47 protein-coding genes, 1 tRNA gene and 3 pseudogenes (2 of these 51 cut by a window edge) are annotated in these 57,671 nt (G+C 53.7%); 21 read left to right on the plus strand and 30 right to left on the minus strand.

Features of this window, described 5'->3' with window-relative positions:
- The 4 genes from EC840_RS20345 to EC840_RS20360 all read right to left on the minus strand — a co-directional run.
- Window positions 1–1,412 carry the 5' portion of a sensor domain-containing diguanylate cyclase gene (locus EC840_RS20345; protein WP_243701103.1) on the minus strand. Its footprint begins 211 nt before the window's first position, so only the first 1,412 of its 1,623 coding nucleotides appear in the window; it begins with the start codon at window positions 1,410–1,412; its stop codon lies beyond the left edge, outside the window.
- Window positions 1,413–1,481: 69 nt separating this feature from the next.
- Entirely contained in the window at window positions 1,482–1,961 is a 480-nt protein-coding gene (locus tag EC840_RS20350) for a 2TM domain-containing protein (RefSeq protein ID WP_113875948.1), read from the minus strand.
- Window positions 1,962–2,073: 112 nt separating this feature from the next.
- The gene (locus EC840_RS20355) at window positions 2,074–2,565 is read right to left on the minus strand and encodes a GNAT family N-acetyltransferase (protein WP_113875947.1); all 492 of its coding nucleotides are present in this window, start codon (window positions 2,563–2,565) and stop codon (window positions 2,074–2,076) included.
- A 16-nt stretch (window positions 2,566–2,581) separates the two neighbouring features.
- Window positions 2,582–3,490: a LysR family transcriptional regulator gene (locus EC840_RS20360; RefSeq protein WP_120507337.1), complete on the minus strand. Its 909-nt coding sequence runs from the start codon at window positions 3,488–3,490 to the stop codon at window positions 2,582–2,584.
- 114 nt (window positions 3,491–3,604) lie between these two features.
- Here EC840_RS20360 and EC840_RS20365 point away from each other — a divergent pair, with 114 nt between their 5' ends.
- From EC840_RS20365 to EC840_RS20375, 4 genes are all read left to right on the plus strand, one after another.
- Window positions 3,605–4,849, plus strand: a complete 1,245-nt coding sequence (locus EC840_RS20365; protein ID WP_132966796.1) for an MFS transporter — start codon at window positions 3,605–3,607, stop codon at window positions 4,847–4,849.
- A 97-nt stretch (window positions 4,850–4,946) separates the two neighbouring features.
- Window positions 4,947–5,096 carry a hypothetical protein gene (locus tag EC840_RS25310; protein WP_165353117.1) on the plus strand — a complete coding sequence of 50 codons (150 nt, stop codon included), beginning with the start codon at window positions 4,947–4,949 and terminating at the stop codon, window positions 5,094–5,096.
- A gap of 24 nt (window positions 5,097–5,120) precedes the next feature.
- Window positions 5,121–5,228: a small membrane protein YniD gene (yniD, locus tag EC840_RS20370; RefSeq protein WP_013574326.1), complete on the plus strand. Its 108-nt coding sequence runs from the start codon at window positions 5,121–5,123 to the stop codon at window positions 5,226–5,228.
- 123 nt (window positions 5,229–5,351) lie between these two features.
- Window positions 5,352–5,594 (plus strand): hypothetical protein, encoded by a 243-nt coding sequence (locus tag EC840_RS20375; RefSeq protein ID WP_207914778.1) that lies wholly within the window; start codon window positions 5,352–5,354, stop codon window positions 5,592–5,594.
- 21 nt (window positions 5,595–5,615) lie between these two features.
- Here EC840_RS20375 and recD read toward each other — a convergent pair whose 3' ends face one another.
- From recD to recC, 3 genes are read right to left on the minus strand one after another with little or no spacing between them, the layout of a single operon-like run.
- On the minus strand, window positions 5,616–7,667 hold the full coding sequence (gene recD, locus EC840_RS20380; RefSeq protein ID WP_132966800.1) for an exodeoxyribonuclease V subunit alpha: 2,052 nt from the start codon (window positions 7,665–7,667) through the stop codon (window positions 5,616–5,618).
- Window positions 7,664–11,377 (minus strand): exodeoxyribonuclease V subunit beta, encoded by a 3,714-nt coding sequence (gene recB, locus EC840_RS20385; protein WP_132966802.1) that lies wholly within the window; start codon window positions 11,375–11,377, stop codon window positions 7,664–7,666. Before recB ends, recD begins: the two co-directional genes overlap by 4 nt.
- On the minus strand, window positions 11,374–14,835 hold the full coding sequence (gene recC / locus EC840_RS20390) for an exodeoxyribonuclease V subunit gamma (protein ID WP_132966804.1): 3,462 nt from the start codon (window positions 14,833–14,835) through the stop codon (window positions 11,374–11,376). The genes recB and recC overlap by 4 nt, the downstream gene beginning before the upstream one ends.
- A 346-nt stretch (window positions 14,836–15,181) precedes the next feature.
- On the opposite strand from recC, the gene EC840_RS20395 reads away from it, so the two are divergent.
- From EC840_RS20395 to EC840_RS20405, 3 genes are read left to right on the plus strand one after another with little or no spacing between them, the layout of a single operon-like run.
- On the plus strand, window positions 15,182–16,840 hold the full coding sequence (locus EC840_RS20395) for a ShlB/FhaC/HecB family hemolysin secretion/activation protein (protein ID WP_132966806.1): 1,659 nt from the start codon (window positions 15,182–15,184) through the stop codon (window positions 16,838–16,840).
- A gap of 21 nt (window positions 16,841–16,861) precedes the next feature.
- A complete protein-coding gene (locus tag EC840_RS20400) occupies window positions 16,862–26,425 on the plus strand; it encodes a hemagglutinin repeat-containing protein (protein WP_132966808.1) in 9,564 nt (3,187 codons plus the stop codon).
- A 2-nt stretch (window positions 26,426–26,427) separates the two neighbouring features.
- Window positions 26,428–26,712 carry a hypothetical protein gene (locus EC840_RS20405; RefSeq protein ID WP_129640111.1) on the plus strand — a complete coding sequence of 95 codons (285 nt, stop codon included), beginning with the start codon at window positions 26,428–26,430 and terminating at the stop codon, window positions 26,710–26,712.
- Window positions 26,713–26,819: 107 nt separating this feature from the next.
- Here the strand turns inward: EC840_RS20405 and EC840_RS25590 are convergent, their stop codons facing one another.
- The gene (locus tag EC840_RS25590) at window positions 26,820–27,026 is read right to left on the minus strand and encodes a hypothetical protein (protein WP_240783395.1); all 207 of its coding nucleotides are present in this window, start codon (window positions 27,024–27,026) and stop codon (window positions 26,820–26,822) included.
- A 93-nt stretch (window positions 27,027–27,119) separates the two neighbouring features.
- Between EC840_RS25590 and EC840_RS20410 the strand changes: the two genes are divergently transcribed.
- Together EC840_RS20410 and EC840_RS20415 are read left to right on the plus strand one after the other, a co-directional pair.
- Window positions 27,120–27,665: a hemolysin gene (locus EC840_RS20410; protein ID WP_243701104.1), complete on the plus strand. Its 546-nt coding sequence runs from the start codon at window positions 27,120–27,122 to the stop codon at window positions 27,663–27,665.
- Entirely contained in the window at window positions 27,662–27,868 is a 207-nt protein-coding gene (locus EC840_RS20415; protein ID WP_113877992.1) for a hypothetical protein, read from the plus strand. The genes EC840_RS20410 and EC840_RS20415 overlap by 4 nt, the downstream gene beginning before the upstream one ends.
- 79 nt (window positions 27,869–27,947) lie before the next feature.
- On the opposite strand, the gene EC840_RS20420 is transcribed toward EC840_RS20415, so the two are convergent.
- A complete protein-coding gene (locus EC840_RS20420; RefSeq protein ID WP_129639154.1) occupies window positions 27,948–28,451 on the minus strand; it encodes an SRPBCC domain-containing protein in 504 nt (167 codons plus the stop codon).
- Between the two features lie 190 nt (window positions 28,452–28,641).
- Window positions 28,642–29,739 carry an NADH:flavin oxidoreductase/NADH oxidase gene (locus EC840_RS20425; protein ID WP_112290884.1) on the minus strand — a complete coding sequence of 366 codons (1,098 nt, stop codon included), beginning with the start codon at window positions 29,737–29,739 and terminating at the stop codon, window positions 28,642–28,644.
- 122 nt (window positions 29,740–29,861) lie between these two features.
- Here EC840_RS20425 and EC840_RS20430 point away from each other — a divergent pair, with 122 nt between their 5' ends.
- Both EC840_RS20430 and EC840_RS20435 read left to right on the plus strand, forming a co-directional pair.
- Window positions 29,862–30,764, plus strand: coding sequence for a LysR family transcriptional regulator (locus EC840_RS20430; protein ID WP_207914779.1), 903 nt, complete (start codon window positions 29,862–29,864; stop codon window positions 30,762–30,764).
- A gap of 49 nt (window positions 30,765–30,813) precedes the next feature.
- Complete coding sequence (locus EC840_RS20435; protein ID WP_129639156.1) at window positions 30,814–31,110, plus strand: SelT/SelW/SelH family protein; 297 nt, start codon at window positions 30,814–30,816, stop codon at window positions 31,108–31,110.
- 45 nt (window positions 31,111–31,155) lie between these two features.
- Here EC840_RS20435 and EC840_RS20440 read toward each other — a convergent pair whose 3' ends face one another.
- From EC840_RS20440 to EC840_RS20450, 3 genes are read right to left on the minus strand one after another with little or no spacing between them, the layout of a single operon-like run.
- A complete protein-coding gene (locus EC840_RS20440; RefSeq protein WP_132966810.1) occupies window positions 31,156–34,404 on the minus strand; it encodes a DEAD/DEAH box helicase family protein in 3,249 nt (1,082 codons plus the stop codon).
- On the minus strand, window positions 34,401–35,690 hold the full coding sequence (locus EC840_RS20445; RefSeq protein ID WP_132966812.1) for a restriction endonuclease subunit S: 1,290 nt from the start codon (window positions 35,688–35,690) through the stop codon (window positions 34,401–34,403). The genes EC840_RS20440 and EC840_RS20445 overlap by 4 nt, the downstream gene beginning before the upstream one ends.
- Entirely contained in the window at window positions 35,687–38,035 is a 2,349-nt protein-coding gene (locus tag EC840_RS20450) for a class I SAM-dependent DNA methyltransferase (RefSeq protein ID WP_132966814.1), read from the minus strand. The genes EC840_RS20445 and EC840_RS20450 overlap by 4 nt, the downstream gene beginning before the upstream one ends.
- Before the next feature lie 234 nt (window positions 38,036–38,269).
- Here EC840_RS20450 and EC840_RS20455 point away from each other — a divergent pair, with 234 nt between their 5' ends.
- Complete coding sequence (locus EC840_RS20455) at window positions 38,270–40,057, plus strand: methyl-accepting chemotaxis protein (protein WP_132966816.1); 1,788 nt, start codon at window positions 38,270–38,272, stop codon at window positions 40,055–40,057.
- Between the two features lie 86 nt (window positions 40,058–40,143).
- Here the strand turns inward: EC840_RS20455 and EC840_RS20460 are convergent, their stop codons facing one another.
- The 4 genes from EC840_RS20460 to EC840_RS20475 form a co-directional block, all read right to left on the minus strand.
- Window positions 40,144–41,301, minus strand: coding sequence for a M20 aminoacylase family protein (locus EC840_RS20460; protein WP_112290894.1), 1,158 nt, complete (start codon window positions 41,299–41,301; stop codon window positions 40,144–40,146).
- 136 nt (window positions 41,302–41,437) lie between these two features.
- Window positions 41,438–41,671, minus strand: coding sequence for a DUF333 domain-containing protein (locus tag EC840_RS20465; RefSeq protein WP_113877985.1), 234 nt, complete (start codon window positions 41,669–41,671; stop codon window positions 41,438–41,440).
- Between the two features lie 226 nt (window positions 41,672–41,897).
- The gene (locus tag EC840_RS20470) at window positions 41,898–42,617 is read right to left on the minus strand and encodes a DUF554 domain-containing protein (RefSeq protein WP_113877984.1); all 720 of its coding nucleotides are present in this window, start codon (window positions 42,615–42,617) and stop codon (window positions 41,898–41,900) included.
- A 47-nt stretch (window positions 42,618–42,664) separates the two neighbouring features.
- Window positions 42,665–44,152: a UbiD family decarboxylase gene (locus tag EC840_RS20475; protein ID WP_132966818.1), complete on the minus strand. Its 1,488-nt coding sequence runs from the start codon at window positions 44,150–44,152 to the stop codon at window positions 42,665–42,667.
- Between the two features lie 154 nt (window positions 44,153–44,306).
- Between EC840_RS20475 and EC840_RS20480 the strand changes: the two genes are divergently transcribed.
- The 4 genes from EC840_RS20480 (at window position 44,307) to paoC (ending at window position 49,058) form a co-directional block, all read left to right on the plus strand.
- Window positions 44,307–45,218 (plus strand): LysR substrate-binding domain-containing protein, encoded by a 912-nt coding sequence (locus EC840_RS20480; RefSeq protein WP_132966820.1) that lies wholly within the window; start codon window positions 44,307–44,309, stop codon window positions 45,216–45,218.
- Window positions 45,219–45,369: 151 nt separating this feature from the next.
- Window positions 45,370–45,909, plus strand: coding sequence for an aldehyde dehydrogenase iron-sulfur subunit PaoA (gene paoA, locus EC840_RS20485; RefSeq protein WP_132966822.1), 540 nt, complete (start codon window positions 45,370–45,372; stop codon window positions 45,907–45,909).
- Entirely contained in the window at window positions 45,906–46,856 is a 951-nt protein-coding gene (locus EC840_RS20490) for a xanthine dehydrogenase family protein subunit M (protein WP_132966824.1), read from the plus strand. Before paoA ends, EC840_RS20490 begins: the two co-directional genes overlap by 4 nt.
- Window positions 46,857–46,859: 3 nt before the next feature.
- Window positions 46,860–49,058: an aldehyde oxidoreductase molybdenum-binding subunit PaoC gene (gene paoC, locus EC840_RS20495; protein ID WP_132966826.1), complete on the plus strand. Its 2,199-nt coding sequence runs from the start codon at window positions 46,860–46,862 to the stop codon at window positions 49,056–49,058.
- A 127-nt stretch (window positions 49,059–49,185) separates the two neighbouring features.
- Here paoC and EC840_RS20500 read toward each other — a convergent pair.
- The 4 genes and pseudogenes from EC840_RS20500 to EC840_RS20515 all read right to left on the minus strand — a co-directional run bounded on the left by EC840_RS20500 (window position 49,186) and on the right by EC840_RS20515 (window position 51,346).
- Window positions 49,186–49,372, minus strand: a pseudogene (locus EC840_RS20500) (CPCC family cysteine-rich protein).
- Window positions 49,362–49,622 carry a hypothetical protein gene (locus tag EC840_RS20505; RefSeq protein ID WP_112290906.1) on the minus strand — a complete coding sequence of 87 codons (261 nt, stop codon included), beginning with the start codon at window positions 49,620–49,622 and terminating at the stop codon, window positions 49,362–49,364. Before EC840_RS20505 ends, EC840_RS20500 begins: the two are co-directional and overlap by 11 nt.
- The gene (locus EC840_RS20510; protein ID WP_132966828.1) at window positions 49,622–51,151 is read right to left on the minus strand and encodes an S-type pyocin domain-containing protein; all 1,530 of its coding nucleotides are present in this window, start codon (window positions 51,149–51,151) and stop codon (window positions 49,622–49,624) included. Before EC840_RS20510 ends, EC840_RS20505 begins: the two co-directional genes overlap by 1 nt.
- Window positions 51,152–51,154: 3 nt before the next feature.
- On the minus strand, window positions 51,155–51,346 hold the full coding sequence (locus tag EC840_RS20515; RefSeq protein WP_243701105.1) for a hypothetical protein: 192 nt from the start codon (window positions 51,344–51,346) through the stop codon (window positions 51,155–51,157).
- Window positions 51,347–51,661: 315 nt separating this feature from the next.
- Here EC840_RS20515 and EC840_RS25395 point away from each other — a divergent pair, with 315 nt between their 5' ends.
- Window positions 51,662–52,087, plus strand: a complete 426-nt coding sequence (locus EC840_RS25395) for a hypothetical protein (protein WP_207914780.1) — start codon at window positions 51,662–51,664, stop codon at window positions 52,085–52,087.
- Here the strand turns inward: EC840_RS25395 and EC840_RS20525 are convergent.
- Entirely contained in the window at window positions 51,991–52,245 is a 255-nt protein-coding gene (locus EC840_RS20525) for a bacteriocin immunity protein (protein WP_113877975.1), read from the minus strand. The two genes, EC840_RS25395 and EC840_RS20525, sit on opposite strands and share 97 nt — an antisense overlap.
- Before the next feature lie 37 nt (window positions 52,246–52,282).
- Window positions 52,283–52,471: pseudogene (locus tag EC840_RS20530) on the minus strand (colicin immunity domain-containing protein); the annotation flags it as partial.
- A gap of 342 nt (window positions 52,472–52,813) precedes the next feature.
- Between EC840_RS20530 and EC840_RS20535 the strand changes: the two are divergent.
- Window positions 52,814–53,131: a hypothetical protein gene (locus EC840_RS20535; protein WP_047607407.1), complete on the plus strand. Its 318-nt coding sequence runs from the start codon at window positions 52,814–52,816 to the stop codon at window positions 53,129–53,131.
- A gap of 41 nt (window positions 53,132–53,172) precedes the next feature.
- On the opposite strand, the gene EC840_RS20540 is transcribed toward EC840_RS20535, so the two are convergent.
- Complete coding sequence (locus EC840_RS20540) at window positions 53,173–53,433, minus strand: helix-turn-helix transcriptional regulator (protein WP_132966830.1); 261 nt, start codon at window positions 53,431–53,433, stop codon at window positions 53,173–53,175.
- A 46-nt stretch (window positions 53,434–53,479) separates the two neighbouring features.
- Window positions 53,480–53,566 (minus strand): annotated as a pseudogene (locus tag EC840_RS20545) (ash family protein); the annotation flags it as partial.
- 216 nt (window positions 53,567–53,782) lie between these two features.
- Here EC840_RS20545 and EC840_RS20550 point away from each other — a divergent pair.
- Both EC840_RS20550 and EC840_RS20555 read left to right on the plus strand, forming a co-directional pair.
- Complete coding sequence (locus tag EC840_RS20550; RefSeq protein WP_120163233.1) at window positions 53,783–54,004, plus strand: hypothetical protein; 222 nt, start codon at window positions 53,783–53,785, stop codon at window positions 54,002–54,004.
- A gap of 15 nt (window positions 54,005–54,019) precedes the next feature.
- Complete coding sequence (locus tag EC840_RS20555; protein ID WP_132966832.1) at window positions 54,020–54,667, plus strand: HNH endonuclease; 648 nt, start codon at window positions 54,020–54,022, stop codon at window positions 54,665–54,667.
- A 361-nt stretch (window positions 54,668–55,028) separates the two neighbouring features.
- Here EC840_RS20555 and EC840_RS20560 read toward each other — a convergent pair whose 3' ends face one another.
- The 3 genes from EC840_RS20560 to EC840_RS20570 form a co-directional block, all read right to left on the minus strand.
- Window positions 55,029–56,063: a DUF5677 domain-containing protein gene (locus tag EC840_RS20560; protein ID WP_119822725.1), complete on the minus strand. Its 1,035-nt coding sequence runs from the start codon at window positions 56,061–56,063 to the stop codon at window positions 55,029–55,031.
- Window positions 56,064–56,265: 202 nt separating this feature from the next.
- Window positions 56,266–56,529, minus strand: coding sequence for a colicin immunity domain-containing protein (locus tag EC840_RS20565; RefSeq protein WP_119822726.1), 264 nt, complete (start codon window positions 56,527–56,529; stop codon window positions 56,266–56,268).
- Window positions 56,530–56,555: 26 nt separating this feature from the next.
- The gene (locus tag EC840_RS20570) at window positions 56,556–56,813 is read right to left on the minus strand and encodes a helix-turn-helix transcriptional regulator (RefSeq protein ID WP_119822727.1); all 258 of its coding nucleotides are present in this window, start codon (window positions 56,811–56,813) and stop codon (window positions 56,556–56,558) included.
- 112 nt (window positions 56,814–56,925) lie between these two features.
- Here EC840_RS20570 and EC840_RS20575 point away from each other — a divergent pair, with 112 nt between their 5' ends.
- A complete protein-coding gene (locus tag EC840_RS20575) occupies window positions 56,926–57,183 on the plus strand; it encodes a helix-turn-helix transcriptional regulator (protein WP_132966834.1) in 258 nt (85 codons plus the stop codon).
- A gap of 35 nt (window positions 57,184–57,218) precedes the next feature.
- Here EC840_RS20575 and EC840_RS20580 read toward each other — a convergent pair.
- Together EC840_RS20580 and proA are read right to left on the minus strand one after the other, a co-directional pair.
- A tRNA-Thr gene (locus tag EC840_RS20580) sits at window positions 57,219–57,294 on the minus strand.
- Between the two features lie 158 nt (window positions 57,295–57,452).
- Window positions 57,453–57,671: the 3' portion of a glutamate-5-semialdehyde dehydrogenase gene (gene proA / locus EC840_RS20585; RefSeq protein WP_112290911.1), read on the minus strand. It continues 1,035 nt past the right edge of the window; only the last 219 of its 1,254 coding nucleotides appear in the window; its start codon lies beyond the right edge, outside the window; its stop codon occupies window positions 57,453–57,455.

Below are 57,671 nucleotides of genomic sequence, written 5' to 3' on the forward strand. Positions count from 1 at the left end.
CCGGGCAGCAGTAAAAGGAATTCTTCGCCGCCCATGCGGCACAGTAAATCCCCTTCCCTTGAGCTGTCCAGAATCAGGCGTGCAAGCTGCGTGATCACCACGTCACCGACGTCATGGCCATAAGTGTCATTAATTTTTTTGAAGTGATCGATGTCCAGCGTAATGACCGCAATCCGTGAAGCCTCTGTCAGCTGTTTATCCACTAACTCATAAAAACCGCGCCGGTTCAGCAGACCGGTCATCGGGTCGGTATGCGCTTCGGTGCTGAGCTTTTCGATGCGCTGATGCAAAAGTCGGATCCCCTGCAACATCACGGTTTTCAGCTTAGACGATTCATAATACCAGGCGTTGATCTGTTCAATTTCCTGAGAAACGTCCTCTGAATCCATCGTGTCAGCACGGGACGCGAGCTGGCGAAGCGGCATCGAAATATAGCGCGTCAGCAACCAGATGCAGATGAAAACAAGAATCACAATCGGCAGCGTGTAGAGCAATACCTGCATCATCACGTTATACAGCAGCACCACATCGGCCCTGGCGGGATGCAGCACCAGCACCGTCCAGCCCGCCACTTCCATGGTGGCGAAACCCGCCAGCGACGCCTCACCTTGCAGATTGTCCATAAGCAGAAAACCCTGCTCACGATCGCCTAACAGCGCCTTATTCACATGGCCCTGCGGCACGCTTTCGATCCATCCTGATGCGTCGCGATACAACACATCGCCCTCGCGGTCTATGACATAGATATAGGCGTCTTTGCGGTAATTGCGGGCATTAATCAGCGTATCGACGATACTGCTTTTGCTGAGATCAATTTCAGTCGCCAGGTACCCCAGATAACCGCCGCGCGCATTACGAATGGGCGAGGAAAGCACCATGATGTGATCGCCTTGCTCGGTGCGAAACGGCGAACTGAGCACCGGATTTTGGGTTGAAAGTGCTGCTGTATTGGCGCCGGATACCAGTTTTAAACCGACCATCTTCGCCGAATTTCTGGAAGCCGCGCGCACCACACCGGTTTTATCCACCACCAGCACAGAGCTGAAACGCTTGCTCTGTACCTGTAAACGGTCAGCTTCTTCGGTGATGGCGTCACTATTATCAAATTCATCACCCAGCAAATCCGCGCTGTAGGCCACCTGTTTTTGTGCCGCATTGAAAAACAGATCGGCCGTCAGCGACAGTCTGGCCGCATACGACTGACTCGCCCGCAATGACGATTCGATGAGAAGTTTTTTTTCTACCTGAAAAATTGCCAGATAACTGGTGAGCAAGGTAATAACCGTACTCACCAGCGCCAGAAGCAATATCAATCTCTTAAGATCAAAAGCAAACCGCCGGTGCTGCCGCATTCTCTGTCCGTTGAGCAAATGACCACGAATATTACAGAGGATAGCAGTATGTTTACTCATGGTTTTGATATGCCGCAGTCAGGACGGTTTTACTGGCGATTAAAAATTGCACATTAGCCTTTTTACTGCTCAGGGTTTGCGGATTAACTTCTGTAAACGCGCTTTCTGCCAGCGCTCTACAGTTCCCCGGAAAACAAAAATGCGTAAACCGCGCAGCAGCAGAATACCGCCCCAGATACATAGTGGCCATGCGAACCAGAAGGAATCCGGCGAGGTGTAATGGTTAAGCGCGAACAGACCCGCATTGACCCCCGCCCACAACAGAACAGAGCGGTAAAAACTGCTTTCCTCCGCCACCTGTTGCCTGGCCCTTTCAATCTGATCGTCAAGCGCGTGTTCCGGCGAATTGCCATCTCGCGTATCGTTTTCCGTCAGTTCTGAAACTTTGATGTCAAACGCTGCTGCGATAGCACCAAGCGTGTCGAGGCTGGCCTGTTCGCCGTTCTCAATGCGCTGCACTGTGCGAACGCTGAGCGAAGAAAGCTCTGCCAGTTGTTCCTGAGACCATGCACGGGAAATCCGAAGTTGCCTGATTTTGCTCTGATTCATAATTAATCCTTAGAGTGAATGTTGAACACCTAATAAGCATGCAACGCCGGATCAGAAATCAACACGACAGCAACCTGACACAGACACGACAGCCCGCTGACAGCCTTAGTGATCAGAAAGTTAGCCGGTAAAACTTACTGTCTACCGCCATCAGCGGAAAAGCTTCCGGCAACGCGGATACCGGTATCTCCTGAAATCCGTTCTTTTCATAAAAACGATGGGCCGCCAGAAATTTGTCGGTCGTGCCCAGAAAAACGTCTTTCACTTTTTCGGCCTGTGCATGTTGCAGTAACGCCTTCAGCAATAATGCCGCCACGCCGTAATCGCGGCCACGATAAGGCGCGCTCACAAACATTTTGCGCAGAGCCGCCTGGGCATTGCCGATATCTTTCAGGCCCAGCGTCCCCACCACTTTTCCGTCACAGCGGGCGATCCAGAAATCCCCGGTTCCGCGCTGATAAAACTGCGGAATATCGTGCAAATCTGGCTGCTGCTGTTCGCTTATCGGAATGCCAAATTCCTGATTCTGGATCGGCAAAATCACATCAATCACGCCGCGCTGATCTGCAGCAGAAAAGCGTTCAATTAAGACAGAATGACTCATCGCACACTCCCTGAGTTTAATTAGGACATAGCAGTGCCAGCTCCGGGTTTTCAGGGAATACCCGCTCGCTGAAAAAGTCGATCAATACCCGAAGTTTCGGTGTCATATAACCGCCCGACGGCCACAAAATAAAAAAGTCGGCACTGCGCTTCACGTACTCATCCAGTACTGTCACCAGCTGCCCGCGGGCCAGTTCTTTGCGGATACTGAAATCCGGCAGACAGGCGATGCCCAACCCCTGCAGGGCAAAGCAATGACGCGTTTCTATATTATTGCAAACCATCGAAACCGGCAGCGCTAAATCCTGATATTCCGGCAAAGGCCAGGGTTCGAGTTTTCCGCTATTCGGAAAGCGGAAATGCAGACAACGGTGATCGGCCAGATCATGCGGTTTCGCAGGCCTGCCGTACTGCTCAAAGTAAGCCGGTGCGCCGACCAGCAAATGATGGAAAGTGCCGAGCTTGCGCATCGATAACCGTGAATCAGCCATCTGCCCCGTCCGCACCACGGCATCGAAACCTTCTTCCACCACGTCAACAATGCGATCGGTGAAATCCAGATCCAGTTCAATGTCGGGATAACGGCGCATAAACTCGCCCAGCACCGGCAACAGCAGCGTGCTGACCTGCGGCAGACTCAGCCGCAGCCTGCCGCGCGGACATTCCGCCAGTTGCGACAGCTCACTTTCTGCCGCCTCGAGTTCCGCCACAATGCGCCGGCAACGCTCGAGAAACAGCGAACCTTCCGCCGTCAGTGTGACGCTGCGGGTACTGCGGTGAAACAACCGCACATTCAGTTTGGTTTCCATTCGCGAAATGCTTTTACCCACCGCTGACGCGGAAATCCCTAAGATCCGCCCGGCGGCGACAAAGCTGCGGGTTTCCGCCACGTGCACAAACGTATTCAGACTGCTAAGACTTTCCACCCTCACCTCCGATTGCGGACTTCAGCGTCCGCATACTCTGGAAATCTACCCTACTTTTTCCGCAACAGGGAGTTCTCTATCGTGATTTAACTTTTTCAGAAACTGAGAGACGCCATGAACACTGCTATACAAAAATCCCCGCTGCCGCTTTCGGCTTTACTGGCGATGGCGCTGACTGGCTTTATCGCCATCATGACCGAAACCCTGCCCGCCGGATTACTGCCGCAAATCGCCGCCGGTCTGAATGTTTCGCAGGCCATGGCCGGACAATTAATCACGCTGTATGCCGCCGGTTCGCTGATGGCGGTGATCCCGCTTGCGGCGCTCACCCGGAGCTGGAACCGCCGCACGGCGTTATTGACCGCCATCGTCGGCTTTCTGGTTTTCAACACCCTCACCACTTTTTCCACGCATTACATCCTGACGCTTGTTGCCCGCTGGATGGCCGGAGCAGCGGCAGGGCTGGCGTGGGGTTTGCTGGCAGGCTATGCGCGGCGGATGGTGCCGGTTGAGCAACAAGGGCGGGCATTGTCAGTAGCGATGGTCGGCACACCGCTGGCGCTTTCAGTGGGTGTCCCGCTCGGCACCTGGATGGGTTCTCTGCTCGGCTGGCGGCTGGCGTTCGGCGTGATGTCCGCGCTCACGCTGATTCTGGTGGTCTGGGTTATTCGAAAAGTACCGGACTATCCCGGACAGGCCGCCAGTCAGCGCCAGTCGTTGCTTCATGTGGTGATGATGCCTGGCGTGCGCAGTATTTTGCTGGTGATCCTGCTGTGGATGCTGACGCATAATCTGCTCTACACCTACATTGTGCCGTTCCTGCACTTATCCGGTCTTAGCGCACGGGCTGACCAGATATTACTGGTCTTCGGCATTGGCGCGCTGGCTGGCATTGGTATCACAGGCCTGCTGGTTGACCGGCGCTTGCGCCAGACTCTGCTGTTCAGCCTTCTGCTGTTCGCACTGATTTCGCTGACGCTGGTGTTTTTTAGTCAGACTCCCGTGATGGTGGTTTTATGCGTGGCGCTGTGGGGACTGACGTTCGGCGGCGCGGCGACCTTACTGCAAACGGCTATCGCAGATGCCACCGGTGAACACGCCGATATGGCGCAGTCGATGGTGGTCGTGGCGTGGAATCTCGCGATTGCGGGCGGCGGCTTAACCGGAGGGATTTTGCTGGAAACCGCCGGTGTTAAAACTTTTCCGCAGACAATGCTGATTCTGCTGGCGGCAGGACTGATTATTGCCTGGCGCGCTAAAAAGCACGGCTTCATGCCCGGTGCCCGCCATGACAAAACTGCACAAAATCCTAGTGAGCAGGAACAGGATCAAAGTTTAGAAACGGCTGGAAAGGTATAATTTCCTAAACCTTTCCGGAACCAGATGCCTGAATATCTGCCGGAAGCCACTTTTTCTGGCAGACTAAAAAACAGGCAAAACAGAAACAATGAGAACAATGGAAGCACGTAATAAAGCCGTTATACTTTTGTCAGTGATTCTCGCCGCAGCCCTGCTGCTAATCGCGTTCGAATGGCTGGCAGATCAGGCGGTGCCTGAACTGAAAGAGCAGGTTATTCACTATGTGGATGAACACATGGCGCACTAAAATGCCCTGATGGCAGGAGGAGTTATGGTAACGAAAAGGATGATGACCAAACACTGGAAAATGGTTGTAGTACTGCTGTGTATCTGTGGCGCATTGATGCTGTTGCGCTGGGCGGCGATGATCTGGGGGTAAAGTTTTGCAAATTTGCCCCATAACCACTGGTTAAATAATCAACAACCCGGCCGGCGGGCTTGAAACCTTCTGCTGCGCAAGCCAGAATATCCTTAGTGTTTTTTAAGAGCCTGCCGCCTGCTTATGAATAACCGCAAACCTCGTCGTCCCCACGGGCGATGGACCTATTACATTATGTACCAAGACATTCTGTGGCCCTGCCCGGTTCGCTGGGAGTGGGAAAATGGCTACGGCGGCTGGCTGCCTTTTTATTACTCACCGACGCTGGAATTTGTCGCAGGCGATCCGGACAAAGCCACCAAAGTGGCGGGCAACAAGGCCCGCACGCTGCGTAAACCGGTCAGAATTCACGCATACGAATACTGATTGCTTCTCTTCTGCAAAGCCTTACTCGCTTTCGATCAATCCGCTGGCACGTAACACCCGCCGCTTCACGGCCTCCGGCAATACCGCATTCACGCCTCCGGCACATCCCAGACTGAACCAGTGACGCGCACGTGTGATACCGGTGTAGATCAGCTCGCGGGTTAAAATCGGGCTCAGATTTTCCGGCAGCAGCAACGCGGTGTGGGTGAATTCCGATCCCTGGGATTTATGCACTGTCATAGCAAACACCGTTTCCACCGCCTGCAAACGCCCCGGCATAACCCAGCGGATATCCTGCGTACCGTCTCCGGCCAGAAACGCCACCCGCAGCACCGGCACGACTGAACCGTCTGCCAGCCGTTGCGGAATTTCCAGCGTGATGCCGATGTCGCCATTCATCAGGCGCTGGCTGTAATCGTTACGGGTCACCAGCACCGGACGTCCCGGATACCAGCCGACCGAAGCCTTGAGCAATCCTTCTTTATACAAAATTTCAGCGATGCGCTGATTGAGCCCTTCCACGCCCCAGCGCCCGCCACGTAAGGCGCACAGCAACTGAAACTGACTGTAGGCCAGCAGCACTTTTGTCGCCCAGCGGTTGAAGGCTTCCGGCGGTTCGTCGTCCGCAGGCCGCTCCCTGATCATCACGTTGAGATAATGCTGATAACCGACCGGCGGCTCGGTGCCTTCGCGTTTTGCCGCCGCAGGAAACTGCGCTGCGCTGCCCTTAACCACCCAGTTGCGCAGTTCGCTGTCATCGTCAGCGCTTAACGTCAGTTGTGCGAGATCGGCATATCCGTGTTTCCAGACCTGTTTCAGCGCGCTAACGTCCCCGTCGTTGACCGCTTCCGCCAGCTGACCGATGCCGCTCTGTGCATCAAAACGGTAACTGTGGCGCAGCATGACGACCGCCTGATCCATCGCTGTGCCTTGCGGATCCACCAGCGTATCGGGGATCTGCTCACCGGTTGCACTTTGCAGCCAGTCGCGGGTTTGCGGCAGATAATGTCCGCCCGCCGCACGCTGACATAATTCACTCAGCAATGCGCCCGCTTCTACCGACGCCAGCTGATCTTTATCACCGAGCAGGATCAGGCGCGCATGATCTGGCAACGCCGCCAGCAGCGCCGCCATCATTTCCAGATCAACCATCGATGCTTCGTCTACCACCAGCACATCCAGCATCAGCGGATTTCCCTGATGATGGCGGAAATGGCGGGTATCGGGGCGGCTGCCCAGCAAACGGTGCAGCGTGACCACTTCCGTATTAATACTCTCACGCACATCATTGCCGTTACCGAGCCCGCTGAGATCCAGCTTAGAGACCGCACCGGCAATCGACTCATTCAGACGCGCCGCCGCCTTACCGGTTGGTGCGGCAAGGCGGATACGCAGCGGCTGGCCGGTATCCTCCAGCGCCAGTGTTTGCAACAGCGCCAGCAGACGCACCACCGTCGTGGTTTTCCCGGTGCCCGGTCCGCCGGTAATGATGCTGAACGCGTTGACCGCCGCCAGCGCACAGGCCAGTTTCTGCCAGTTAACGGTGGCAGAGTTCACCGCCGGGAATAATGCCGTCAGGGGTGCCTGTAAAGTTTGCGCCGGTAATGTGTGCAGCGCACTGCGGGTCAGACGCTGTTCTATCGCTGCGCGCACATTCTGTTCGTACTGCCAGTAACGGCGCAGATACAGGCGCTGCCCGCTCAGCACCAGCGGAGAATTCCCCTCGCCATGCCCGACCAGTGTCGGGTGCGCCAGCGCCGCCAGCCATTCCTGCAAACTCAGCTCGTCCAGCACTGCTGCGGGGCGGATCACCGCGCCGTCAGCGTGATCGCCTTCCGGTGGCAGCGAGAGTGAAAATGCGCTGTCGTCGAGCGTGGCCTGCAAATCCAGACACACATGCCCGCGCCCCAGCTGATAGCTGGTCAGTGCGGTCGCCAGCAATAACAACGGATGCGCGTCCGGCGCTTCTTTTGCCAGAAACGTCACCAGTGCGCGATCCAGTTCCCGTAGCCAGCCACATTCCACCCAGCTCGCCAGCAGTTGCGCAAGCGCTTCACGGCTGTTGATTTTCATGCGTGTTCCTCCGTGCCGCTGAACAGAGCGTCGAGTTGTTCCATTAAGGCTTTATCCGGTCGCTGAACGCAGACGCCGTTACCCGGCGCGTGGCTGCCGCGCAGGAATAAATAGACTGCGCCGCCGATATGCCGGTCGTAATCGTAATCCGGTATGCGGGATTTCAGCAGGCGATGCAGCGCAAACAGATACAGTGAGAACTGCAAGTCATAGCGGTGGTCGCGCATGGACTGCGTCATATTTTCCTGGTCATAGCCGCTGGCGTCATCACCGAGCCAGTTGGATTTGTAATCCAGCACGTAATAACGCCCGTCATGTTCGAACACCAGATCGATAAAGCCTTTCAGCATACCGTTGAGATCTTCCGCCAGTAACGGCGCACGCTCCGCGCCGTCCAGCGTATATTGCTGAACCAGCGTGTCGAGACGTCGTGTCGGCACCTTTGTCAGCGAGAACCAGAACTCCATTTCAACCTGATACGGCGGCAGTTCTGCCAGGTTAAAAGTATTGCCTCCCTGCAGCGGTAAAGGCTGCGTCAGCAGCGCGGTAAGCCAGCCAGTCAGCGGCACAATCCACTTTTCCCAGCCACGCGTATTGCAACGCCGCGCAACCTGATCGGCAATTCTTTCCGGATCTGCCGCCAGCGCCGCAAACCCTTCGTCACCCGCCCATTCCAGCAAACCGTGCAGGAAATTACCCGGCGCAGGGCCGCGCGGGAAGGCATACAAATTCTCGCCGGTCATAGGCTGCGACAGTTCATGCAGCGGCTCCTTCACTGGCTCCTTCGCACTCTTTTGCGTTTTCTGATCTTCCAGATAACTGTCCTGCGCGGCGCTTTCGATTTCTCTCTGCGGCTCGCGGTTCAGGGTCTCCGGCATGATATACGTGCCTGCCGGCGCAATTTGCAGACCGGAGAAACTCGACACCCACCAGCGCGGCCCTTTATGCAGACGCAGCGGCGGACGCGGCCCGAGTTTCGGCAATGTCTGCTGGCTGCGATACACCGCGCCGTCAGATACCGGCAACGGCCACGCGCGAATATGCGCCGTTTCCAGTGCCTGCAAACTGGCAGGAAGCGCCTCAGCATCCATCGTCTCGCCGCCGCTAAAAAGGTCACTGAAAAATAAATAACCGGGTGCGCTCTTTTCAAACTCTTTCAGCGGGGCCATGCCCAGCCACAGCGCATAACGCGAACGGGTCAGCGCCACGTAAAACTTACGCAGGTCTTCTCCCAGCCGCTCGCGGTCAGCCAGCACCAGTTGCTCATCGGATGCACTCAGTGCCACTTCCAGCTCACCTTCCGGCGTATGCCATTTCAGCGGTGAATCCTGCTTTTTCACGGCGCGGAATGCACAGGCAAAGGGCAGGAATACCAGCGGATATTCCAGCCCTTTGGATTTATGCACGGTAACCACTTTCACCAGATCCGCATCGCTTTCGAGACGCAGTTTGCGGGCATCGCCGCCCTGATGTTCGTCCTGACACTGCTCCGCCAGATAACGGATCAGCGCATGTTCACCGTCGAGCTGCACGCTGGCCTGTTGCAGCAGTTCAGAAAGATGCAGCAAATCAGTCAGCGCGCGTTCGTCACCGCGCCCGAGCAGACGGCGCGGCACGTCGAATTCCCACATCAGTCGGCGCAGCATCGGCAGAATGCCCTGTTTGCGCCAGCAGGTACGCAATGCCTGAAACTGCTGAACGTAGCGTTCCCACTCGTTTTCATCCTGATTCAGCCGGTCCAGCGCTTCCCAACTCAGGTTCAGCGAAGGCGTCCCGAGAGCCGCGCGCAGCAGACGGTCGTTTTCCGGCGCGGCACAGGCCGCCAGCCAGTACTGTAATTCGCCTGCCTGCGCACTTTCAAAAATCGATTCTTTGTCAGAAAGATACACGCTGCGCACGCCACTTTTTGACAGCGCGAGGCGTATCGCCGCCGCTTCACGGCCGGTATTCACCAGCACCGCGATATCCCCCGGCATCACCGGTTTTAATATTTCACCGGGCTGACCAAAACCGGCGGAACCCTGCTGGCCAAGACGCAGCAACTGGACGATTTTTGCCGCACAGCCGTCTGCCATCAGCTGAACGTATTGCGTTTTAGGCAGCGTTTCCGTCTGATTTTCGGGGTACCACAGCGTCAGCGCAGTGGCTTCGGCATCGTCAATGACCAGCGTGTCGGCTCGTCCTTTGGCTGCTACCGGCAGGAACGGCACCTGATTTTCATCACCCTGACGGAACAGGAAAGCGCCCTCGCCGGCGCGGCGGTTTTCGGCTAATTCGAACACTTCATTAACTGCCGCTACCATGGCGCGGGTGGAACGGAAGTTGGTCGCCAGCGTGTAGTGGCGGCCACCGGTATCGCGGCGGGCGCGCAGATAGGTATAAATGTCCGCACCACGGAAGGCGTAAATCGCCTGTTTCGGATCGCCGATCAGGATCAGTCCCTGCTCCGGCACGTTTTCTGCCACACGGTAGACGGTATCAAAAATGCGGTATTGCAGCGGATCGGTGTCCTGGAATTCGTCGATCATCGCCACCGGAAATTGCGTGCGAATGATCTCCGCCAGCCGCGCGCCGTTGTCGCTGCGCAGGGCTGAATCCAGACGGGTCAGTAAATCGTTGAAGCCCATTTGCGCGCGTTTCTGCTGCTCGAGGTCAAAACGATTTTTTATCCAGCGGCAGGCATGTTGCAGCAAACCGCTGCGCGCATCCGGCAAACTTTCAAGGCGGGATTTCAGGGTTTCCATCGCGGTCAGCGCGGGATGCGCAGGCGGTTCGCCCTGCTTCCAGCATTCCGCCAAACCTTCCGGTGTCAGACGCGTCCAGCCGGTTTTCAGATCCGGTATCACTTCATCGGACGTCGCCCAGGTGTACAGCTTTTCCAGCCACGGATTGAAAAATCGCGCCTGAATCTTTTTGCCATCGACCACTTTCGCCGCCACTGCGCCTTCCAGCAGGGTGCGAAGTTCCTGCGTCCATTGCGGCCAGTCTTGTTTCAGCGCGGCCAGTTCAGCCGCTTTCTGGTTGTTTACCGTTTCGACTACGTCGGCTGGCGTCTGTTCTGAGCCTAACTCTTCAGCGTATTCCAGCAACGGCATCACGCTGCGGTGTAAATCTTCCGGCGCACGCCACCAGCCACGCAGCGTGCGGATTTCCTGCTCACTCAGCGGGAAATAGAAACTGCGCCAGTAATCTCGCACCACGTTCATCAGCAGTTCGGTCTGATCGGTTTCCAGCGTCTGGGTAAACAGGCTGTCGCTGTCGAATGCGTGCTCGCCGAGCATACGGTTACACCAGCCGTGAATGGTGGAAACGGCGGATTCATCCATCCATTCCGCCGCCAGTTGCAGCTTACGGGCACAACCCGGCCATTGCTCCGGTGAATATTCCTCGCGCAAATTTTGCAAAAATTCGTCGCTGTCTTTTTCCGCTTCAGGATTACCTAAAAAATATCCCGCCGCTTGCGACAGGCGCGCACGGATACGGTCACGCAGCTCTTTGGTCGCCGCATCGGTGAAGGTCACCACCAGAATTTCCGGCGGCGTCAGCGGACGACTGAAAGCATTATCCCCGCCGTGCCCGAGCACCAGCCGCACATACAGCGCGGCGATGGTAAAGGTTTTGCCGGTACCGGCGCTGGCTTCAATCAGGCGGCTGCCTGTCAGCGGAAAACTCAGCACGTTCAGGGTGGATGGCAACGTCTGCTCCGTCATTCCTTCGCTCCTTTTTTGCTGCGTGCCAGATGATTTCTCAGCGGTGCCAGCAGGGTATCGGCGAGACGGGCAAATTCACCGTCCGACCAGAGTGCGGCGAAATCCGGCCACGCGCGGGCCAGATAGGCGTTACTGTCACGCTCACCAAATTTCATGTTCGCCGGGTCATGATTTTCATAATTGTCGCGGGCGGCAAACCAGACATCACTGTCTGGTGCGCTGTGCTCCGTACCCTCTTTTTTCAGCCAGATAAACCCGGTTTTCACTGCCAGCGGCAACGGACGCAGCTGACCCGCTTTCCACGTTTCAATCAGCGTTTCCCACAAATTGCGCGCCTGTTCAATATCCAGCGGCGGCAATTCAGCCGTGCCGTTTTTACTGACAATCACGGTGTGCATCGGCTTTCCGTCGAGATGCCCTGCAATATGCGCGACCCAGTAAGGCAGCAGCCGGTCGAAGCGGTAACTGCGCTCCTTCGTCATGATGCCGATACTTTCCAGCACCACGCGCGCGCGGTCGCCCGCTGCATTTGCCCGCAGTTCACTCAGCCAGTCGGAGAACATCACGCCGCCGGTGTCATCTTCCAGCGCCTCATTTGCCAGCGGTTGCGGCCAGTTATCGAGTACCTGCTGATAACTGGCAAACAAGGTGTCCATCGGCTCGGCCAGATCTTCACTCAGCACCGCAGCGAATTCCCCCGGTGCCAGCTCGCCGCGCCGTTCAATGCGTTCGAGTTGCTGACGTAAAACGTCCTGACGCGAAACACCCGCTTCCAGCGCCCATTTTTGCGCGCGGATCAGTTCGTCCTGCAAGCGCCAGTTTTCCAGCGCATTAATGTCGAACGGCTCCTGATCTTCACTGCCGGGATCTTCCAGCTCGAAATAGATATTCAGCCGCTGACGGAAGAAACTGCGCACCGGATCCGACAGAAAATCCGACAACTGACGCAGTGTCAGCGCACCTTCCTGTTCCACCGGTTGCAGCGGTTGTGCGGCCACGGACGCAGCTTCCGCTTCCAGTCCGGCACGCCATTCGTGGGCATAGCTGAACAACGAACTTTCCTGACTGAAATAGTCGCGGTTGAACGGTTGCAGGCGATGCTCTACGGTCAGCGCATGCAGCAAATCTTCGCCGTTTTCGGCTTTCCAGCCTGCCGCCAGATGATCACGCAACTGCGCCACCAGCACGGACGGCGGGCGTTCGGTGTTGTCATGAATGCTGCGGCCTACCCAGCTGATATGTAAGCGTTCACGCGCTGAAAGCAGCGCTTCGAGGAACAGATAGCGGTCATCTTCACGACGCGAACGGTCGCCGGGGCGGTAATCACGCCCCATCAGATCGAAATCCATCGGCACGCGGTTACGCGGATAATCACCGTCGTTCATCCCCAGCAGATAGACGTGGCGGAAAGGAATGGCACGCATTGGCATCAGCGTGGCGAAGGTCACCGCGCCGCCGAAAAACGGTTGTGTCAGGCCGGACTGGTCAAACTGCGCCAGCCAGTGATCGCGCACCACCGACAACGGCAGTTCAGCCTGCAGATCGACGCTTTCGCAGGCTTCCAGCCAGGTTTCCAGTTCGCCGTGCAGACGCACTAAAATAAAGCCGTCCTCGCCGTCATCTTCGGCAAAGTATTGGGAAAGGATCGTGCGCAGGCGCTCGCCCCATACCTGCGGTGCGGCAGGTTCCCGCAACTGACGCCAGGTGTCATCAAGGCAGTTCAGAAGATGCGACAGCGGACCGATCAGCGCCGCATCCAGTCCGCCGATTTCATCCAGCGGCTCGATGTTTTCCCAGGCTTCGCCACTGCCTACCGCGTAACCCAGCAGCATACGTTGCAGGCCAAAGAACCAGCTGTTCTGTTCCGGCGATAACGGCAGTTCAAGGCTCTGACGCTGTTCCGCATGCAGCCCCCAGCGCACATTGGCGGCGCGGATCCAGCGGTGCAGCAGCGGGAGTTGTTCTTCCTCAATGCCGAAACGCTGACGCACAGACGGTACGTCGAGTAAATCCAGCAAATCGCTGACCGCAAAACGCGACTGCGGCAGTTCCAGCAGGCTTTCCAGCGCACCGAGTAACGAATTGTTCTGGCGCGGTCCCTGATCGGCAACCGTGAACGGGATGTAGCGCGGATCGCTGCGCTCCGTCAGGCCGAATACTGCCTGAATGTGCGGTGCATAGCCGTTAATATCCGGCACCATCACGATGATATCGCGGGCTTTCAGCGTCGGATCTGCCGCCAGCGCCGCCAGCAGACGGTCGTGCAGCACTTCCACTTCACGCTGGGCGCTGTGGGTAATATAAAAACGCAGGGAATCGTCATGCTGAACATCTGCCGGAGGCCATTCATCGATCGTTTCAGCCAGCGGGCGCAGCTGCAAAATATCTTCCTGCAGCTGATGCAACAGGGTATCGGTACCGTTCGACGTAAAGAGATCGATGCGCGGGATCACCGGCGCCAGCTGCGAGGCATAGGATTCGTGGTTGTCATATTCATTGAGCAGACCGATATAGTCGCGCCCCTGCTTGCCCCACGCCGCCAGCAGCGGATGGGCATGCTGATGGAGTTCATCTTCGGCAATCACCTGCGGCATGCCCGGCTTACGCAACTGGCGCTTACGTTCCGCACGTAGCAGATCTTTATCGGCAATGATATCGCTCCAGTCGTGCTCGCACGGGTTATGCACGCACATAAAGATGTGTGTCCAGCGGCCCAGCACTGCCAGCACTTCAAGAGATTGTTGCGGTAACGAGGAGATGCCAAACACCACCAGCCGCGCGGGTAAACCGGCCGGACGCTGGTCTTGAGGAAGGGTCTGCGCATGTTGCAGGAAACGCTGATGCAGCGCCGCACGGCTGGTGTTGCGCTCGTTTTCAGGCACATCCGCCAGCAGCGCACGCCACAGTTGCGGCTGCCACAGCAGGTTTTCCGGCAACGGCTCGCTGCCTGTGCGGCTGGTGCGCAGGACGTCCAGCCCGTTGCCCCAGTCTTCCAGCCAGTCGGCGCGGTAAACCTGATACTGATCGAATAAATCCGCCAGCCGCTGTGACAGCTGATGCAGCTTACGCATATCGCCGTCATCTTTTAAGAAACGGGCCAGCGGCGCAAACACCGGTTCGGCAAGCAGTTCGGGCAACAGGCGGATCAGGCGCCAGGTCAGCAGCGGACGGTCGAACGGCGACGATTCCGGCACCTGTTCTTTGCCGAGCACCGCACGGTAAACCTGCCAGAAAAAGCGCGCCGGTAGTTTGATATCCAGCGCCGCCGCAATGCCGCAACCGCCTTCTGCCACATCGCGCGCCAGCGCCAGTTTCAGCCACTGATTGATGCCGTTGCTCTGCACCAGAATCACTTCGTTTTCCAGCGGTGAAAGCGGATGCGCCGCCATCCACGAGACCAGCACGTCCCTCAGCGCTTCTGAGTGATTTCCGTGTAATACCATCAAACCTGAATTCACACCCGCATCCCTTGTTATCGCCTGTCAGGGTTGAGATTTTGCGTTGATTTGGAAAGGATTGAAAGGACAGAAAAGAAAAGAGGCAGGGCCAGAAGACATCCTCATCCCGCCGGAGAGTTAACTTTGTTTTTCGGTTATCAGATCTTTTTATTCAATCGTTTAACTAAGAGTTTTCATAAAACACTAAGAATACTAATGATTTTCTATTTATCTGAAATAAAAATCTGAGTTTTAGAAATATTAAGAAATGAGATTTTGTGTAATGAAACGTAAACTGATATAAAGACGGCGTCAGGCCTTTGACGCATAACTAAAACTAATTGATTCGTAAATAAGGACATTTACAATGAATATTAAAGCCATCTGCTGGGCTATCGTTCTGGCCACCTTTCCGGTGCATGCCGCTTTGCTCAGTCCGGCAGACAGGGACAATATTGAGCAACAACAAAGAGATCGCCTGCAACAACAGCAAATGCAGCGTGATGAGCTGGAAAGAAGCCAGACGCTCTCTTTACCCGCCCCCGCCCCGGCTAACGCTGACGAAAAACCGTGCTTTACTATTTCCACTATCAATATTACTCAAGCCAATCATTTATCTTCCAGCACTCAAGACAAGTTAACGAAACCTTTAATTGGAAAGTGTTTAGGCATTAAGAGAATTACCCAGCTCGTGCAGGAAATATCTGATGCCTATATCGAAAGCGGGTATATCACCAGCCGTGCTTTTCTTCCCGAGCAGGATCTCTCACGGGGAGAGCTGAATATTACCGTGATGGAAGGCAAGCTTCAGGATATTCAATTAGATAAACACAGCGACCGTATTTTGGCGATGGCTTTCCCTGGCCTTAAAGGCAAAATCCTCAATCTGCGCGATATCGAACAGGGCATGGAACAGATTAACCGGTTGCGCCAGACACCGGTCCAGATAGAGATCCTTCCGGCTGAACAACCGGGTTACTCCATTGTGAATTTAACCGCCACGCCGGAGTTTCCACTCAGCCTGGGTGTGGGATTCGATAACAGCGGGCAAAAAAGCACCGGCACCGGCCAGATGAACGGCTCTCTGATCGCCAGTAACGTGCTCGGACTGGCGGATCAGTGGTTTGTCAGCGGCGCGAAAAGCAGCGATTTCTCCAGCAGCCACGACGCCCGCAGCGTGCAGGCTGGCATGAGCGTGCCTTATGGCTACTGGCTGATGAATTACAGTTACAGCTACAGCGATTATCTCAGCACGGTGAATTCTCAGGGCTTCGGCTGGCGGTCAACCGGCGATTCCCAAACCCATCGCGTCAATCTTTCCCGCGTCGTATTTCGAAACAGCGATATCAAAACCGGCGTATCTGTCGGGATCAGCAACAATATGGCGCGTAACTATCTTAATGATGCTCCGCTGGCCAGCAGCAGCCGCAAGCTCAGCAATGTCAGCGTGGGCATCAACCATAGCCAGAAACTGTGGGGCGGATTGTCCACGCTGAACCCGACATTCAGCCGCGGCGTGCCCTGGTTAGGCGCGGAAGACGATCAGCATAAACCGGACGATGCGCCCAAAGCAGAGTTCTCCAAATGGTCACTGTCCGGCAGTTACTACAAGCCGGTCAGCCAGAAAGTCACCTTTCTTTCCAGCGTTTACGGTCAGTGGACCGGCGACCGTCTTTACGGCAACGAACGCCTGACGATTGGCGGCGAAAGCTCGGTGCGTGGCTTCAAAGAGCAATACCTTTCCGGTGATAACGGCGGTTACTGGCGCAACGAACTCAACACGGCGCTGTTCAGTATGCCTTTGCTGGGCGCAGTCAGCGCGGTGGCTGCCGTGGATGGCGGATATCTGCATCATGACAATCACGACGTTAACGCGGCAGGCACGCTGTGGGGCGGCGCGGTAGGACTCAGCAGCAGCGCCGGTCATCTCTCCAGCCAGTTTACCGTCGGCTGGCCCCTGCGTTACCCCGGCGACTTAGCGCCTGACCGCGTCACGGTGTATTACCACCTGAATGTCGTGCTGTAATTTCTGATAAGGATATCGAAAATGGAAAAGAATACGTTACCGCCGGTCGCTGTCTGGCGTCGTCTGATGAGTTACATCCTGATGACCTTTCTCGCCATTCAGCCGGTGATGCCTGCCGTGGCGGCAGGTGTGCAGGTGGCAAACGGCGCGACGCAGGTCGATCAGGCAGGAAACGGCGTGCCGGTGGTTAACATCGCGACACCGAATCAGGCGGGCGTATCCCATAACCAGTATCAGAATTTCAACGTCGGCACCGAAGGCTTAATCCTCAATAACGGCACTGACCGGCTGACCCAAAGCCAGCTCGGCGGCCTGATCCAGAACAACCCTAATCTGAAGGCCGGGCAGGAAGCCAAAGCCATCATTAACGAAGTCACGTCTGCAAACCGTTCACAACTCAACGGGTATATGGAAGTGGCGGGGAAAGGCGCCAGCGTAATGGTTGCCAACCCTTACGGCATCACCTGTAACGGCTGCGGATTTATCAATACGCCGAATGCCACCCTGACCACCGGTAAACCGGTACTGGGTGCTGACGGTAAACTGCAATCCCTGGAAGTCACGCAAGGCGCGATCACCGTTGAAGGCAAAGGGCTGGACGCCAGCCAGAGTGGCTATTTCTCTCTGATTTCCCGCGCAACAGAAATCAATGCGCAACTTAATGCGCAGGATCTGACCGTGATCGCAGGAGCCAACCGCGTTGACGCCAGCGGCAAGGTCACGCCGTTAGCGGGCAAAGGCGACGCACCCCGTGTCGCCATCGACACCGGCGCGCTGGGCGGCATGTATGCCAACCGCATTAAACTGGTTTCAAGCGATAAAGGCGTCGGCGTCAATCTCAGCAATATCAATGCGCGTCAGGGCGATATGCAGCTTGACGCCAATGGCAGGCTGACACTCAGCAACAGCGCGACGGCAGGCTCGCTCGCTGCCAATGCGCAGGACATTCAGCTCAGCGGCAAGCATCAGGCGCAGTCCGTCGCGATGAACAGCCAGGGCGAAATGCAGCTGCAAAACGCCACCATCACCAGCAACGAGAATCTCACCCTGATCAGCAATGGTCAGTTGCAGGCAAGTGGCAGCCAGATAACCTCTGGTCAAACGGTGAAAATGCAAAGCGCCCGGTTAACGGCGGATAACAGTACGCATATCGATGCACAGCGTGATGTGGAGCTGACCAGCAACGGCGACCTTGCCTTGCAGGGTAACCTGACTGCCGGGCAGGATGTCCGGCTCACGGGTAATAAGCTGAGTAATCAGGGAAATATTACCGCCAGCCGCAACACCGTTGTTCACACCGCCACGCTGGAAAATAAAGGAAAACTTCAGTCTCAGGGCAATTTTACTCTGGACTTGAGCACCCTGAATAATTCCGGAGACTTGCTGTCAGGCGGGTCACTGGCGATGAGCACACAAACCGCCACCCTCGGCGGCACGGTCAGCGCAGGAAAGGATCTGACGTTTACCGGTTCGTCCCTGAACCTGGACGCTGACGGGCAGTTGCTTGCCGGACATGATCTGGGGCTGACGTTCAGTCAGTTCTCTCTGGCCGGTACCGCCAAAGGAAACAATCTGGTCTCCCTTCAGGGCGATCGTTTTACCGGTTCACAGAACAGTTCACTGACCAGCGACGGCGGGTTGTCGCTTCATCTGTCCGATGCACAAATTGACGGCCAGCTGGCCTCACTCGGGACGCTGACACTCAACGCAGACCGGCTGGTGACCGGCACACGAGCGCAGTTGCAGTCGCAACAGGACATGACCTTAACGCTGAAGGAATCGGCTGATTTGCAGGGGACCCAGGTCGCCGGGGACAATCTGGCGATTCAGGCCGTTACGCTTAATCATAAGGGACAAACGGCGGCACAACATGTCAGCCTGCGCGCGGACAACCTGAGTAACGGCGGCAACGTGTCGGCTGAGACGTTGCGTCTGAGCACGGATTCACTCATCAACAGCGGGATCCTTCAGGGCAACAGCGCCATGCAACTGGATGTCGCCTCGCTGAATAACCTGAGCAGCGGCCAGATTGTCACCGGTGGCGCGCTCGATCTTACTCTGCCACAACTCAATAATGCCGGTTTGCTGCTGGCGGACAGCTTCTCCCTGACCTCAGATTCACTCAATAACACCGGCACAATTCAGGGCTCTTCCCTGCTGGATATCCATGCCGACGCGCTCGGCAATGCGGCGTCGGGTCGTCTGCTGAGCGGCGCAGATCTGACGCTCAGCGCGACGCAACTGGGCAACGCCGGCATCATTCAGGGTGAAAACGCCCGTCTCTTCGCCACAGATTTTACTAACAGTGGCAGCGTGCTGGGGCAGCAATCACTTGAGGCCACGGTCAGCCATCAGCTTGATAATACCGGCAAACTGATGAGCCATGGCGCGATGCAAATCAGCGCAGAAACGCTGGAAAACAGCGGTTCCCTGCTCAGTGAAGGCAGCCTCGCGCTGAACGGTAACCGGCTGACCAACAGCGGCACCGTGCAGGCCAGCCAGCTTAATATCCAGCAAACGCAGGTGGATAACCGTGGTGCGCTGACTGGTCTTAATACGCTGGCGATGACGTTGTTGCAGGATCTCAGTAACAGTCAGCAAGGCGCATTGCTCTCTCAGGGCGACCTGTCGGTTTCCGCACAATCCGTCGTCAATGACGGTATCTGGCAGGGGCAGAATATTTTGCTCAGCGGCCAGCAGCTCACCAACAACGGCACGATTCAAAGCGCCGATGCGCTGACACTCACGCTCACGCAGAACTTCATCAGTGGTAAAAACAGCAAACTGACTGCCAGCGGAACGGCGGCACTTCAGGCACTGGCGCTGACCAATCAGGGGCAGTGGATCGCCAAAAACCTGAGTATCTCCGGTAATACGCTGAATAACGAAGGCGAAATCTCCGGCGTGGACGGACTGACTCTCACGCTGCAAAACGCACTGACTCAGCAATCCTCCGGCAAACTGCAAAGTAACGGCAGCACAAAGATCACCGCCAGCCACCTGGATAACGCAGGACAACTGCAAACCCGCGCGCTGACACTGAATACTGCCCGTCTTGATAACAGCGGCACCCTGCAGACGCGGGAATCAATGGATCTGACCCTGACCGGCGATGCACAAAACCATGCCGGTGGTGTGATCCTCAGCGATGGCACGCTGAATCTTAATGCCGCGACGTTTAACAACGACGGCATCGCGCAGGGCACGACGCGCGCCACCTTTGAGCTCTCGCAGGGCATAAGTAATCAGGGTCGTTTGTTGTCCGGCGGCCAGTTAAGCCTTGATGCCCCTGACTTCCTCAACACCGGCTGGCTGCAAAGTGACAGCCTTAGCCTGAATATCACAAATACGCTGACCAACAGCGGCACGCTGATTGCCCAAAATCAGGCCACGCTCGGCGGGAATGCGCTGGAAAACAGCGGAACGGTTCAGGCAGGTGCGCTGACGCTTGATCAGGCCAGCGTGAATAACACCGGTACGTTGTTTGCCGCGCAAATGCTCAACCTGACGACACAGACGCTCGCCAACGCCAGCAATGCGAAAATTTTCAGTGCAGGCGATATCACACTGAACAGCCGCACGCTGGCGCAAAACGGCCAGATTGTGGCGCTGGGGAATGTCACGCTGACGTTGCTGGAAGCATTAACCCAAAACGGCACAGTGGCGGCAGGAAAGGCATTAAACGTCGGCACGTCAGGTGATTTCATCCAAAACGGCACGATGCAGGGGCAAAGCCTCTTACTGACCAGCGGGGGCAACTTCAGCAATCAGGGAACCCTGACGGGCGGTGACGGCACCTTCAGCATCCGTGCAGGAAACATCCGGCAGAATGCCAGCGGCAGCCTGCAATCTGGCGGTGATGTCAGCCTTGAAAGCCGCGCAGATATCGCCAACAGCGGGTTTATCGGCACTGCCGGGAACCTGCTTCTGAGCGCCACCGGCACACTGACCAACAGCGCCCTGCTCTATTCCGCGCTCGACATGACACTTTTGGCTGACCGGATCAGTAATATTCAGGGCGACATTCTGGCAGGAAACAACCTGTGGATGATGAAAGATGCCGCAGGGAATGCCAGCAGTGAAACGGTCAACAGCTCCGGGACCATCGAAACAACCCATGGCGATATCTCGATTTACACCGGCCATCTGCTCAATGAACGCAACGGGCTGAGTTTTTCCCATGAAACTCATCAGTATGTCCCGGCGGGTCAGGCCTACATTGACGTTTCACTGAAAGACATTGATCCCGCTTTACTGACCTACGATAAAGAAACCCTTTGCGGTGGCGGCGTCAACGACCACTGTACGACCCGCTATTTTGTACTGATCAGCCCGCAACTTGAGGATCAAAAAGTCCTCATCAGCGATGAAACATGGACGGCAACGGCGGGAGGTAATGCGGCCAGGATTGCAGCAGGCCGTGATCTCACCGTGCAGGCCAGTACGCTGGACAATAATGCCAGCAGCCTGCTATCGGGCGGTAACATGACGCTGTCCGGCGACCGGCTGAACAACAATTCTGTCGACACCGGCACCGTCTCGGCCTACCAGATTTATCATTACAACTGTGCAAAAGCCGCCGGTTGCCGTGAATCTGTGAGCGCGACGGAATATGCCACTCAGAAGGCATCATCAACTACCGTTCGTTTTGACCTGACCGGCGCACCGGTTTATGAAACCAGCAGCGATGCCGCCGCTTACCGCGCGGTGATCCAGGCCGGTGGCAACCTGACCGCTACCTTTGCCAGCGATATCAGCAACACTTCATCCTCTGCCCATGCCGGCAGCATCAGCCATGAACTTTCTGCCCCTGCGCTGAATTCCCTCAGCGCACCGGCTGAATTCGCCGGTGCTTCGTCGCAGGATCTGGCCAGCGCCTCACAGGAAGAGATCACCGCCCCGCAATGGCGTGACAGTATTGCCGATGCCTTGCAAACCCTGAACGGCGGCACGACGCTCAACAGCAGCGATTACCCGCTGCCCACCAGCAACAGCGGCTATTTCGTGGTGAGCACCGACCCGCAAAGTCCGTATCTCATTATCACCAACCCGAAACTGGACGGACTCGGACAACTGGATAACAGCCTGTTCAACGAAATCTATGCGATGCAGGGAATGAAAGCGCCGGTCGCGCCACGTGAAACCGGCCGCCAGTACACGGAAGAATCCTCGTTTATCGGCTCAGCCTATTTCCTCGACCGCCTGAATCTGCACCCTGATTACGATTATCGCTTCCTCGGGGATGCGGCATTCGATACCCGCTACGTCAGCAACGCGCTGATTAACACCACCGGCAGCCGCTACATCAACGGATTTGGCTCCGATCTGGCGCAGATGCAATATCTGATGGATAACGCTGCCCTCGCGCAACAGTCACTCGGTTTATCCTTTGGCGTGGCGCTGACCGCGGCACAAGTGGCCTCACTGGATAAAAGTATTTTGTGGTGGGAAAACAGCGTGGTGAACGGCCAGAATGTGCTGATCCCCAAACTGTACCTTTCCCCGAAAGATGTCGCCCCGGCTACCGGCAGCGTGATCGCCGGTAACAATATTCAGCTGGCGGGCGGCACGGTCACCAACAGCGGTTCGACGATGCAGGCCAGCTCCGGTCTTTACGTTTCGGGCCAGAGCACCATTGATAACCTCGATGCCGGGCTGATGAAAGCGGGTGGCGATCTCAGCCTGTTCGCGCTTGGCGACATCAGTAACATCGGCTCGACCATCAGCGGTCAGAGCGTTTCGCTGGTCAGCTTCGACGGCAATCTGATCAACAAGACACTGACCAATCAGTGGAACGCTGCGGGTAAATCCGGCGTCGATACCCTCGCCCTCTCAGACACCCAGACTGGCGATATGGCCTCGATCACGGCGGGCGATTCCCTGTCGATGTACGCCGGTAAAAATATCGATATCACCGGTGCACACCTCAGCGCAGGCAGCAATCTTGCCATGCAGGCGCTCGGCGATGTCAATATCAGCGCCAACCAGACCCGTGAGCTTGACCAGCGCAGTTCTCGCGGCCAGAACACCCTGACGGAGAGTACCGACACGCAGGCCAGCAGCATTTCCGCCGGTGGCAGCCTCGCCATGCAGGCCGGTCATGACCTGAACATCAGCGCCAGTCAGATTGCCGCAAAAGGCGATGCCACGCTCAAAGCCGGCAACGACATTAACCTGCAAACGCAGGAACAGAGCGCCCGCAGCAAAACCAGCAACAGCGAACAACGCCTCAGCCTGGTGGATAACACCACGCTTAACGCAGGTGGGGATTTAACGCTGGTGGCCGGTCGTGACCTTAATTCGCAGGCAGCCAGTATGAGTGCGGGCGATAACGCCACATTAGCGGCCGGACGTGACGTTAATCTCAACGCCGAAGCCATCAGCAGCTACAGCGAATCTCACGGCAAGAAAAAACAGCAGATCGATGAGCAAATCCGTCAGCAAGGCACCGGACTGACCAGCGGCGGGGACACCCGCATTCAGGCCGGTCAGGACGTGACCTTCAATGGCGCACAAGTCGATGCTACGGGCGATCTGGCTGTTACCGCCGGACGCGACATCACCCTTAACAGCGTCACGGAAAGCGATTATTCCTTCTTCGAGCAGACGAAAACCTCGGGCGGTATTTTCTCAAAAACCACCACACACACCGTGCGCGAAGATTACGCGACTCACGAGAAAGGTACTCAGCTCGGTGGCGACAATGTTTCGATGATGGCCGGTCACGACCTGAACGTTAATGGTTCCAGCATCATCGGCGACAGCAATGTCAGCCTGCTGGCGGGCAACGACATCAACGTTCTGGCGTCCACCGAAGAACAATCCGCCTACCGTCTCGATGAGAAGAAAAAAAGCGGTCTGTTCAGCGGCGGCGGACTGGGCTTCACCCTCGGCACCACTGAAACCCGCCACCGCGTCAACGAAGACGGCACCACACAAAGCCAGAGCGCAAGCTCGATTGGCAGCCTCGGCGGCGACGTCAGCCTGATGGCGGGCAACAACGTCCACGTCAGCGGCTCGGACGTGATCTCCACTCAGGACATGCTGATCAGCGGTAAAAGCGTGCAGATTGACCCCGGTCAGGACGCCCTGCACCGCAAAGAGACCTTCGAGCAAAAAACCACCGGCCTGAACATCGCCCTGTCGGGTACCGCCGGTGCAGCAGCTAACAGCGGCTATACCGCCGCACAAAGTGCCAGTGATGACAGCAGCGGCCGGATGGCAGCACTTGATGGCATCAAAGCCGGACTGAACGGCTATCAGGCGTATCAGGGTACCCAGCTTGACGGCAACAACAGCGGGGAAAATAGCTTTATCGGCATCTCGGCCTCCATCAGCCATCAGGAAAGCCGGTCCGAGCAAATAACCGATCAACGCGCCGCCACCGGTTCGTCGGTGATGGCCGGCGGCAACGCCACGATCGAAGCACGCGAGGGCGACCTCAACGTTATCGGCAGCAAAATCAAAGCTGACGGTGATCTGAGCTTGTCCGCTGCCGACGACATCAATCTGCTGGCGGCCGATAACACCCAAAAAACCACCGGCAAAAACAGCAGCGCCGGCGGCGATATCGGCATCAGTTTCGGGGTCAGCGGTGAAAAAGCCGGGCTGAGCATTTTCGCCGACGTCAACGCTGCCGCAGGCAAAAACCACGGCGACGGCACCACCTGGACGAATTCCGAAATCGGCGCAGGCAACAACCTGAACATCAATGCCGGTAACGATCTGAACATCAGGGGCGCACAGGTTTCCGGTGAGCAGATCACCGCTGAGATTGGCCGCAACCTGACGGTCGAAAGCCTGCAGGACACCGAACATTACGATTCGAAACAGCAGAGCGCCGCAGCGGGCGGCAGCTTCACCTGGGGCGGCGGTGGCGGCAGCGGGTACATCAGCCTGACGCAGGACAAAATGAACGCCGACTATGCCAGCGTCACCGACCAGAGCGGCATATTCGCGGGCAACGGCGGCTTCGACATCACCGTCGGCAACCACACCCAGCTTAACGGCGGCGTGATTGCCTCCGGTGCCACGTCGGACAAAAACCGCCTCGATACCGGCACGCTGGGCTGGAACGACATCCGCAACAAAGCCGATTACAGCGTCGAGAGCAGCAGCGCCAGCATGAGCTCCAGCGGCAACACCGCCTCACAGTTCATGGGCAATATGGCCAACGGCATGCTCGCCGGGCTGAACAACGACGGCAGCGCCGCCAGCACTACCGGTTCCGCTGTCGCGGACGGCACGATCGTCATCCGCGATAAAGAGAAACAGACGCAGGATGTTGCTGAGTTAAGCCGCGACACCGACAACGCCCACAGCACGCTGGCGCCGATCTTCGATGCTGCCAAAGAACAGCAGCGCATCGACGAGAACCGCGCCATCGCGCAGATTGGCTCGCAGGTGGCGGACATCGTGCGCACCGAAGGGAAAATCGCGGCACAGGAAGCGGCGAAAAATCCCGACAATCTCGCCGCCGCGAAAGCCGCGCTGGAAGCCGAAGGAAAAACGCCAACCGCTGAAGACATCGCCAGACGTGCCTACGACACGGCGCTAAACGACTACGGCACCGGCAGCGATAAACAGAAAGCCGTACAGGCGATCACCGCCGCCATACAAGGCCTGACGGGAGGCGACTGGGGCTCCGCCGTGGCGGGCGCAGCCGCGCCTTACATGGCTGAATACATCAAAACCCACACCGCCGAAGGCGCTGAACGCATCATCAGCCACGCGCTGGCCGGTGCCGTCGTCGCCGAAATGCAGGGCGGCAATGCGGCAGCAGGCGCGGCCGGTGCCGGGCTGTCAGCCGCAGGCGCGAAGTACATCGCCGAAGCGCTCTATCCGGGCAAAGACATCAAAGATCTGAGCGAGGAAGAGAAACAAGGTGTAGTTGCGCTGGCAACGTTAGCCTCAGGGATCGCCGGTGGCGTAGTCGGAGGAGAGGTAAGCTCGGGGATCGATGGGGCGAAATCGGGTCAAAACGAAGTCAGCAATAATATGTTCACTATCGTGCAGCTGCAAAACATGATGATAGCTAACAATATTGCAGCGGCTGGTGGTACAGAATCAGTACGAAGCGCGAATCAGGAAGCCGCGCTGGCACTGGATAAAGCAGTCACTGAATTTGGTCAGGACGCCGTCAAACAGTGTTTATCAGGCGGAAGCTGCCCTATGGAAGCTGCTTTTGCATTACATCTGATAGCAGGTATGCTCAATTCTGATGCTGATTCCACTCCAAATATCGGTAAAGACCTAACAGATGCAGATAAGGCTGAGTTAGGGGGTACTGGTTCAGGAACGCCAGGTGGCTGGGGACCAGAAGATGAGGAAAGTGCGCGAGATAAAAAACTAAGCACTTCGGACAAAAGGTCTATTAAATCTCTGGAAGAGCAAATAAAAGCTCATGAGGAAAAATTAGCTGCTTATAAACGCAACCCCGATGCGTTTGATAATCAAGGCCATCTTCAGAATGCACCGAGCGATGCAGTTAGACAAAGGATTATCGAAGGAAGAATTCGTCATCTTGAAAATGAGATTAAGACGTTTAATAAGAATATACATGAAATAAAAAATGGTAAGGGTTAAATATGCAAGTAGATCTTGATTTACTCGAAAAAGCGATAAGTGACATATTTAACGAAATGAGGAAAAAAGGTATGAGTAGCATTCCTTTAGAAGCAGATTTTTATTGGAATATACCTTCGGAGTTTAAATATGATCCTTATAATGAGCCAAATCAATTAGATATAGGCCAACTAGAGGATGATTATGACACGTTATGTCAAGCTCAGAATGCTAACAAGTTGATGGGTTATAACTTGAAAAATATTTCTGCAATAATGCGTTATTTATCAGATAAATATCCATCCTAGAAAACATAATCGCCCAGCCATTCAGCTGGGCGGTTTTATCTATCGTTTAACAGTAGCCCATCGTTGCGTACCCCGCTGGCCTCCGGAAAAGGTGAAGTTTGAGTCACTTAGTAACAAACTAGGCCGTTAATCCAGACGCTCTTTAAAAACCTGGCATCAGCATTTTCGCCGACGTCAACGCTGCCGCAGGCAACAACCTGAACATCAATGCCGGTAACGATCTGAACATCAGAGGCGCACAGGTTTCCGGTGAGCAGATCACCGCTGAGATTGGCCACAACCTGACGGTCGAAAGCCTGCAGGACACCGAACATTACGATTCGAAACAGCAGAGCGCCGCAGCGGGCGGCAGCTTCACATGGGGCGGCGGTGGCGGCAGCGGGTACATCAGCCTGACGCAGGACAAAATGAACGCCGACTATGCCAGCGTCACCGACCAGAGCGGCATATTCGCGGGCAGCGGCGGCTTCGACATCACCGTCGGCAACCACACCCAGCTTAACGGCGGCGTGATTGCCTCCGGTGCCACGTCGGACAAAAACCGCCTCGATACCAGCACGCTGGGCTGGAACGACATCCGCAACAAAGCCGATTACAGCGTCGAGAGCAGCAGCGCCAGCATGAGCTCCAGCGGCAACACCGCCTCACAGTTCATGGGCAATATGGCCAACGGCATGCTCGCCGGGCTGAACAACGACGGCAGCGCCGCCAGCACCACCGGTTCCGCTGTCGCGGACGGCACGATCGTCATCCGCGATAAAGAGAAACAGACGCAGGATGTCGCTGAGTTAAGCCGCGACACCGACAACGCCCACAGCACGCTGGCGCCGATCTTCGATGCTGCTAAAGAACAGCAGCGCATCGATGAGAACCGCGCCATCGCGCAGATCGGCTCGCAGGTCGCGGACATGGTGCGCACCTCCGCCAATGAATTAACGAGGATAGTCGATTGAAAATAATAGATAAAAATGATGAGTTGCTTGTGGTTGAAATTACACATAGGGAATTTAATCTCATAAGAGAACTAGAGTCAGCCGTACTGATATCATGCAGTAAAGATGAGATACCCACTTTAACGGGCTGGACTAGAGAAGAGCTTTTAGCATTCGGTGCTTTGCTAAGTGATATTGCGGAAGCTAATAAGATTAAACTTTAATAAGAAATCCCGCCCTCGTTGGCGGGATCTTACTTTATACGTCAGCTAATTACGCTTCGGTCGCCAGCCGGATGATCAGCTATCCCCGCGCCGCTTTAATCATCCCGTCCAGCCATTCCTGATGACCGTTGATCATCGGGTTAGGTCGCGTTATTGCCAGTTCGCGTGCGGGTTTTCCATTTTGGGTTTCCTGCGTCAGGATACGTACGCGGCCGCCGGACAGTTCTTCGATAAGCCACGCGTGATGCACATCGAGACGGGTGTCGGCATCGCCTTCTGCCCAGCCGTGCCACGCCATTCGCGCTGGCTGGCCTTTGACCGGCGGGACGTATTCATTAACCTGCGCTTCCACCGGAAAACCGAAGGTGCTGAAACGAAAACGTGCGCCGTCGCTCAGGCCCGGTCCGCTGCCGTCGTGGAAGTCAATATCAGATGCATTACTGTAGTAAACCGGCCAGGCGGCCGTGTTATCGAGTTGTGCCCAGAGTTCTTCCACGGTCACACCGGTGATGATCATTTCGTTAGATGCGAAGTTGTCGGTTTCGCCGGGAATATAGCCCTGTGGCCAGTTAATCGCATTCATGTGTGTTTCCTTTTTATCTGTGGAACAGCCCGCTGGCTGGTGTTCACAAAGAATACGCATCGCTGAGATATTACGGAAATTACCGCTCGTGATGATAAATATTCATTATTTTTATATCTGAGCGCCGGACAAAAAAACAGGCAGAAGAAAGCTTCTGCCTGTCAGTTAATGCGCTGATGTAAAACGAATATCAGCTGATGCTGTAACGCTCAAGCCAGTGCGCGTAAGGCGCAGGCAGAACCCATGAAGGGTTGTCCTCGCCCAGTTCTTTCGCCAGCGCATACGGATAATGCGGGTTGGCGAGCATAGCGCGGCCAATCATCACCAGATCCATATCTTGTTCGCTGATACAACGCTCGGCGATTTCAGCGGAAGCGACGCCCCATGAACTTGCCACCGGTAAACCGGCTTCGGCACGTACGCGGCGCGACACCGGTGCCAGGAAACCAGCACCCCATGGGATCTGTGCTTCCCAGGTCGAGAAACCGACGCTGACGTTAAGCATATCCAGCCCTTTCTCACGCAGAATACGGGTCAGTTCGATAGATTCCGCCAGGGTTTCTTCATCACGGCCATCGTATTCGATCACGCCAAAACGCGCGGTGATCGGCAGGTTTTTCGGCCAGACGGCATTCACGGCATCGAAAGTTTCAATCAGGAAACGGCTGCGACCAGCGAAATCACCGCCGTATTCGTCGGTGCGGGTGTTGGAATGCACGGAGAAGAAGCTTTGCGCCAGATAGCCGTGGGCGAAATGCAGTTCCAGCCATTCAAAACCGGCATCGCGTGCGCGTTTTGCGGCAGCGACAAAATCGGCCATCACGCGCTGGATATCGGCTTTGGTCATTTCTTTCGGCACTTTTGGCAGATGTTTGCCGAATGCTACCGCGGATGGCGCAATGGTCGCCCAGCCACGCGGATCGCCTTCAGCAATATGGTCGTCCCCTTCCCATGGCAGATTGGCGCTGGCTTTGCGGCCTGCGTGACCAATCTGGATCCCCGGTACTGCGCCTGCGGCTTTGATGGATTTGGCGATCTTCGCCAGTTCAGCAGCCTGTTCATCGTTCCAGATCCCCAGACATCCCGGTGTGATACGGCCTTCCGGTGAAACCGCCGTCGCTTCGACAATCACCAGGCTCGCGCCGCCGCGTGCCAGCGTGGCGTAATGCACCTGATGCCAGTCATTCGGCACGCCATCAGTGGCGGAATACTGGCACATAGGCGGAACCGCAATGCGGTTTTTTAAGGTGACGTCTTTCAACGTAAACGGCGTAAATAGTGCAGACATAATATTTCCTCGGTGGATTGGCACATTCAGCACTCAGAGTGCTGCCAAAGAGCTATAAGCAGAAGTGTAGAAATATTATAGTGCGTATCAAATTTCGTTATAACTCAATCGGTGCCCTGCCCATGCGCAATCTGAAAAGTCTCGACCTCAACCTGCTAAAGACTTTCGATGCATTGCTCGACGAACGCAACGTGACCCGCGCCGCAGAGCGTCTTTCCCTGACTCAACCCGCCGTGAGCAGCATGCTGACGCGCCTGCGGGAAAGTTTTGACGACCCGTTATTTGTGCGGGCGCGCTACGGCATCGTACCGACCGAACGCGCGCTGGCGCTGGCTAAACCGGTGAAACGGGTGATGGCGGAAATCGAGGCGCTGTTGCAACCGGAAGTCTTTGTGCCCGCTGACTGCGAGATGACGTTTACCCTCGCCGCCACCGATTACGCGCTAAGCGTGATTATCGTGCCGTTCTTTTCCCTGCTACAGAAGCTGGCGCCCGGCATTCATCTGTCAGTCCAGCGGGTTGAGGATTCGACCATCCAGGGGCGGCTGGAGCGCGGTGAAATCGACCTCGCGCTGCTGACGCCGGAGACAACCCCGCCTGATCTGCATATCCGCCATTTATACGATGAGCGCTATGTTTGTACGCTGCGCAAAGGCCATCCGGCGCTGGAACAAGGGACGATTTCGCTCGAGACTTTTTGTCAGTACGATCATGCGCTGGTGTCGCTCAGCGGAGAGAATTTTACCGGCGTGACGGATACCGCGCTTCAGGCGCTGGGTAAAAAGCGCAATGTGGTGCTGTCGGTAAACAGTTTTCTGGTGCTGCCGCCGGTCTTACAGACCACAGATTTGATCGCCGTGGTACCGGAACGGCTGGTGCGCGACGTCACAGGGCTGGAAGTCATGCCGCCACCGCTGGACATTCCCGGCTTTACTAAAGTCGCCGCGTGGCACGAACGCTCGCATCTTTCTGCGGCGCATCAGTGGCTTAGACAACAACTGGCGCAGGTCTGTAGCGGACACTAATATCTGCTTTCTAAAACATCGATAAAATCTTCCAAAAAGGGTCAGCACCATGGAAAAACTGCCTGCCATTACCATCACTTATTGTTCCCAATGCAACTGGATGCTTCGCGCCGCATGGATGGCGCAGGAACTGCTGAATTCGTTCAGTACCGATCTGGCTTCCGTGACGCTGGTTCCCGGCACCGGTGGCATTTACGAAATCAAAGTCGATGATGAAATTATCTGGGAACGCAAACGCGACGGCGGTTTTCCGGATGCCGCGCCGCTCAAACAGCGCGTGCGCGATATCTGTTTCCCGGACAGATCGCTGGGGCATGTGGATAAGAAGAAGACTGGCGAAGAGTAAGTCGTTGCATTGACGCTGCGGCTTTCGCCGCAGCCCATTCACGTGTTAACCGGCTTTCAGCATATCTAAAATGACTCTTGCATAGCCTTTAGCGATGGCGGGACTGGAGAGATATTGCAGCATGATTTCCTGCTGGGCGGCGTTACAGTCCATGATGGCTTCATCAACCGCTTTTGGAAAGTCTCCCAGCATCACCTGCTCAGACGTATTATTGGCAAGTTGTGTCATAACCGTCTGGTTCTCCGAAATCTTGCCGCAAACAGTGTGCAAGCCGCTGATCAAATCTTTATCCGTCAGATTATCGGTAATAAACAGTTCGTTTAAACGCTCCAGCACATGCGACAGAAAATCCTCTTTCTTGTCTTTGGGTTTCGCCGAGCCGACGTCATTACCGGGTTGCAACCGGTCGTCACGACTGCTGTCGGTAAGCCGCAGACTTTGCTCGCGTATTTTCGATAAACGGTAATGGCTCATCACCACGTTATGCAAATCCACGTCGTCTTCCTGCACGTTTTGCTCACGCAGTAAGGGCCGCAGATGCCTTGCGAACAGGCTCAGTTTCTCCAGATCTTTATTATCGTAATCGACGATCTGCGAAATGAACTCGTAGAAACGGACAAAGCTGCCGAGGTCTTTTTTGAAGATTTCCAGCCGGTCTTTTTCCTTTTTGCAGTCTTTAAAGGTGTTCTCTGCATTGGCGATAATCACCGGCTCCTGCGTTTTTTTGGTGCGTTCAAACATATCTTTCGCCTGCTTATAGGCTTCAATCGCCGAGGCATAGCGTTTCTCCCAGCGCACCACGGCCGGTCTGCTGATATTGCTGAGCGCGGCGCTGGACTTGTTCTTGCTGAAAAAAGCAGTGCAAAACTGTTCGACTTCATTCCACTGAAAAATCCCGCTGGTACGCAGCTTTTCAAACAGCTCGAAAACGAGCGCCGGATCGGATACGTCCATCAGTTCAGCGGTCTGATAATACGGCTGAAAGGCAGCGAGGATTTCGTCAGGCTGGTTATAGAAATCGAGAATAAAGGTGCCGGATTCGGCTTTGAGGGGATAAATGCGGTTCAGGCGTGAAAGGGTCTGCACGCATTCGACGCCGCCGAGCGGTTTATCGACATACATGGCGCACAGTTTCGGCTGGTCAAATCCCGTCTGGAATTTGTTTGCTACCAGCATCACCTGATAATCGTCGCTGTCGAAAGCCTTGCGCATATCACGTCCTTTCAGGCCGGGATTCATGCTGGATTCCGTGAATTTCTGTCCCAGTTGCCCGTCACTGCTCGGGTCGTTTTCGGTGAATTCCACCTCACCGGAAAACGCCACCATGGCGCTGATTTTCTGGTAATTATTTTCAATAATGTATTTGTCGAATGCCAGTTTGTAGCGCACCGCTTCCTTACGCGAGCTGGTGACGACCATGGCTTTCGCCTGCCCGCCGAGTAAGTTCATGACGTGATTTTTGTAATGTTCGACAATCACTTTCACTTTCTGCGAGATATTGTGATCATGCAGCCGCACCCACTGACTCAGCCGCCTGCCGGCCTTTTTGCTATCGACTTCTTTATCTGCATCTTGCTGTTTCTGCGCCAGTTTATAAGCCACATGATAGGTGACGTAATTTTTCAGCACGTCGAGAATAAAGCCCTCTTCGATGGCCTGCCGCATGGAATAAACATGAAACGCCTGTGGCCGGTTGGTTTTAGACGCCGGTTCGTTCGGGTTGGGAAGACGGCCAAACAGTTCCAGCGTTTTGGCTTTCGGCGTAGCGGTAAAAGCGTAATAGTTGAGATTATTGCTGCCACGCCGGGCAGCCATCGTGGCGTCCATGATGTCTTCGGAAGACAGCTCAACGTCGTCGCCGGTATTTTCCAGCATCAGCACTTCTTTCAGCTGACGCGCCGTTGAACCGCTTTGTGAAGAATGCGCCTCGTCGGCAATGATCGCGTACTGGCGCTGTTTCAGGCTCACGCTGTTTTCAATCGCTTTCAGCACAAACGGGAACGTCTGGATGGTGACGATAATAATCGGCTGCGAGTTTTCCAGCGCGGCGGCGAGCTTCTCGGCTTTTGAGCCATCGCCGGTCTTGTTATTGATGCGCCCGACCACACCGTCGGCATGTTCAAACTGATAGATAGTGTCCTGAAGCTGATCGTCCAGCACCGTGCGATCAGTGACCACAATCACCGAATGAAACTGCTTTTGTCCGCCGGCGTTATACAGCGTCGAAAGCTGATGCGCTGTCCAGGCAATCGAATTAGATTTGCCGGAACCCGCGCTGTGCTGGATCAGGTATTTATGTCCGCAGCCCTCTTCCGTTGCGGCACGCACCAGTTTATTCACCACATCCCACTGATGATATCGCGGAAATATCAGCGCTTCTTTTTTGTATTTCAGTCCCTGCCAGTCTTCTTTCTCATCGATTTGCAAATGCACGTAACTGCCTAAAATGGTCAGCAGGTTATCGGGCAGCAACACTTCATTCCACAGATAATCCGTCGCGTAACGGGTCTGGTCGGCGGGCGTCGGATTGCCCTTTCCGCCTTCCGGCGTGCCTTTGTTGAACGGCAGAAAAAAGGTCTGATCGCCCGCCAGCCGGGTGTTCATGAATACGTCGTACTGGCTGACGGCGAAATGCACCAGCGCCCCGCGCTTGAATGTCAGCAACGGCTCCGGCTTTTTGGTCGCCGGATCTTTCGGCGGGCGGGTGTCTTTGTACTGAGCGATGGCGCTTTGCACCGTCTGCTTAAACTCGGATTTCAGCTCCAGGGTGGCGACCGGCAGACCATTGACGAACAACACCAGATCGATACGCCATCTTTTAGCTTTCACCCCGCTTTCCGCAAAATGCTCGGGGCTGGCATACGGGCTGTACACCAGTTCCGGCACCACGCGGCAGATATTTTGCCGGTAACGCGTCAGCGTATCGGGATTCAGGTCGTGCTCGGGTTTGAACTGGCACAAGGTAAAACTGGCATTGCGGATCTTCAGGTCGTGGCGCAATACGCCGAGGGTGCCGTAAGTACGCGAAAGTTTGTCCGTGGCGTTAGTGTCGGCTTTGCTTAACTGCGCTACCAGCGCATCGAGGAAATGACGTTCGGTATCCTGCGGATACACCCGCGCCAGCTTCTCCCACTCTTTCGGCTGCGTGGTGTGCACAAAGGTCAGAACGTCCTGCAGATACAGCGCCCGCTCGCGATCGTAGCCGTCCGGTTTACCGGTGATCCAGCCGTTAGCGCACAGCTGCGCGATTATCTCATCCTGAAAAATCCGTTCTTTGGTCGGATCCGACATCATGCCATCACCTCGTCGGATTCGGTTTGTGTGACAGGAACCTGCCAGTCACGCACGTCTATTTTGCCGGTGACAGCGGCGGAAATCAGGGCGGTACGGCGTTCTTTGAGGAGTTCTATTTGTAGCAGTTGGAGTTCGATCAGGGTATCGATTTTTAATGTTATTTTATCGAGATAAAGAGCAATAATTTCTGATGTTTTATAAGAACAAATGGGTACTGATAATAGACCAATAAAATCCCAACTTGCGCGAGGCATTTTTGATCCATATGTTGAGGAGTTAACTTGCTCAATGAAATCATTCGTCAGCAGGTAATAATTCAAAAAATATGGACTAACTTTGAGTGCCCGTAAAACTAAAAACTCTGATGAGCAAACACCTGAAAAATCTGCTACCCATGATTTTGCGAGGTACGGCCTAAGCTTTCCAAACAAAACATCCCCCTGATTAAAGGATACTGAAATCCCATCGGAGACCACTTCTTCTTTGAATATATACTTCCCATTTCCGGAAGAAATATTTTCCATACCAACATATCTGTCATTAATATTTTTTATTTTTTCCGATGACATTGAGGTTATATACTTTAGTTGGATTACATCCCAATGCTCCGGCACTTCCCCCAACCACTCAACTCCCGAATCTTTCATCGGCACATCAGGGTCCAGCCCTTTGGTCACCGCATGGCTGATCACCGCCTGACGTTTTTCTTTTAGCAGTTCAATCAGTTGTTGCTGCTTGTCGATCAGGGTATCGATTTTGGCGGTTTCGTGATCGAGGAAGGCGGCAATAGCTTCTTGCTCTCGCATCGGAACTTCAGGTATTAGAATATTTTTCATTTCTGAAGAGTTGGTGCTCCATAAATCAGCAACAATCCCCTTTCCATACCGATAAAACTCCTCTTGGAATGAATAACTTCGAAGTAAGTGATGGGCGAAGTACGGATAAATCCTCGTTGGTACCATAACAATACTAATTAGTGAAACAGAACCAACAAGAGAAGATACTCCTGAGGAACCTTTTCGATCTGAACGACTGTTAATTACAAAATCATTTTTTAAAACTAATTTTCTATTATTGCCAGCTTCAGTTTTTGCTGCATTTTCAAGTTGCGGGACAATGCCTTTCATTGTGACAGATAGAGGTGAATAATCCTTATCACTTACTTTCTCTCTGCGTTCTTCAAAAAAAGCAGCTAACCGCTTTGCTTTCCAACTCTTAGGTATTTCCCCCAGCCACTCAACCCCGGAATCCTTATATTCCCCATACGCCTTATACCGCCCGCTCATGAATGCACCTCCTGCAACAGCGCCATGATTTCGGCACTGATGGCATCGAGGTCGGCGTCGATCTCTTTCAGGTCGCGTGGCGGCTGATAGACATAGAAGTGGCGGTTGAACGGGATCTCGTAACCGACGACGCCGATCTCGTTGTCCTTCGTATCGCGTTTGTCGGCGTTGATCCAGGCGTCACTGACGTGCGGTTTTACCTCACGGTCGAAATAGCTTTCGATAAGCTGGCTGGTAGCAACGGAGGGATCGAGCGGGACGTTTTCGTTATCGCGTAAATCACCGTCAGGTTCGAACTCGACCACGTTGCCTTTGTAGCGGAACGCGCCATACAACGGCTGTTCACTCTCTTTCAGGACTTTCTTCACCACCGGTTCGGCTGCCGGATTTTTGGTGGTGATTGCGTCGATAAACTGCTTTCTCTCTCTGGTATCGAGCTTCACGCAAGCAACACTGAGCGCGGTTTTCAGTGAGTGATCAAACTGATTGAAATCGTTGCTGACGCTGTGTTTACCGCCGTCAGTGGTGCCGAAGGCCATCTGGATCTGACGGGCTTTCTCCATCAGCGTGCGTTGCGCCAGCCACAGTCTGGGGTCGAGCAGGTCTTTAATCTGCTTCTCTTTTAGCTCGGGGAAATCGGCTTTAATGATGGCGCGGGCTTCGGTTTCTACCTGCGAAAAATCGCCATAAATCTGCGCATTCCACGGCGCGGCGAAATCCTGATACAACCGCTCCATCGGCGCGTTAAACGGCTTCGGCGCGAAACGTAAAGTGGCAATGGCCTGATCGGTGATTTGTGCACAAAGGCGCAGCGGACGTTCAATGGTCAGGCGACGGTAGCCGAAATCGGTGCTGTTAAAGATTTTGCTGGCGAAGGTTTTCGGCGCGTCTTTTTTACTGCTGGCGGACTGACGGCCACGGCTGGATTTTTGTTCCGGCGCTTTCTCTAATCCCAGCTCATACAGCGGGGTCGGATTGATCACCGCAAAATCACCAAAGGTGCGGGTGATGAGTCTGATGTCATCTTCGCCCATCAGATTACGCTTCGACCCTAACGATTTGCGCATTTTACCGCACAGGTTTGAGCCGTCGATCAGCTGAACCTTGCCCTTACGTGCGCTGTCTTTGTTATTCGACAGGATCCACACATAGGTCGAAATGCCGGTGTTGTAGAACATGTCGGTCGGCAGCGCGACGATGCCTTCGAGCAGGTCGGCTTCCAGAATATAACGGCGGATTTCGCTTTCACCGCTGCCCGCCCCGCCGGTAAACAATGGCGAACCGTTAAGAATAATGCCGATGCGGCCGCCGCCCTCTTTGCCGCCGTCGCGCATTTTGCTGATCAGATGCAGCAGAAACAGCAGCGAACCGTCGGAAACACGTGGTAACCCGGCACCAAAACGGCCATCAAAACCTTTCAGGGTATGTTCGTCGCTGATCTCGGTTTCGATTTTCTTCCAGTCCACACCGAACGGCGGATTGGAGAGCATGTAGTCAAATTTATCGGCGGGAAGCTGATCGTTGGAAAGTGTGTTGCCGAGTTTAATCAGGCTGACGTCCTGCCCTTTGATCAGCATGTCGCCTTTGCAAATGGCGTAGGATTCCGGGTTCAGTTCCTGTCCGAATGCCCGCATCACGGCGTTCGGATTCAGCTCGTGCAGGTATTCCATCCCCGCCGATAAAAAGCCGCCCGTACCCGCCGTCGGATCGTAAATGGTGCGGATGATCCCGTCGCGGGTCAGCGCCTCATCGTCTTTCATAAACACCAGCGCGGTGGTCAGACGCACAATGTCGCGCGGCGTAAAGTGCTCACCCGCCGTTTCATTGGATCCTTCGGCAAAGCGGCGGATCAGTTCTTCAAACACCAGCCCCATATCGTGGTTGGATACCGCCGCCGGGCTGAGATCGGTCGCTGCGACTTTTTGCACCACTTTATACAGCAAATTGGCTTCGTCGAGCTGACTGATAAATTCGCTGAATTTGAAGTGTTCAAAAATCTCGCGGGCATCGGTGGAGAAGCTCTGAATGTAGTTCTCCAGATTATCCCGGGTGTCTTTTTGTCCAAGCTTGCTGAGGTTCATCGGCGAGGTGTTGAAAAACGCCAGTCCGCCGGTGGCGCGCAAAATCAGCTTTTCCTGCGCTTCTTCCGGCAACGCCATGGCGTGCACTTTTTGCGCCTGTATCACGACCGCGTCTTTGCTGTTTTCCAGCACGCATTCCAGACGGCGCAGCAAGGCAAAGGGAAGAATGATGCGTCCGTACTGCGACTGTTTGAAATCACCACGTAGTAAATCAGCCACTGACCAGATAAAGGCAGCGGTTTGGGAAAAGTCCATTTTGGTCATAGTTCATCCATGGTGGGCAGGTTGATGAGAGATAAGCGCATTGTTCAACTTATTAAACTCAATAAACCTTATAAATACCATGGATATTTAACTTTTATTCTTATACAACAACACCTTACGAGCACCACTTAAACAAACAGGTATTTAACGCTAAGAACTTTTTTGTGATCGACTTCAAGTTTTTCCCTTTCCTGCCGATACCAAAAACTTAAGATTCCTTCCAGGGAAACGCTCATGCTAAAGACTATCCGTTCGCGCATTATCACCGCCTGTATCGCCATCGTAGCGTGCTCGCTGGTTATCAATACGTTCCTCAGTTACACCGTTGCTAACAAATACAACCGTCAGGCGACTGACAGTACGCTGAACGCGCTGACCTCCAGCCACACGCAAGGGATCAGCGACTGGGTGAGTTCTAAAACACGGATGATCGATTCACTGCAACAGGTTGCGCTGTCGGAAGATCCGATCCCGGTTCTCAAACAGATCGCCAGCGCAGGTGGGTTTACTAACGTCTACGTCGGATACGCGAATAAAACCGCGAAGTTCTCCGATCCGACCGGTGTGCCCGCAGATTACGATCCGACCGGTCGCCCGTGGTATACGCAGGCAGCCGACGCCGGACATCCGGTTGCCACGCCACCGTATATTGATGCCGGAACCGGTAAGTTGGTGGTGACTTTCGCCGTGCCTGTCATGGAATCTGGCACGCTGAAAGCAATTGTGGCGGGCGATGTGTCGATGGACAGCGTGGTGAATAACGTTAATACCGTTCATCCGACGCCGGGCAGTTTCGGCATGCTGGTGGATAAATCCGGCGTCATCATTGCACATCCTGACGCCAGTCTGGCGCTGAAACCCTTTACTGCACTGGCGCAAGGCGTGGATTTACCGGCGCTGTTAGCGGTGAATTCACCGCAGGATATTGAACTCAATGGTGTGGTGAAACGCGTGCGCGCCATGCCGGTGGCAGGCACGGAATGGTATACGCTGGTGGCGCAGGATCAGAAAGAGTCCACGGCGGGTATGCGATCCCTGCTGACGTCTTCGGTGATTACGCTGATGGTGATTGTGTTGCTCTCCGCTGCGGTGATCGGGCTGATTATCAGCAAATCCTTCCGCCGCCTTTCTGTGGTGCGGGATACACTCAACGCCATAAGTTCCGGCGAAGATGACCTCACGCAACGTCTGCCAACGGACGGCCACGACGAGGTGACGCAAATCGCGCAGGCGTTCAACACCTTTGTCGATAAACTCAGCAAGGTAATGTCGGAGATCCGCACCACCAGCGAATCGGTCAAAATTGCCGCCGATGAAATTGCCGCAGGGAATAACGATTTGTCCGGGCGTACCGAATCCGCGGCGGCCAGCCTGCAACAAACAGCGGCGTCGCTGGAGCAAATCACTGCCACGGTTTCTCAGTCGGCGAGTTCCGCTAAACAGGCGTCCGGCACGGCGCGATCGGCCTCTGAAGCCGCCACACGCGGTGACGAAGTGGTGACCAGAGTCATCACGACAATGGAAAGCATTGAAACGGCGTCGTCGAAAATCGGCGATATTACCGGCGTTATTGACGGCATCGCTTTCCAGACCAATATTCTGGCGCTGAATGCCGCGGTAGAAGCCGCACGCGCAGGGGAACAAGGCCGTGGTTTTGCGGTGGTCGCCAGCGAGGTGCGCAGTCTGGCACAGCGCAGCGCACAGGCGGCGAAGGAGATCAAAGTGCTGATCGAATCTACCGTCAGCAGCGTGGCATCGGGTTCAGCGCAGGTCCGGCTGGCCAGCGACAGCATGAGTGAGATCGTCAGTAATGTGGCGAATGTCAGCAGCGCGATGCTGGAAATCACTCACGCGTCTGAGGAACAGATGCAGAGCATTCACGAAATTAACCGCGCCATCACCCAGCTCGACGGCATGGTGCAGCAGAACGCGGCGATGGTTCAGCAATCCACCGGCGCCGCGTCGGCGTTGCAGGAACAGGCAACCGGACTGGCGATCGCCGTGGGGCATTTCCGGGTGTAATCAACGCTAATCAGGACGGGTCAATATCATGAAAAAGGCCGGACATCTGTAAAATGTCCGGCCTTTTTGTATGCGCGGCGCGGGCGTTATGCTTTCAGTTCACGCTCAACCAACGTCGTCAGCACGCCGATACCCAGCGGAATAATATCGTCATTAAAGTCATAACGCGGGCTGTGCAAAGACGCTGACGGCGTAGCGCCATCGGCACCTAACCAGAAGTACGCGCCCGGACAGGCTTCGAGTAAATAGGCAAAGTCTTCGGCGGCCATCGACGGCGCATTGTTGAAATGCACTTTCTGAATGCCCGGCGTGTTCTCTGCCGCGACACGCACAATATCCGCCTGCGCCGCATGATTTTGCGTCACCGGATAGCCATATTCCCAGCGCACTTCCCCTTTCACACCAAACGGCTGCGGCACCGCTTTGACGTATTCCTCAATCAGCTGCCAGCAGGTTTCACGGGTTTTACTGCTCAGGCAACGCAGTGTTCCCGACATTTGCAGCGTTTCCGGGATCACGTTGATGGCTTCACCGGCCTGAAGCTGGGTCAGGCTGATCACCGTTTGTTCCAGCGGCGACAGACGGCGTGAAATCAGACTTTGCAGAGATAAAATCAGTTGCGCGCCAGCCACCACCGGATCGGCACCAAGTTCAGGCATCGCCGCGTGGCAGCCCTTTCCGGTGAGGGTGATATAGAAATTGTCCTGCGACGCCATCATCGGCCCCTGACTGACTGCCACTTCGCCGACCGGCAAGCCCGGCCAGTTATGCAGCGCGTAAACCGCCTGCATCGGGAAGCGTTCAAACAGCCCTTCTTTCACCATCATTTCACCGCCACCGAAATTCTCTTCTGCTGGCTGGAAGATGAAATGCACCGTGCCGCGAAAATGGCGGTTCTCACTAAGATGTTTTGCCAGCCCCAGCAAAATCGACGTATGCCCGTCGTGACCGCAGGCGTGCATCAGCCCCGGGTTTTGCGACTGGTGAGCGAAATCATTCAGTTCATGAATAGGTAACGCATCGATATCTGCGCGCAAGCCAATGGACGGCCCTTCGCCGTTTCGCAACGTGGCGATAACGCCGGTTTCCGCAATCCCCGTGTGAACTTCAAGACCAAATGACAGCAACAGCTCACTGATTATTTTTGCGGTGCCATGTTCATTCAGCCCCAGTTCCGGGCGCATATGGAAGTCCCTGCGCCAGTGTTTTGCCTGCTCAATAATGTGTTGGGAAATGACCGCCATAAACCCTCTGTGCTGTTCTGAATCCAAAGCGATGAGTTGCTCTCACCGGCACGCTAATGGGTTCAAAGTATCACATCCCGTCGTGAACAGATAAACGTGAAATCGGGTTGTTTGCCTGTGCCTGGCTCGTTGATTATTATCCGTGATCCCTGCGGTACAGTTCCCATTCATCGATACCCCGGCCATCTGCAAATACGCAGTCGGCACGGACACCGTGCGGCGTTTGCACACTCACCGATCTGCCGCCTTTCTCATGACAATAGACTGCCGCCGGATTCGCCATCCCGGTCTGATGCCTTTCCGGTTTAGGGTGCTCACTGACACAACCCGCCAGTGCTGAAACCATGATGATAAAAAAGAGTTTTTTCATAACGAGCCTTCATAAAAAGAATAAGCGACGGAGGATTCTATTCCCCGCCGCTTCCGGTTATCTACTCCCGTATTCTTAAAAGGCGTGCTGTTTTGGCTTCGTTTATCAGGCGTTCAGCTTTCAGGACAATGTCGTTTTCGCCACGGTTCGCAAACACGAAGGAGGCGGCAACCGCCGCCTCTGCCAGAAGAAGCTGAGTGGCGGGTGATAGCGGAAATGGTCTGAATCAGAAGAAATGAACCCATAAGCTTGATATTGGCATGGCAAGGATCAGCGCTGGCAGCATATTGGCGACCGGGAAGATTTTGATGCCGCAAATACGGAAACCGGTGGCGAACATTAATACACCGCCGACGGCGGAGAAGTCCGCCTGCATTTCCGGCGTGGTCAGCGGCAGAATAAATACTGCGCCGTACGCCAGCAGCAACTGGATGATGAGCTGCGGCACCGCGACCACCGCCACGGCGAAACCGAGTGTGGTGGCAAAAATAGCGGCGGTGAACAAATCGAGGAACGATTTGGCGATTAGCACGCTGGTATCACCGGTCATGCCCTCATGCATGGAACCGAAAATCCCGGTACCGCTGGCGCAAAACAGCACGATAATCGCCACGTAGCTTTGCAGAAACTGTTCCTGAGACGCCTGATCACCGGGATCGGATTTCACAAAAACCTCCACCAGACTGCGTGCTTTACTGCCCAGCTTGCCGATGCCCTTCTCCAGATAACAGAGTTCGCCCAGCAGCGCACCGAGGATAACTGACAGCACCATCACCGGCATGTGGCTGACTTTAACTACCAGCACGACGCCCATACACATCGAGGCCGCACCGAAAATCAGCGGCATCGACGTCCGCAGACGTTCCGGCAGCCGGTGACTGAGTAACGCGCCGACAATCCCGCCAAGCAATACGGCGGAACCGTTGATATAAGGTCCGATAATCATGAGTTATTACTCCTGGTCATTAACTTCATAGTTCCGCCGCTGCCTTCTTATTTTTTAGTAAAGCCTGGAATAAAGCGGTTCACATCCACGTCGAGGAACTCGCTGCGCTGGAAATTCGCTTTCAGGTTGTAAGGTACTGTGCAGTCGAAAATGGTTTTGCAGGCAATACCGTGGTCGCGTATCGACGGGCTGAAGGCCGGATCGGAAGACGGATCAAGCGGATGGCAGCGCACGCCGGGAATAAAGACCGTGCTGACATCGCCCTGATAACGGGTGGTCATCGCCCAGATCACGTCGTTGAGATCGAAAATATCAACGTCTTCATCCACCAGCATCACATGTTTCAGCTCAGAGAAAGCAGCAAACGCCAGCAGTGCGGCCTGACGCTGACGACCTTCATCCGCCGCAAAGCGTTTTTTCACCTGCAACACCGCGAGGTATTTACCGGTACCCGGTGACGGGCAGTGAACGTTCTGCACAAAGCCCGGCAGCGCACGTTCCACCATTTGCAAAATGCTGGCTTCGGTCGGGATACCGGCCATATTGGTGTGTTCATCGCTCGGGCCGATACAGGTTTGCAGGATCGGATGGCGGCGGTGGGTAATGGCTTTCACTTTAATCACCGGCACTTCGGCCTGTGCTGCACCGGTGTAACCCGGAAATTCAGGCATCGCTTTACCGGTATTGGTGTTCTGATCTTCGCGAACACGGTAGTTCGGCACCAGTTCACCTTCGATAACTACTTCGGCGTTGGCAATACCGCGCGCATTGACGGTCAGGGCATCCACCAGTTCGACGGCCTGATTACGCAGGCTGCCCGCGATAGACAGTTCGTCAAAGCCCAGCGGTGTGGTTGGCGGCTCAAAGCACGCACCGATTTCAATCGCCGGATCAACGCCGATGCTGATGGTGATGGGCAGCGCTTTGCCTGCGGCTTCGGCTTTCTGACGGAACACATCCAGATGGCGGCCAGGCACAAAATACATGGAGATTTCATCTTTGCTCTGCACGCACAGACGGTGAATGGTGACGTCATGCTCGCCGGTTTCAGGGTCGGCGGCGTAGCACATGCCGAGGGTGAAATACGGGCCCGCATCTTCCGGCGTATTGGTCGGAGCTGGCAGAATTTTCAGAATGTCGAAATCCGGATCGGTCGCCAGATGCACCACTTCCTGACAGACCGCTTTTTCACGCGGAATAACAATCGGCGGGATGGGATTCGATACGGAATCTTTCAGCATAAACGCCAGATTTTCCGGCGTGGTGCCAAACAGACGCGCCACACGTTTACGGGAAGACAGCAGGCCAATCAGCACCCGCATGTCGTTATACCCTTTGACCTTATTAAAGATCATCGCCGGCCCCACCTGAGTCGGACGTTTGACGGTGCCGTGTGCGCCAACGTAGCGGTATACACCGGATAACTCCGCAATCGGGTCTACAGGTTCATCGGTGTAGATCAGTTCGTCGTCGTACTGGCTCAACACCTCCAGCGCGGAACGAAGATCAGTCACTTTTGTTTTTTCTTCAGACATCTCATGCCCCTTTAATTCATGTCATTGAGGATACAGCGGCCTGCTGTTCATCGCCGCTACCCCGCCAGTTTGCAAAGAATGGGTGATAAGAGTCCAATAACAATACGCGGCTTTTTAATAAGGGATTATTATGAGGAAATGCACCGGAGGACATATGGATTACCGACAATTACACTCGTTTGTGGTGCTGGCGGAAGTGCTGCATTTTGGTAAAGCTGCACTGCAACTGAACATCGCCCAGCCCGCATTAAGCCAGCAAATAAAGGCACTGGAACAGTCTCTGGGGATCCCCCTTTTCACCCGTGATAAGCGCCATGTGGCGCTGACCTTCGAGGGGCAGCAACTGGTAGAAGAAGCGCGCATCGCCATCACCCACTACGAGAAATTCCTTGAGAACGCCCGCAGTTTGCGGCTTGGACATAAAGGACAACTCAAACTGGGTTATGTCGGATCGTCGATTCTGGATCCGGCCCTCGCGCTGTTAATTAATGGTTACCGCAAACATAAACCCGATATTGATATCGTCATTGAAGAACATAACGTTCACGAGCAGCTAACACTTTTGCTCAATTATCAGCTGGATATCGCGCTGGTGCGTGCACCGGTGCCGCAGTTTCCTGAGCTGGAATATCTCGACGTTGCTACCCGTCCGCTGATCGCCGTACTGCCCCGCGACCATCCGGCCTGTTCAGGACAAAAAATCGACCTATCCTCGTTGTCGGACTCTCCGTTTCTTATCCAGAAAGATCCGCCGGGTGTCGGCCTCGGCTGGTCAGCACTTAACGCCTGCCAGCAGGCCGGATTTGTGCCGCAGAAAATTCAGTTCACACGCGATGTGTCGGTAGCGATCGGGCTGGTATCGATGGGCATGGGCGTGACGTTAGTCCCGGAAACCCAGCGTTCGGTGATGATCCCCGATGTGAATTACTGCTTCCTGACCGATCCCGGTGCGACCACCACGCTGACGCTCAGCTGGCAGCGGCATCTGAAAAACAAAGCTCTGGCGGATTTCATCCGTTATGCGCGGGAACTGACGAAGCCAGTTAAGGGAAAAAAGCAGGACTAAAAGAGGAACAAACTGAAGAAGCCGGACTTCAGGATTAATCCCAACGCCATCGCCGACTATGCTTAAGGCTTCGTGATAAAAAAATGCCGCAAAGGCACCCGCGAAGTCACCCCCTTTTTGGATTCAAATTTTGTAATACCGGAGGTCTGGCATGAGCAACCATGACAATGAAACACATCAGTCCCACCTTAAAATGAAAGTGAACGGCCAGATCCGCCAGCTGGTCGTGGATACACGCACCACCCTGCTGGACGCCTTGCGCGAAAACCTGCAACTGACCGGCACTAAAAAAGGGTGCGATCACGGTCAGTGCGGTGCCTGTACCGTTATCGTCGATGGCCGCCGTATCAACTCCTGCCTGACATTGGCGGTGATGCAACAGGACGCCGACGTCACCACTATTGAAGGTCTTGGCACGCCTGACAACCTGCATCCGATGCAGGCCGCATTTATCAGACACGACGGCTACCAGTGCGGTTACTGTACGCCGGGGCAGATCTGCTCCTCAGTCGCCGTGTTGCAGGAAATCGAAAGTGGTATTCCCAGCCACGTCACGCTGGATCTGGTTTCCCCTCCTGCGCGTACCGCAGAAGAAATCCGCGAACGTATGAGCGGCAATATCTGCCGCTGCGGCGCGTATTCCAACATTCTTGCCGCGATTGAAGACGTCGCCGGAGGGCAAAAACCATGAAGGCTTTTACCTATGAACGGGTGAAGACACCCGCCGACGCCGCCAGCAGTGCCTTACAGCATCCCGGTGCAAAATTTATTGCGGGCGGCACCAACCTGCTGGATCTGATGAAACTTGAGATCGAGCAACCTTCCCATCTGATCGACGTCAACGGTCTGGCACTGGATACCATTGAACCCGATGGCAACGGCGGCTTGCGCATTGGCGCGCTGGTACGTAATACCGATCTGGCCGCTGATTTACGCATCCGCCGCGACTATGCCGTGCTGTCGCGGGCACTGCTGGCGGGAGCCTCCGGCCAGTTACGCAATCAGGCGACTACCGCCGGTAACCTGCTCCAGCGTACCCGCTGCCCGTATTTTTACGATACCAACCAGCCGTGCAATAAACGCCAGCCAGGCAGTGGTTGTGCGGCCATCAGGGGCTTCAGCCGCCAGCATGCCGTCGTCGGCGCAAGCGCAGCCTGCATCGCCACACACCCGAGCGACATGGCCGTCGCGATGCAATTGCTCGACGCCGTAGTGGAAACCATCAACCCTGACGGCGCGGTGCGCCTCATTCCGCTGGCCGACTTCTACCTTGCACCGGGCGATACGCCACATCTGGAAACCGTGCTGGCCACAGGTGAACTGATCACCGCCGTTATCCTGCCGCCCCCTGCGGGAGGCACGCATGTTTACCGCAAAGTCCGTGACCGCGCCTCTTACGCTTTTGCGCTGGTGTCCGTTGCTGCCATCGTACAGCCCGACGGCACTGGTCGTGTCGCACTCGGCGGCGTGGCGCATAAACCCTGGAGGCTGGCAGAAGCCGATGCACAGGTGGCGAACGGTGCGGGAGAGGTTTACGCGCGGTTGTTCGCCGCTGCGCAACCGACACCTGAGAATGCGTTCAAGCTGATACTGGCGAAGCGAACGCTCGCCTCCGTGCTGACTGAAGCGAGGGCATAACAAATGAAATTCGACACGCCTGCAACTGACAATCCGATCGACCAGATGAAAGTGGTCGGTCGTGCGCATGACCGCATCGACGGTCCGCTAAAAACCACCGGCACCGCGCCCTACGCCTATGAATGGCAGGATGAAGTACCGGGCGCAGCCTATGGCTATGTCCTTGGTGCCGCCATTGCCAAAGGCCGTATCATCGCGATGGATCTGCATGACGCCGAAACCGCACCCGGCGTGCTGGCGATCGTCACGGCGGCCAACGCCGGTAAGCTGGGCAAAGGCGACATGAACGCCGCCACACTGCTCGGCGGCCCGCAGATTGAACACTATCATCAGGCGATTGCTGTGGTGGTCGCGGAGACCTTCGAACAGGCACGCGCCGCCGCGTCACTGATCCACGTTGATTACCAGCGTGAACAAGGTGCGTACAGCCTGGCAGAGCAAAAGCCTGCCGTCACCACGCCGCCGGAAGATACGCCAGACAAAACCGCAGGTGATTTCGCCAGCGCCTTCGCTGCCTCACCGGTGCAACATGACGCCATTTATACGACGCCGGATCAGAGCCATATGGCGATGGAACCGCACGCCTCGCTGGCCGTCTGGGAAGGCGACAAGCTGGTCCTGCGCACCTCGAACCAGATGATCGCCTGGTGTCGCAGTGAACTTGCCAAAACGCTGAATATTCCCGAAGAGAAGGTGCGGGTGATTTCGCCATACATCGGCGGCGGTTTCGGCGGCAAACTGTTTCTGCGCAGCGATGCCGTGCTGGCGGCACTGGCGGCGCGTGCCGCGAACAGACCGGTGAAAGTGATGTTGCCGCGACCGCTGATCCCTAATAACACCACGCACCGTCCGGCCACTATTCAGCACATCCGCATCGGCACTGATGAAAAAGGCCGCATCACTGCCATCGCGCATGAAAGCTGGTCGGGCAACCTGCCCGGCGGTACACCGGAGACAGCTGTGCAGCAGAGTGAACTGCTTTATGCGGGCAAAAACCGGCTGACCGGGTTACGGCTGGCACAGCTGGATCTGCCCGAAGGCAACGCCATGCGCGCTCCCGGCGAAGCGCCTGGTCTGATGGCGCTGGAAATCGCTATCGACGAAGTGGCGGAGAAAGCCGGCGTTGATCCGGTGGAGTTTCGTATTCTGAACGACACGCAGGTCGATCCGCTCAATACCGAGCGTTTCTTTTCACGTCGTCAGTTGATCGAATGCCTGCGCACCGGCTCAGATAAATTCGGCTGGCACCGGCGTAACGCCACACCGGCACAGGTTCGTGACGGACGCTGGCTGATCGGTATGGGTGTCGCGGCGGGTTTTCGTAACAATCTGCTGGATAAATCCGGTGCGCGGGTGCATCTCGACGCGCAGGGCATCGTGACGGTGGAGACCGATATGACTGATATCGGCACCGGCAGTTACACCATCATCGCCCAGACCGCCGCCGAGATGATGGGCGTTCCGCTGGAAAAAGTGGTCGTGCGTTTGGGCGATTCCGACTTCCCGGTGTCTGCCGGGTCCGGCGGCCAGTGGGGTGCGAATACGTCTACCGCCGGGGTGTACGCCGCCTGCGTGAAACTGCGCGAAGCTGTCGCTGAAAAGCTCGGGTTTAATGCGGATGACGCCGTGTTTACCGATGAACTGATTTGTCAGGGCGAGCGCACCGCCCCGCTCGCCAAAGCCGCAGCCAGCGGAACCCTCACCGTGGAAGACACCATCGAGTTCGGCGGGCTGGACAAGACGTTTCAGCAATCGACCTTCGCTGCGCATTTCGTGGAAGTCGGCGTAGATATCGCGACCGGCGAAACCCGTGTCCGCCGCATGCTGGCGGTCTGCGCTGCGGGCCGGATACTTAACCCGAAAACGGCACGCAGCCAGGTGATCGGCGCGATGACCATGGGCGTCGGCGCGGCGCTGACCGAAGAGCTGAATATCGATAAAGAGTTGGGATATTTTGTGAATCACGATCTGGCAGCCTATGAAGTGCCGGTTCACGCCGACATCCCTGATCAGGAAGTGATTTTCCTCGACGACACCGACCCGGTTTCTTCCCCCATGAAAGCCAAAGGCGTCGGCGAACTGGGCCTGTGTGGCGTCAGCGCCGCCATCGCCAATGCCATTTACAACGCCACAGGCATCAGGGTGCGGGATTATCCGGTGACGCTGGATAAACTGATTGAGGGACTGCCGGAACTGGGTTGAATGGGGAAGTGAGAAAGTTCCCTGCCCGCAGAGAGGTGCTGCGGGCAGGGGGAATTTTGGGGGGTTACTAAAGGCAACAGCATTCACCACTTATTGACTATCTGTTCTTTTGAAAACCAGCTGATAATCATTTACCTTGGTCAAAAGTCTCTTTAGCTTCATTCAAACCCATTTTGTTCGCTCCACCACGCCTGTCAGGATTTTTAAACTGAAAAGAGTCATCCTCCCTATTACAGTTGGGACAGATATCATGCTCACCTAAAGCTTCGAATACTTTTTTCACCACAACATGGACAAGGATAATCATCTGTCATTGTCTTCACCTGCAGACATCTGAATAATGTAATTATCAGTATCAAATATTGTTTCAAATAGTATACCGAGGGATGTAGCTTGCACCTTGTTCACGTTAAACACCGCAACGCCATTAATGAAATCCATTTTATCCTCTTCATCCCAACCCATTATTTTTGAAATAGGGTCCAGATTTTCTTTGGGAATATTTACCTCTAAAATCAAGTCTTCCGTTTGCTTATCAAACAAATCTATCGTGTAAATAATCATTATTTTTCTACCTTTCTTGATGGATCTGCAGGTTTGGTTTGTTTGCCGGTTACGGGATCAAATTCACCTAAATGATTACGCCCGCTTTTATCATAAACTTCGACAGTTCCATGTTGAGAATCCCATTCGTAGATCGTCTTTTTTGAGTCTTTCCAACGATACCGGAACTTTCCTCCGCCCTTGATTAGGGTCTTACTTACTGCTTTCTTAGCATCAGGAAATGCTGGCAAGGGAGGATTTCCTCTTGGTGCCACATGGTATTTGTGGTCATTACTCAGATAAATATAAATCGGCGGCATACCATGCGGCAGATTGACCAGGATGTAATCATCAAATGAGGATTCATCCGGGATCGGCAGCGAGGTTGAGGTATTGCCCATTTCTTCCGCGCCGGGTAACGGTAATACGGTGATGGTCGAAGGTAAATACGGCTCGTCACGATTACCGGTATTAGTGGGCGCTTTAAACTCCAGCTCGTCGGGTGTCCAGATGATGGTGGGCTTTTCCGCGCCATCCGCCCAGAACTCATAATTACCCGTGAACGTGTTCCTCCGCATAGCGCGCACACGAACCTGATCCTGTCCGCTGTCAGCGCCGGTGTGATAAGCCACCGGTGTTAACCGGCCATATTTATCCTTCACCCACTGAAAGCGGATCCGCGTCGGGGCAGATTTTCCGGCCAGCGCCGCAAGCTGGCTGTCGCTTAAAATATCTTTCTCACCAGCGTTCAGCTTGTTCGAGTAAAAGGTTCCGATGACACCCACAGCTACAGGATTCACGAACAGGCTGCCGGAGCGGATCGATGTCACCCCGCGCAAGGCATTCATGCCCGATGCGATAAGCTCAGTCCCTCCGCCCGTTGCCACAGGGATTGCCAGCGGCATGCCAGACTGTGCGGGCGTATCAGCCTTCCCGCCAAACATCTTTTTGTACCACGGCGTTTTATCACCGGCTGACTTCTTACGCTTCGCTGCCTGCGCGTGCTGCTCAATTTCGGGCTTTATGCCTGCGACCGGCGTCGGTACGCCGTAAGACATCCGCCCGAAGTTATGATGCTGCTCCTCACAGGTTTGTGCTTCGGTATTTCCTGCGCCACATTCCGCGGATTTCGCAAACACCGGCATCGAACGTCTGGCCTGTTCTGCCGCTTCTTTCTCAGTCTGAACCCGTAATATCGCGGCACGCTCTGCTTCCCACTTTTCACGCGCCAGTTCGGAAGGTGATTTACCTCTCCCCATCCATTGTCCGGCTGGCGCGATAACCCGGTTTGTTCCCGGCGGGCACCCGCATAAAACCTGCGAACCATCCACGGCAGAAGCAAGCCCGTCATAGATGCAATGCGGCTCTCCGCTGGTGATTTTTCCGCGACGACCACATTTCGGGCAGTCAGTTGTGACATCCCCGATGCGGATCACGCCAAGCCCGTGCTCTGTGGCATTCGGCAGTGAGGTGATGCACACCGCGCCCGTGGTGGTTTTATCACCGTGCAGCGCCTGCCCGCGACCATAACAATTTGAGCGATACCCCATCCGTTATGCTCCGCTGCCCGAAACCGCCAGCCGGTAAATCGCAATCACAGGTTGCTGGCGGGCAAACGCGGCCTGTTCCTCCACCACAGCCCTCACGCTTTCATCCATTTCAGCCAGCTCTTCAGCGGTGAAAGGTGAGGCATTAATGACATCCAGTAATTCCTGATTCAGTTCATTAGTGAATTGCATTTCCATATTTATTTTTCGTCCGCTGAGGTGAATTCAGTCGGTATAATAAGCAGCTTAAATAAACACTCACAGCGAACAATAAATATAAACCCATAAACATTGAGCTAAATCAAAATATATAACTCCATTAAGTTATTCTGCTTATTTATACAAACAGATAAAACAAATATTCATATTCATCACTATTAACTCATCATTGGGTGAAATCTATATTGAATATTTATGGCACAAATAGCCTTATAAATTATTTCAAGCGAGATAAATTTGATATTAAAACGCATCTATCGCAGAAAATAACACATGATAATGAATGGATATAGAATGAAAGTTGTCCTAATTGTTCTGTCACTAGCTCTCATTTCTGGCACTACTCATGCAAAGCGTTGTACTGTACTTTATGCTGAAGCTGCTGATTTAGCTGTCGATAATCTGGATTCATGGGAAGCAATACAAAAGAATTACGTCGCTTACGCGCAATGTGACGATGGCAGTATTGCTGAAGAAAATTCAGAAGCAATCGCGAGAATGCTTATCGATAAATGGCAGGATATCGCAAAACTACAATCTGCGATTAATTACAATTCAGGATTTGAAAACTATGTTGTGAGGCATATTGATGCGACGCTGGATGCGGATGACGCAGATACCAGTCAGCTTCTAAACAACGTTTTCCCGACAGAAGCCCGCCACTGTTTAATTTCGGTAACTACACTCTCTGGCGTGACTGGGTTATCACCTTCAGGATAAAAAATTAAATCAGTCCCTGAAGGATGCCCGGTAACCCGACTGAATTTTTCCAGTAAACTGTCCTGATATGACTCGCTGCCATGCACGTCGAAAATATCTTTCACCAGCGCAACAAATTCGGCTTCCGAGTACTCTTCAAACTTATCTTTGAGCTGCATGTTTTTCCTTTATCTGTATTCAGGTGGAACCTGAGAGTCATTCGTTATCCAAGACAGCCCTAACCCGCGCTTTAAGTTCATCAGCATCAAACTCATCCTTGCCACGATCATCATCAGAATTGAATTGATCTGCGAGACAGAAAATGGTCGAGCATTTTTCACTGTCCTGATAGTTATCTTTCAGCGAATCGCCATTTTCACCCTCAGCTTTCCATAACATCTGATAAGGGTCAGCAAAATCTTAGGCTGAGATTTCGCCATTAATAAATGATCTGGCGAAGGTTAAAAGTTTCTGGCTCATTTTTGTTTCCATAGTAAAAAAATCACATGTTAAAATAATTTAATTTTGACTCAATAAAATAAAAAGTAGATCAATATAACATTTACACTATTTATAATTTGACTCAAGGAAAAACGAAGAACAACATCGAAAAGGAATTTAAATTCCTTGATATAGTTTCAATATGAAAATATATACTTTCAGTCTCACCCCCTAGGTATCGTTACAGTAATAACCCTTCCAAAAATGGTTATCTAGCTAATAATATTATATTCATAAAGGATTCACATGGTAAATACTCATGATTTAATCGCACAAGCAATTCGAGAAAAAAAACAGATTACTGCATATTACCAAGACTATTTTAGAGAGATGTGCCCTCATGCATTAGGAACAAAGAAAGGTAAACCCCAAGCTCTTTTCTATCAATTTGGTGGCGAAAGCAGCAAAGGACAGGTTTTTCCTGGTTCAGATACCAATTGGAGATGCATCCCGATTGAAGGCCTTGTAGGCGTGACTATTCGCGAAGGTGAATGGTACACGGCAAATAATCATAGCAGGGCACAAACGTGCATTGATTATATTGAGGTTGAAGTTTCAATATAACTTGATGGCGGGGTAAATTCCCCGCCATCAATTTCAAGTTCTTACCCTTTATCCTGCACACGAACCGAGCGTTCAATCAGATTTCCCTGCCGGTCATAATAACGGCTCGGCCAGACGGTTTGTGGTGGCACACCGATTACCTTAGAGATAAGGATCTCTCCTTTCGGCCAGGGTCTGGAAAGTGCATTGGAAAGCGTAGAAGAACTCAGCCCCGCAGCGCGTGATACCGCTGCCAGCGTGGTGCCTTTCTTGTGTAGTGCCGCAATGATATCGGCGGGATGCCAGTCGTTGAGAGTATTCATGGATTGCTCCTTCAGATAGTTAATCACTACCACGGGAGCTGCGAAACCCTTTGGTGGTAGCCCAGACGAGGTTCGCAGTACCGGTTCTGAAGGCTACCGGCCAGCCCGAAGGCTGCCCCGCCTGAGCCACCATTGAGATACTGCTTGTGGATTACAGCCACATTTTCAATAGTTGCGTCAAAGCGACGGCACTCTCAACGTGAGGTGCCGCCTTCAGATTACACGAGCTGCGAAACTCGGCTGCGGATTGTGCCGCAGCGGTGTAGATTATATCGTAAATCTGAAGGACTGACCAAGTAAGTCGTTGAAGTTGCGAGGTGGATTCCAGGAAGTTTTTATGGAGGAAAAGATGGCTACTTATAAAGAAATAATTGCGGATGTGAAGTCCAGAACGGGTAAAACTATTCACACTCCTTGCTGGATTGCGCATGTCAAAGCAATGCATGGCTTGACCACACGACAAGCTCATAATCGACAAGATCCTGAAAAACGTGTGAAACCCTGCCCTGAGGAATGGATAAGCGAAATAGAAAAATCTTTGCTGAAATTGGGAATGATCGATTCCCTATAATATTAAGGAGAAAAAATGCCGAAGCTTTTACCCGATTTTATTTCACGCCAGCAAATCATTGAGGCTATTCACGCTTATAACAGCGGCATCTCGCACAAGTTTGATGCTTCTCGTATTTATGACGTTATGCATGATGGGCTAAGCTACCCTCCAAAGGCCATCGTGGGTATTGCAGCGACTAAAATGACTGGAGTTGAGTTTACTCCAGGGGATTTCACAGGAGGAATAAAATCTAAATGCGTGAAATTACTTACAAATCAAGGCTTCGAAATCAGAATTAAAAAGGGAAAAGCATACTTTTCAACGAATAATGATCATCCTGATGAATTACATAGCACCGATCAGTTTTGGGAAGGTTCGACAAAACAAATCACTGTTAACCTTTATGAAAGGGATATTGACGCAAGGAAGTCCGCGATAGCCCACCACGGTACAAATTGCCAAGTATGCAATATTGATTTCTGCAAGATATATGGCGAAATCGGCGAAGGATTTATTCATATCCATCATTTGATACCCCTCTCAACAATCAAAGAGAATTATCGAGTTGACCCGATAAAAGATCTCATCCCAGTTTGCCCAAATTGCCATGCGATGTTGCATAAACGGATCCCCCCATTTACTCCTGAAGAGCTTAAAGGGATTATTTCTAAGGATGGATAATCTGGCTTAATGGTGTCAATGATACAAGGCGAAAAATATGACCTTAACGTTGCTAATGCGCAGCTCTGCCCGCAGGTTGTTCTGACTTTTTGAGATGTGGCTATGCTATCAAAATCACTCAGCAAAAAAGGAATCTTACGTAACTTTTGAAGCAATAAAGGTGCTGAAGCGAAATAGAAATATATCGAATGGATTAAAAACCAAGAAAGTACAGGATAGAAATGGTGCCGACTACCGGAATAGAAAGTACAAGCAATCAATTGTTTTATATGTGATTTTATAAAATAACTAGAAAAATGCCCCCATAAGAACCCCCATCAAACAATTTACAACACAAGGAGATCATGCCCTCAGCACTTGGTCATTTTGTGTGCTTTCCTTCCAATTCGTCATTGGCCTCTATTAATTCTTGTTGCAGCTTATCATTCCATATCGTTAGAATTTTAGTGCTAATCATAGAGTCTACAGTTGGAATCACAGATAGCAGTGAGTCAGTAATATCAACCAGCGATAATCCTGCACACTGCATTGGATCGACTAATCCTTCGTTAGAAGGCCCAGAAAGCAAAATTTCATCATCCCGAATTTTATATGATGAAGACAAGCTTAGTTTATAACCTATGCTTTTCGAACCAATGTGAACTCTATTGCTCGAAAATTTATAAAATGGCCTCAAATATGATAGTCCGACAAAAGACTCCACATCAAAAAATGTAACTTTTTTCTTATTAAAAAGCTCAACACACCAGCCATAATCACTTTTATAACTCTCCCCATATTTATCTAAAAGTTCATTATATTTGTTTTTTATTTTACTAAGAGATAACTCATGTAGCTCTTCGAAACCAAGGCGTTCACAATGTTCTCCATAACTCAAAGAAAACTTATAATCATCAATAAATTTATGGAAGTAATACCTTTCTGCCAATGAATCTTCATTCATTGATATTAGGCGAGATATAACTGCTGACTCATGCAAAGACCGCCACCTTGCCATGGCTCCATCTGCGAACCCACCCTTTAGTAACTGGATGATTTCACAAGCTATTTGTAATGAATGTGCGTGGAGCCTAGTTAGCACATCTAACTTATAACTTTTACTATCTCCACTTCTAAATTCGTCATTAACTTCTGAACCTAGTTCTCGACACATGACGATCATCATTTCAAGGCGCCCCAACGGCTGACCCCAAGTATTATTTAGCCTTTGTTCAAAACCTTTCATTTCATCAAGATGGGTTTTCAAATAATCATATTTATTATTTTCCAATCCAGAATTGTGAATGTTTGCCAGTTCATCAAGCAGTGGCTCAAACTTGTCCTTAAGTTTTTCAAAAACATAATCGATAGTTGTATTATTCTTCTCTGCTATTTTCATTGCATTATCTAAAAACATCTGTTCAATCTTTCTGGATATCATATAAAAACCTACGAAATGGTTCAGAATAGAATAAAAATACACAAGTGAAATTTAACACATAAAATCATAAAAGTGACGAAAATTGCACTACTACCGTACCCACCTACGGTTTTTGTAAGACATAATTTTTTCAGTTTTCATTTTCTACAAAGTGATACGCCAGACCGCCGCCCAAGGGTTATTCCTCATCCAAAACTGCCCTGACCCGCGCTTTAAATTCATCAGCATCAAACTCATCCTTGTCACGATCATCATCAGGATTGAATTGATCCGCGAGACAGAAAATGGTCGAACATTTTTCACTGTCCTGAGCGTTGTCTTTCTGCAAATCACCATTCTCACCCTCCGCTTTCCATAACATCTGATAGGGGTCAGCGAAATCTACAGCGGAGATATGGTCATCAGTAAACGACCTGGCGAAAGCTAAAAGTTTCTGGCTCATTATTGGGTATCCTGCAATTGAACAGACTACGATTGTTTTTTACTTTCATGATATTGAATAATCAGCGCAGCAAGCTCGTCTTCCTCGGCATAAAAATAGGCAACAGGCACATCCAGCACTTTAGCTATTCGGCTGACAGTATCCTGATCTGGCTGATGCTTGCCTTTCTCATACTGATTCATGCGCGCACTTGATGAAGCCTCATCCAGACCAGCAAGCACACCCAACTTGTATTGAGAAAGCCCTGCACGCAAACGTGCTTCCTTGAGTCTCTTGATCAACATGATGTCGGAGCCAACCTTTTCACTAAGTTATTCTTAGTTTTCTATTGTGTTATTTTTAAGCGCCGGGCATACCAAGGATAACTTAGTAATCACCATTATCCGGAGGTCTTACATGGCAGTTTCAAAAGATTGGCATACCGCTGACATCATCGCCGCAATCAGAAAGAAAGGGACAACAATGGCAGCAGTCTCGAGGGACACGGGATTAAGTTCATCCACGCTTTCCAATGCGCTTGCAAGACCGTGGCCAAAAGGTGAAATGATCATTGCAAGGACGATTGGGATTGAGGCAAAAGAGATCTGGCCGAGTCGGTATTTTGATGGGAAAACAGGGGAAAAAAATAGACAGAAAGCTGAGAGCTTGAATTAATTAGTCGTTTGATAATGCAAGAGTTAAAGCAGAAATGGTGCCGACTACCGGAATCGAACTGGTGACCTACTGATTACAAGTCAGTTGCTCTACCTACTGAGCTAAGTCGGCATTTTGGAGTGTTACCGGGGGACTACGGGGTGCTAAATTAGTGAAATATGACGCTGCCGTCAAGCCCCCTGCAGTGCGTTTGCTGCTTTTCTCATCACCCTATGCAAAATAGGGGATTAGCACCGGCTTCATGACTAAAAATCCACCGGTGCTGAATGTTACGGACGGACTAAATCGTCGCCGTAACCAATCCATTTGTAGGTCGTCAGGGCTTCTAATCCCATCGGGCCGCGGGCGTGCAGTTTTTGAGTACTGACCGCCACTTCTGCGCCTAAACCAAACTGTCCGCCGTCGGTGAAACGGGTGCTGGCGTTGACGTACACCGCCGAGGAATCCACTTCACGTACAAACCTGTCCGCGCTGCTGATAGAACGCGT

It is taken from the genome of Rahnella sp. JUb53 (assembly GCF_004346065.1).
In the GTDB taxonomy this organism is placed as follows: domain Bacteria; phylum Pseudomonadota; class Gammaproteobacteria; order Enterobacterales; family Enterobacteriaceae; genus Rahnella; species Rahnella variigena.

Bases quoted from the DNA above. Each gene is read 5' to 3' on its own strand.
- EC840_RS20350 (WP_113875948.1), bottom strand. From the start codon at position 1,961: ATGAATCAGAGCAAAATCAGGCAACTTCGGATTTCCCGTGCATGGTCT.
- EC840_RS20355 (WP_113875947.1), bottom strand. From the start codon at position 2,565: ATGAGTCATTCTGTCTTAATTGAACGCTTTTCTGCTGCAGATCAGCGC.
- EC840_RS20365 (WP_132966796.1), top strand. From the start codon at position 3,605: ATGAACACTGCTATACAAAAATCCCCGCTGCCGCTTTCGGCTTTACTG.
- EC840_RS25310 (WP_165353117.1), top strand. From the start codon at position 4,947: ATGGAAGCACGTAATAAAGCCGTTATACTTTTGTCAGTGATTCTCGCC.
- yniD (WP_013574326.1), top strand. From the start codon at position 5,121: ATGGTAACGAAAAGGATGATGACCAAACACTGGAAAATGGTTGTAGTA.
- EC840_RS20375 (WP_207914778.1), top strand. From the start codon at position 5,352: ATGAATAACCGCAAACCTCGTCGTCCCCACGGGCGATGGACCTATTAC.
- recD (WP_132966800.1), bottom strand. From the start codon at position 7,667: ATGAAAATCAACAGCCGTGAAGCGCTTGCGCAACTGCTGGCGAGCTGG.
- recB (WP_132966802.1), bottom strand. From the start codon at position 11,377: ATGACGGAGCAGACGTTGCCATCCACCCTGAACGTGCTGAGTTTTCCG.
- EC840_RS20395 (WP_132966806.1), top strand. From the start codon at position 15,182: ATGAATATTAAAGCCATCTGCTGGGCTATCGTTCTGGCCACCTTTCCG.
- EC840_RS20400 (WP_132966808.1), top strand. From the start codon at position 16,862: ATGGAAAAGAATACGTTACCGCCGGTCGCTGTCTGGCGTCGTCTGATG.
- EC840_RS20405 (WP_129640111.1), top strand. From the start codon at position 26,428: ATGCAAGTAGATCTTGATTTACTCGAAAAAGCGATAAGTGACATATTT.
- EC840_RS25590 (WP_240783395.1), bottom strand. From the start codon at position 27,026: ATGTTCGGTGTCCTGCAGGCTTTCGACCGTCAGGTTGTGGCCAATCTC.
- EC840_RS20410 (WP_243701104.1), top strand. From the start codon at position 27,120: ATGAACGCCGACTATGCCAGCGTCACCGACCAGAGCGGCATATTCGCG.
- EC840_RS20420 (WP_129639154.1), bottom strand. From the start codon at position 28,451: ATGAATGCGATTAACTGGCCACAGGGCTATATTCCCGGCGAAACCGAC.
- EC840_RS20425 (WP_112290884.1), bottom strand. From the start codon at position 29,739: ATGTCTGCACTATTTACGCCGTTTACGTTGAAAGACGTCACCTTAAAA.
- EC840_RS20430 (WP_207914779.1), top strand. From the start codon at position 29,862: ATGCGCAATCTGAAAAGTCTCGACCTCAACCTGCTAAAGACTTTCGAT.
- EC840_RS20435 (WP_129639156.1), top strand. From the start codon at position 30,814: ATGGAAAAACTGCCTGCCATTACCATCACTTATTGTTCCCAATGCAAC.
- EC840_RS20440 (WP_132966810.1), bottom strand. From the start codon at position 34,404: ATGATGTCGGATCCGACCAAAGAACGGATTTTTCAGGATGAGATAATC.
- EC840_RS20445 (WP_132966812.1), bottom strand. From the start codon at position 35,690: ATGAGCGGGCGGTATAAGGCGTATGGGGAATATAAGGATTCCGGGGTT.
- EC840_RS20450 (WP_132966814.1), bottom strand. From the start codon at position 38,035: ATGACCAAAATGGACTTTTCCCAAACCGCTGCCTTTATCTGGTCAGTG.
- EC840_RS20455 (WP_132966816.1), top strand. From the start codon at position 38,270: ATGCTAAAGACTATCCGTTCGCGCATTATCACCGCCTGTATCGCCATC.
- EC840_RS20460 (WP_112290894.1), bottom strand. From the start codon at position 41,301: ATGGCGGTCATTTCCCAACACATTATTGAGCAGGCAAAACACTGGCGC.
- EC840_RS20465 (WP_113877985.1), bottom strand. From the start codon at position 41,671: ATGAAAAAACTCTTTTTTATCATCATGGTTTCAGCACTGGCGGGTTGT.
- EC840_RS20470 (WP_113877984.1), bottom strand. From the start codon at position 42,617: ATGATTATCGGACCTTATATCAACGGTTCCGCCGTATTGCTTGGCGGG.
- EC840_RS20475 (WP_132966818.1), bottom strand. From the start codon at position 44,152: ATGTCTGAAGAAAAAACAAAAGTGACTGATCTTCGTTCCGCGCTGGAG.
- EC840_RS20480 (WP_132966820.1), top strand. From the start codon at position 44,307: ATGGATTACCGACAATTACACTCGTTTGTGGTGCTGGCGGAAGTGCTG.
- paoA (WP_132966822.1), top strand. From the start codon at position 45,370: ATGAGCAACCATGACAATGAAACACATCAGTCCCACCTTAAAATGAAA.
- EC840_RS20490 (WP_132966824.1), top strand. From the start codon at position 45,906: ATGAAGGCTTTTACCTATGAACGGGTGAAGACACCCGCCGACGCCGCC.
- paoC (WP_132966826.1), top strand. From the start codon at position 46,860: ATGAAATTCGACACGCCTGCAACTGACAATCCGATCGACCAGATGAAA.
- EC840_RS20505 (WP_112290906.1), bottom strand. From the start codon at position 49,622: ATGATTATTTACACGATAGATTTGTTTGATAAGCAAACGGAAGACTTG.
- EC840_RS20510 (WP_132966828.1), bottom strand. From the start codon at position 51,151: ATGGGGTATCGCTCAAATTGTTATGGTCGCGGGCAGGCGCTGCACGGT.
- EC840_RS20515 (WP_243701105.1), bottom strand. From the start codon at position 51,346: ATGGAAATGCAATTCACTAATGAACTGAATCAGGAATTACTGGATGTC.
- EC840_RS25395 (WP_207914780.1), top strand. From the start codon at position 51,662: ATGAAAGTTGTCCTAATTGTTCTGTCACTAGCTCTCATTTCTGGCACT.
- EC840_RS20525 (WP_113877975.1), bottom strand. From the start codon at position 52,245: ATGCAGCTCAAAGATAAGTTTGAAGAGTACTCGGAAGCCGAATTTGTT.
- EC840_RS20535 (WP_047607407.1), top strand. From the start codon at position 52,814: ATGGTAAATACTCATGATTTAATCGCACAAGCAATTCGAGAAAAAAAA.
- EC840_RS20540 (WP_132966830.1), bottom strand. From the start codon at position 53,433: ATGAATACTCTCAACGACTGGCATCCCGCCGATATCATTGCGGCACTA.
- EC840_RS20550 (WP_120163233.1), top strand. From the start codon at position 53,783: ATGGCTACTTATAAAGAAATAATTGCGGATGTGAAGTCCAGAACGGGT.
- EC840_RS20555 (WP_132966832.1), top strand. From the start codon at position 54,020: ATGCCGAAGCTTTTACCCGATTTTATTTCACGCCAGCAAATCATTGAG.
- EC840_RS20560 (WP_119822725.1), bottom strand. From the start codon at position 56,063: ATGTTTTTAGATAATGCAATGAAAATAGCAGAGAAGAATAATACAACT.
- EC840_RS20565 (WP_119822726.1), bottom strand. From the start codon at position 56,529: ATGAGCCAGAAACTTTTAGCTTTCGCCAGGTCGTTTACTGATGACCAT.
- EC840_RS20570 (WP_119822727.1), bottom strand. From the start codon at position 56,813: ATGTTGATCAAGAGACTCAAGGAAGCACGTTTGCGTGCAGGGCTTTCT.
- EC840_RS20575 (WP_132966834.1), top strand. From the start codon at position 56,926: ATGGCAGTTTCAAAAGATTGGCATACCGCTGACATCATCGCCGCAATC.